Annotated in this window: 54 protein-coding genes, 1 tRNA gene, 1 other RNA gene and 1 pseudogene (1 of these 57 only partly in view); 23 read left to right on the top strand and 34 right to left on the bottom strand. The window is 45.6% G+C overall.

The genetic code is table 11. The features are described 5' to 3' along the window. Together AS006_RS04625 and AS006_RS04620 are read left to right on the top strand one after the other, a co-directional pair. Window positions 1-17, top strand: the 3' portion of a protein-coding gene (locus AS006_RS04625) for an ABC transporter permease (RefSeq protein ID WP_101513173.1). 730 nt of this gene lie to the left of the window's left edge; the window shows 17 of its 747 coding nt (coding positions 731-747); its start codon lies beyond the left edge, outside the window; its stop codon occupies window positions 15-17. A 13-nt stretch (window positions 18-30) separates the two neighbouring features. Beyond that, window positions 31-352: pseudogene (locus tag AS006_RS04620) on the top strand (YbjQ family protein). Window positions 353-371: 19 nt separating this feature from the next. Here the strand turns inward: AS006_RS04620 and rpsB are convergent. From rpsB to AS006_RS04600, 4 genes are all read right to left on the bottom strand, one after another. Continuing rightward, the gene (gene rpsB / locus AS006_RS04615; protein ID WP_101513172.1) at window positions 372-1154 is read right to left on the bottom strand and encodes a 30S ribosomal protein S2; all 783 of its coding nucleotides are present in this window, start codon (window positions 1152-1154) and stop codon (window positions 372-374) included. A 140-nt stretch (window positions 1155-1294) separates the two neighbouring features. Next, entirely contained in the window at window positions 1295-2542 is a 1248-nt protein-coding gene (locus AS006_RS04610; RefSeq protein WP_101513171.1) for an MFS transporter, read from the bottom strand. Window positions 2543-2601: 59 nt separating this feature from the next. Next, the gene (locus AS006_RS04605) at window positions 2602-3801 is read right to left on the bottom strand and encodes a glycosyltransferase family 4 protein (protein ID WP_101513170.1); all 1200 of its coding nucleotides are present in this window, start codon (window positions 3799-3801) and stop codon (window positions 2602-2604) included. A gap of 2 nt (window positions 3802-3803) precedes the next feature. Beyond that, window positions 3804-4562, bottom strand: coding sequence for an acyltransferase (locus AS006_RS04600; protein ID WP_101513169.1), 759 nt, complete (start codon window positions 4560-4562; stop codon window positions 3804-3806). A 162-nt stretch (window positions 4563-4724) separates the two neighbouring features. Between AS006_RS04600 and flgL the strand changes: the two genes are divergently transcribed. From flgL to aglA, 7 genes are all read left to right on the top strand, one after another. Continuing rightward, a complete protein-coding gene (flgL, locus tag AS006_RS04595; RefSeq protein ID WP_101513168.1) occupies window positions 4725-5888 on the top strand; it encodes a flagellar hook-associated protein FlgL in 1164 nt (387 codons plus the stop codon). A 97-nt stretch (window positions 5889-5985) separates the two neighbouring features. Then, entirely contained in the window at window positions 5986-8559 is a 2574-nt protein-coding gene (locus AS006_RS04590; RefSeq protein ID WP_101513167.1) for a glycosyltransferase, read from the top strand. Between the two features lie 4 nt (window positions 8560-8563). After that, on the top strand, window positions 8564-11662 hold the full coding sequence (locus tag AS006_RS04585; protein ID WP_101513166.1) for a glycosyltransferase: 3099 nt from the start codon (window positions 8564-8566) through the stop codon (window positions 11660-11662). 82 nt (window positions 11663-11744) lie between these two features. Next, window positions 11745-12941, top strand: a complete 1197-nt coding sequence (locus AS006_RS04580) for an FprA family A-type flavoprotein (protein WP_101513165.1) — start codon at window positions 11745-11747, stop codon at window positions 12939-12941. Next, entirely contained in the window at window positions 12941-14023 is a 1083-nt protein-coding gene (locus tag AS006_RS04575) for an NAD(P)/FAD-dependent oxidoreductase (protein WP_233185636.1), read from the top strand. The genes AS006_RS04580 and AS006_RS04575 overlap by 1 nt, the downstream gene beginning before the upstream one ends. Continuing rightward, window positions 14020-14688, top strand: a complete 669-nt coding sequence (gene ubiE, locus AS006_RS04570) for a bifunctional demethylmenaquinone methyltransferase/2-methoxy-6-polyprenyl-1,4-benzoquinol methylase UbiE (protein WP_101513164.1) — start codon at window positions 14020-14022, stop codon at window positions 14686-14688. The genes AS006_RS04575 and ubiE overlap by 4 nt, the downstream gene beginning before the upstream one ends. Window positions 14689-14732: 44 nt before the next feature. Next, window positions 14733-16142 carry an alpha-glucosidase AglA gene (aglA, locus tag AS006_RS04565; protein WP_101513163.1) on the top strand — a complete coding sequence of 470 codons (1410 nt, stop codon included), beginning with the start codon at window positions 14733-14735 and terminating at the stop codon, window positions 16140-16142. A gap of 38 nt (window positions 16143-16180) precedes the next feature. Here aglA and AS006_RS04560 read toward each other — a convergent pair. Beyond that, window positions 16181-16254, bottom strand: a tRNA-Gln gene (locus tag AS006_RS04560). Between the two features lie 60 nt (window positions 16255-16314). Between AS006_RS04560 and AS006_RS04555 the strand changes: the two genes are divergently transcribed. The 13 genes from AS006_RS04555 to AS006_RS04495 are packed head-to-tail and all read left to right on the top strand — an operon-like array spanning window position 16315 to window position 27846. Further along, window positions 16315-17982, top strand: coding sequence for a nucleoside kinase (locus AS006_RS04555; RefSeq protein ID WP_101513162.1), 1668 nt, complete (start codon window positions 16315-16317; stop codon window positions 17980-17982). 1 nt (window position 17983) lies between these two features. Continuing rightward, on the top strand, window positions 17984-18859 hold the full coding sequence (locus tag AS006_RS04550) for a DUF4941 domain-containing protein (RefSeq protein WP_101513161.1): 876 nt from the start codon (window positions 17984-17986) through the stop codon (window positions 18857-18859). After that, window positions 18856-19302, top strand: a complete 447-nt coding sequence (locus AS006_RS04545) for a GerMN domain-containing protein (RefSeq protein WP_101513160.1) — start codon at window positions 18856-18858, stop codon at window positions 19300-19302. The genes AS006_RS04550 and AS006_RS04545 overlap by 4 nt, the downstream gene beginning before the upstream one ends. Then, the gene (locus tag AS006_RS04540; protein ID WP_199167408.1) at window positions 19287-20072 is read left to right on the top strand and encodes a tRNA (adenine-N1)-methyltransferase; all 786 of its coding nucleotides are present in this window, start codon (window positions 19287-19289) and stop codon (window positions 20070-20072) included. Before AS006_RS04545 ends, AS006_RS04540 begins: the two co-directional genes overlap by 16 nt. Next, entirely contained in the window at window positions 20072-21280 is a 1209-nt protein-coding gene (locus AS006_RS04535; protein ID WP_101513158.1) for a S41 family peptidase, read from the top strand. Before AS006_RS04540 ends, AS006_RS04535 begins: the two co-directional genes overlap by 1 nt. Then, window positions 21277-21663 (top strand): hypothetical protein, encoded by a 387-nt coding sequence (locus tag AS006_RS04530; protein ID WP_101513157.1) that lies wholly within the window; start codon window positions 21277-21279, stop codon window positions 21661-21663. The genes AS006_RS04535 and AS006_RS04530 overlap by 4 nt, the downstream gene beginning before the upstream one ends. Further along, on the top strand, window positions 21663-22079 hold the full coding sequence (locus AS006_RS04525) for a hypothetical protein (protein WP_233185635.1): 417 nt from the start codon (window positions 21663-21665) through the stop codon (window positions 22077-22079). Before AS006_RS04530 ends, AS006_RS04525 begins: the two co-directional genes overlap by 1 nt. Before the next feature lie 7 nt (window positions 22080-22086). Next, window positions 22087-23307 carry a glycosyltransferase family 4 protein gene (locus AS006_RS04520; protein ID WP_101513155.1) on the top strand — a complete coding sequence of 407 codons (1221 nt, stop codon included), beginning with the start codon at window positions 22087-22089 and terminating at the stop codon, window positions 23305-23307. Window positions 23308-23312: 5 nt separating this feature from the next. Next, on the top strand, window positions 23313-23957 hold the full coding sequence (locus AS006_RS04515) for a hypothetical protein (RefSeq protein ID WP_101513154.1): 645 nt from the start codon (window positions 23313-23315) through the stop codon (window positions 23955-23957). After that, window positions 23957-24586, top strand: coding sequence for a metallophosphoesterase family protein (locus tag AS006_RS04510; RefSeq protein WP_101513153.1), 630 nt, complete (start codon window positions 23957-23959; stop codon window positions 24584-24586). Before AS006_RS04515 ends, AS006_RS04510 begins: the two co-directional genes overlap by 1 nt. Before the next feature lies 1 nt (window position 24587). Next, entirely contained in the window at window positions 24588-25070 is a 483-nt protein-coding gene (gene coaD / locus AS006_RS04505; RefSeq protein WP_101513152.1) for a pantetheine-phosphate adenylyltransferase, read from the top strand. Further along, window positions 25070-26995 (top strand): threonine--tRNA ligase, encoded by a 1926-nt coding sequence (thrS, locus tag AS006_RS04500; protein WP_101513151.1) that lies wholly within the window; start codon window positions 25070-25072, stop codon window positions 26993-26995. Before coaD ends, thrS begins: the two co-directional genes overlap by 1 nt. 2 nt (window positions 26996-26997) lie before the next feature. Next, window positions 26998-27846 carry an HD-GYP domain-containing protein gene (locus tag AS006_RS04495; protein ID WP_101513150.1) on the top strand — a complete coding sequence of 283 codons (849 nt, stop codon included), beginning with the start codon at window positions 26998-27000 and terminating at the stop codon, window positions 27844-27846. Here AS006_RS04495 and AS006_RS04490 read toward each other — a convergent pair. The 14 genes from AS006_RS04490 to AS006_RS04425 all read right to left on the bottom strand — a co-directional run bounded on the left by AS006_RS04490 (window position 27826) and on the right by AS006_RS04425 (window position 41217). Then, complete coding sequence (locus tag AS006_RS04490; protein WP_101513340.1) at window positions 27826-28299, bottom strand: hypothetical protein; 474 nt, start codon at window positions 28297-28299, stop codon at window positions 27826-27828. The genes AS006_RS04495 and AS006_RS04490 overlap by 21 nt on opposite strands. An 11-nt stretch (window positions 28300-28310) precedes the next feature. Further along, entirely contained in the window at window positions 28311-29489 is a 1179-nt protein-coding gene (locus AS006_RS04485; RefSeq protein ID WP_101513149.1) for a UDP-2,3-diacylglucosamine diphosphatase, read from the bottom strand. Continuing rightward, complete coding sequence (locus AS006_RS04480; RefSeq protein ID WP_101513148.1) at window positions 29486-30322, bottom strand: type I phosphomannose isomerase catalytic subunit; 837 nt, start codon at window positions 30320-30322, stop codon at window positions 29486-29488. The genes AS006_RS04485 and AS006_RS04480 overlap by 4 nt, the downstream gene beginning before the upstream one ends. Next, window positions 30319-31686: a DUF342 domain-containing protein gene (locus AS006_RS04475; RefSeq protein WP_101513147.1), complete on the bottom strand. Its 1368-nt coding sequence runs from the start codon at window positions 31684-31686 to the stop codon at window positions 30319-30321. Before AS006_RS04475 ends, AS006_RS04480 begins: the two co-directional genes overlap by 4 nt. A 15-nt stretch (window positions 31687-31701) precedes the next feature. Then, the gene (gene trmFO, locus AS006_RS04470; protein WP_101513146.1) at window positions 31702-33009 is read right to left on the bottom strand and encodes a methylenetetrahydrofolate--tRNA-(uracil(54)-C(5))-methyltransferase (FADH(2)-oxidizing) TrmFO; all 1308 of its coding nucleotides are present in this window, start codon (window positions 33007-33009) and stop codon (window positions 31702-31704) included. A 4-nt stretch (window positions 33010-33013) separates the two neighbouring features. Continuing rightward, window positions 33014-33424, bottom strand: a complete 411-nt coding sequence (locus AS006_RS04465) for an anti-sigma regulatory factor (RefSeq protein ID WP_101513145.1) — start codon at window positions 33422-33424, stop codon at window positions 33014-33016. Between the two features lie 2 nt (window positions 33425-33426). Beyond that, a complete protein-coding gene (locus tag AS006_RS04460) occupies window positions 33427-34197 on the bottom strand; it encodes a DUF4940 domain-containing protein (protein WP_199167378.1) in 771 nt (256 codons plus the stop codon). Beyond that, a complete protein-coding gene (locus tag AS006_RS04455; RefSeq protein WP_101513144.1) occupies window positions 34163-34735 on the bottom strand; it encodes an epoxyqueuosine reductase QueH in 573 nt (190 codons plus the stop codon). The genes AS006_RS04460 and AS006_RS04455 overlap by 35 nt, the downstream gene beginning before the upstream one ends. Before the next feature lie 9 nt (window positions 34736-34744). After that, the gene (gene dtd / locus AS006_RS04450) at window positions 34745-35194 is read right to left on the bottom strand and encodes a D-aminoacyl-tRNA deacylase (RefSeq protein ID WP_101513143.1); all 450 of its coding nucleotides are present in this window, start codon (window positions 35192-35194) and stop codon (window positions 34745-34747) included. Next, complete coding sequence (locus AS006_RS04445) at window positions 35191-37335, bottom strand: bifunctional (p)ppGpp synthetase/guanosine-3',5'-bis(diphosphate) 3'-pyrophosphohydrolase (RefSeq protein WP_101513142.1); 2145 nt, start codon at window positions 37333-37335, stop codon at window positions 35191-35193. Before AS006_RS04445 ends, dtd begins: the two co-directional genes overlap by 4 nt. A 39-nt stretch (window positions 37336-37374) precedes the next feature. After that, window positions 37375-37712: RNase P RNA component class A (gene rnpB / locus AS006_RS04440), an RNA gene on the bottom strand. Between the two features lie 4 nt (window positions 37713-37716). Then, on the bottom strand, window positions 37717-38544 hold the full coding sequence (locus AS006_RS04435; protein ID WP_101513141.1) for a DMT family transporter: 828 nt from the start codon (window positions 38542-38544) through the stop codon (window positions 37717-37719). Further along, window positions 38528-39832 carry a TldD/PmbA family protein gene (locus AS006_RS04430; RefSeq protein ID WP_101513140.1) on the bottom strand — a complete coding sequence of 435 codons (1305 nt, stop codon included), beginning with the start codon at window positions 39830-39832 and terminating at the stop codon, window positions 38528-38530. Before AS006_RS04430 ends, AS006_RS04435 begins: the two co-directional genes overlap by 17 nt. Continuing rightward, a complete protein-coding gene (locus tag AS006_RS04425; protein ID WP_101513338.1) occupies window positions 39829-41217 on the bottom strand; it encodes a TldD/PmbA family protein in 1389 nt (462 codons plus the stop codon). The genes AS006_RS04430 and AS006_RS04425 overlap by 4 nt, the downstream gene beginning before the upstream one ends. 105 nt (window positions 41218-41322) lie before the next feature. Here AS006_RS04425 and AS006_RS04420 point away from each other — a divergent pair, with 105 nt between their 5' ends. Beyond that, window positions 41323-42177 (top strand): FlgD immunoglobulin-like domain containing protein, encoded by an 855-nt coding sequence (locus tag AS006_RS04420; protein ID WP_101513139.1) that lies wholly within the window; start codon window positions 41323-41325, stop codon window positions 42175-42177. Here AS006_RS04420 and AS006_RS04415 read toward each other — a convergent pair. The 15 genes from AS006_RS04415 to AS006_RS04345 are packed head-to-tail and all read right to left on the bottom strand — an operon-like array spanning window position 42174 to window position 57644. After that, on the bottom strand, window positions 42174-43106 hold the full coding sequence (locus AS006_RS04415) for a calcium/sodium antiporter (RefSeq protein ID WP_101513138.1): 933 nt from the start codon (window positions 43104-43106) through the stop codon (window positions 42174-42176). The two genes, AS006_RS04420 and AS006_RS04415, sit on opposite strands and share 4 nt — an antisense overlap. Window positions 43107-43113: 7 nt before the next feature. Further along, complete coding sequence (locus tag AS006_RS04410) at window positions 43114-43533, bottom strand: secondary thiamine-phosphate synthase enzyme YjbQ (protein ID WP_015920273.1); 420 nt, start codon at window positions 43531-43533, stop codon at window positions 43114-43116. After that, entirely contained in the window at window positions 43530-45662 is a 2133-nt protein-coding gene (gene rnr, locus AS006_RS04405) for a ribonuclease R (protein WP_101513137.1), read from the bottom strand. Before rnr ends, AS006_RS04410 begins: the two co-directional genes overlap by 4 nt. 16 nt (window positions 45663-45678) lie before the next feature. Then, window positions 45679-46308: a uracil phosphoribosyltransferase gene (gene upp / locus AS006_RS04400; protein WP_101513136.1), complete on the bottom strand. Its 630-nt coding sequence runs from the start codon at window positions 46306-46308 to the stop codon at window positions 45679-45681. Then, entirely contained in the window at window positions 46305-47588 is a 1284-nt protein-coding gene (gene glyA / locus AS006_RS04395) for a serine hydroxymethyltransferase (protein ID WP_101513135.1), read from the bottom strand. Before glyA ends, upp begins: the two co-directional genes overlap by 4 nt. A gap of 11 nt (window positions 47589-47599) precedes the next feature. Beyond that, entirely contained in the window at window positions 47600-48982 is a 1383-nt protein-coding gene (gene cysS, locus AS006_RS04390) for a cysteine--tRNA ligase (RefSeq protein WP_101513134.1), read from the bottom strand. A 17-nt stretch (window positions 48983-48999) separates the two neighbouring features. Further along, window positions 49000-49452 (bottom strand): chemotaxis protein CheW, encoded by a 453-nt coding sequence (locus AS006_RS04385; protein ID WP_101513133.1) that lies wholly within the window; start codon window positions 49450-49452, stop codon window positions 49000-49002. 13 nt (window positions 49453-49465) lie between these two features. Next, a complete protein-coding gene (locus AS006_RS04380; protein WP_101513132.1) occupies window positions 49466-49879 on the bottom strand; it encodes a biotin/lipoyl-containing protein in 414 nt (137 codons plus the stop codon). Beyond that, window positions 49852-50151, bottom strand: coding sequence for an OadG family protein (locus AS006_RS04375; RefSeq protein ID WP_101513131.1), 300 nt, complete (start codon window positions 50149-50151; stop codon window positions 49852-49854). Before AS006_RS04375 ends, AS006_RS04380 begins: the two co-directional genes overlap by 28 nt. A gap of 9 nt (window positions 50152-50160) precedes the next feature. Next, on the bottom strand, window positions 50161-51708 hold the full coding sequence (locus tag AS006_RS04370) for an acyl-CoA carboxylase subunit beta (RefSeq protein ID WP_101513130.1): 1548 nt from the start codon (window positions 51706-51708) through the stop codon (window positions 50161-50163). A gap of 1 nt (window position 51709) precedes the next feature. Further along, window positions 51710-54301 (bottom strand): CBS domain-containing protein, encoded by a 2592-nt coding sequence (locus tag AS006_RS04365; RefSeq protein WP_101513129.1) that lies wholly within the window; start codon window positions 54299-54301, stop codon window positions 51710-51712. Next, entirely contained in the window at window positions 54301-54918 is a 618-nt protein-coding gene (locus AS006_RS04360; protein WP_101513128.1) for a hypothetical protein, read from the bottom strand. The genes AS006_RS04365 and AS006_RS04360 overlap by 1 nt, the downstream gene beginning before the upstream one ends. Further along, window positions 54915-55673, bottom strand: coding sequence for a patatin-like phospholipase family protein (locus AS006_RS04355; protein WP_101513127.1), 759 nt, complete (start codon window positions 55671-55673; stop codon window positions 54915-54917). The genes AS006_RS04360 and AS006_RS04355 overlap by 4 nt, the downstream gene beginning before the upstream one ends. Continuing rightward, the gene (locus AS006_RS04350; protein WP_101513126.1) at window positions 55661-56419 is read right to left on the bottom strand and encodes a patatin-like phospholipase family protein; all 759 of its coding nucleotides are present in this window, start codon (window positions 56417-56419) and stop codon (window positions 55661-55663) included. The genes AS006_RS04355 and AS006_RS04350 overlap by 13 nt, the downstream gene beginning before the upstream one ends. A 4-nt stretch (window positions 56420-56423) precedes the next feature. After that, on the bottom strand, window positions 56424-57644 hold the full coding sequence (locus AS006_RS04345) for an S-layer homology domain-containing protein (protein ID WP_233185634.1): 1221 nt from the start codon (window positions 57642-57644) through the stop codon (window positions 56424-56426). Between the last annotated feature and the right edge of the window lie 27 nt (window positions 57645-57671).

Raw genomic sequence — 57671 nt, 5'->3', positions numbered from 1 at the left:
AAACAAAAGACTTCTGAGGGGGTGTAGAGTATGATCGTCACCACTGTTGAACAGATACCAGGATACAGAGTGAAAGAGGTCCTTGGTGTGGTTTCGGGAAACGTGGTGATGTCAAAACATCTGGGAAGGGACATAGCTGCTGCATTGAAAACTCTTGCAGGAGGAGAAATCAAAGGCTACACGGAGATGCTGACTGAGGCAAGGAACATCGCTTTCGAAAGAATGGTTAAGGAGGCAGAAAAACTCGGTGCGGACGCGGTGATAGGATTCAGATATTCTTCTTCCACCATCATGAGGTGGTGCAGCAGAAATCCTCGCGTACGGAACGGCAGTGAGACTGGAAAAAATTTGAAGGGGCGAATCGCCCCTTCTCAAACTTCCTCTTCTTCCTCGAATTCCTCCAAGTCGATTTCTTCGATCATCTCTTCAACAGTTTCTTCCGCCTTCGATTCTTCTTCTGTCGTGAGAGGAGCTCCTTCTCTTCCCTCAAGATATGCATCAGCTATGACGGAAGTGATGAGCTTTATAGACCTGATCGCATCGTCGTTTCCAGGTATCACATAATCGATTGGATCGGGATCACAGTTCGTGTCAACTATGGCCACGATGGGAATACCCAGCTTGTTCGCCTCGGCAACGGCTATCTTTTCCTTCCTTGGGTCCACTATATAGACGATGTCAGGGAGTTTCCTCATCTCTTTTAGTCCGCCCAGGTTCTTTCTGAGTTTCTCCAGGATTCTTCTTATTCTGCTCTGCTCTTTCTTTGGCAGTTCATCGAGTTTTCCACTCTGTTCCATTTCTTCAAGTTCGATGAGTTTGTCAATTCTTGATCTGATCGTCTTGAAGTTTGTGAGAAGTCCACCAAGCCACCTGTTGTTCACGTAGAAGGCTCCACATCTTTCTGCTTCTGCTTTTATCACGCCCTGAGCTTGCTTTTTCGTTCCTACAAAGAGGATCGTCGCACCTTCACTGGCCTTTTCCCTGACAAAGTAGTACGCCTCTTCCAGAAGCTGCTGGGTCTTTTGAAGGTCGATGATGTAGATACCCTTTCTTTCTGTGTAGATGTAGGGAGCCATTTTCGGGTTCCATCTTCTCGTTCTGTGTCCAAAGTGCACTCCTGCTTCCAGAAGCTGTTTCATGGTGACAACCGCCACAGACAACACCTCCATCCCTTTTGGTTTTAGTCCTCCGCTCCCTTCACGCCCACGCCGGCCTTTTTACAGGCACCGAGGGTGGGATCCAGGAGCGTGCGTGATAGGTACCTTGAGAATTCTACCATCGAAGAAAGGAGATTTCAATCGTTCTTGATCTGAACTCTTGGATCCACGATGAATTTCACAACGTAAAAACTCGCGAACATTCCGATCAACCCTGTGGCAACTATGAGAAAACCGCAACCAAAGGCATCTGCTATCTTGCCACCGATGAGTGGAGCTATGAAAGAAAACGGTGCGATGGAAAAGTACAGTGAACCCATGTACAGTTCTTTTCTCTTTCCCGAAACAAAATCGAGCGTGATCGCCATGTTTCCCACGTTGTTGGCCGTGTTGACAAGCCCCATCAAGGCAAAGACAAAATAGGCATGGAATGGATCCGTAGAAAAGAAGGCAATCAAAACAGTAAGGGAGTAAAAGATCTTGCTGAAAAGAAGATTCAGCTTGTGTCCTCTTTTATCCCCTAATGGCCCGAACACGAACGATGAAACACCCTGGGATGTGAGAACTATCGCCGTGAACACCGCTGCGGCATCGTCTGGAAGAGAGAATTTTTCTAAAAGATACACAGTGATGAAACCACTCGAAGCGAACATGAAACTGGTGATGATTCTCTCTATCAGGAAGTTTCTGAAGTTTCTGTCCAGAAACACGTGTTTCATGTTTTTTATGTAGTTCCATATGGGTTCATCATTTGGAGTGACCTGATCGGGTACCTCCCTGGTGAGCGCAAGAAAGACAAAAGACACCATGAAGAAGACAAACGCAGTGAGAAAAACATAACCGAAGTTTTCGGGAAACGGGTATTCCGAAAGAAGTCTCTTTGCGATGATCGATCCCCCCACACCGAGGATCGCTCCAAGACCATTCCCCATGGCAAAGAAGGTCCCTCTTCTTTTTGGATCGATCACCTTCTCTATCATGCTCATCCACGGTGGACCCAGAAACCCCATGGAGAACGTGGCGATTCCAATCATCAGAATGGAAAGGTACAATGCCAGTTTGGGGGAAGGCACGGCAAGATAGAGACTTATCAAAGCCATGAAAAGGTAGGGAAGTCTCTCCCCGAGTGTCACTTCCAAGACCAGTTTCAATTTCTTGGGAGACCTTTCAGCGTATTTGGCACCCCATATTGCCGGAATGCCCCAGCCAAGGTTCGCAATGGCTGGTATGAGACCAAGTTCCACATTCGACGCCCCAAGATTTTTCGCAAAAACGGGAAAGAGCGTGAAGATGGAACCAAGGGTCATCCCAAGGCTGAAAAAGGCATAATCCAGGGAGTTGACGAGAAAGTTCCATCGGTAGTCTTTTTCAGTCAGCTGTTTCATAGTCCACTCTCCTGATCTAAAAATATGCAGCATAAGATATTCTATCCTAACCTTTTGTTTCAGGAGAAGATGAACTCCTTTAACTTTTCGTAAAGGTGGTCCCAGTCTCTTTCACGCTCAACGTACTCTCGGTTTTTCATCCCAAGATGTGAATGATCTTTTGTGAGAATATCTTCCAAGACTTTTTCCAAATTTTTTTCGTTGAAGAAGATCGCACCGGTTGTTTCTTTGAACAAAATTCCTTCTATGTCAATACATAGAACGGGTTTTCCAGAAGCCATGTAGTCGAGCACCTTGTAGGAACTCACCGCAGGATGGTTCATCGTGGTATGAGAAAGGGTAAAGAGAAGAAAATCCACTTTCTGAAAGAGAGATGGAACACACTTTTTGGGAACAGGATCGAAGAAAAAGACGTTCTTGAGATCTCTGAAAGCCTTCTTCAACTCTTCAAGATAGTCCGGCTGGGAAGGTCCCACGAAGATGAAGACAAATTTCTCTCTTATATCTTCTTTCACATCTGAGAGCATCCCAAGGAACTCCTTCACTCCATTGTGCGGAACGATCGATCCTGCATAGAGAACCTTCACCTTGTCCTTCGGCACTTTGGAGAGGATCTCTTCCACTTCAGAGCAGTATTCATAGTTTTCGAATCGGCTCAGATCCACTCCGTTTGGCACAAAGATGAACCTTTCGGGATGAACCCTCAGCCTCTCAAAGTGCTTTGAAAGATCCGGAACAAGAGAGATGATCCCATCGGCCTTCGGATAGTACTTTTTGCACATGAAATCGAAGAGTTTTGAAACAGGATGAGAGTACGAGATTGATCCAAGTTCCACAAGATCGTCTGGCCAGACGTCTCTGATTTCGATGAAAAATCTTCCTCTCTTCTTTTTCTTCACGTAGTGCCACCCAAGACTCCAGGAGAAAGGATGAGGAGAGGAAGCGATGATCACATCGTAATCTCGTTGAACGATCAGCCTCTTTCCGTTCCTGTAATAATCGAAAGAAGAAAGAAATCTGGAAATTGAATTCCCCGAGTATTTTCTTGTTTTTATGACGATGAAGTTCACGCCCTCTTTTGAAAAGCGCCACCCGAACGTTTCACTCCACCTTTTTCCTGAAAGGTGCGAAAAGTCCCCGACGTAGATGTCCACACTGTGACCGTCTTTCACAAATCGTTTTGCAAGTTCAAAATGCCTTGTCTCGGCACTTCCCATCTCTGGGATACTCGCGTAGTGATTGAGTATGGCGATGTTCAAGGTTATTCCTCCCTGTAGTAAGATTGGTTTTCAAGAAGTTGATCTTCTGGAACATCTCTAACCACCTGCGCTGGAACTCCCATCACGATCTTTCTGGGAGGGACATCTTTCGTTACAACCGATCCTGCCGCCACCAGGGCATCTTCCCCTATTACGACTCCAGGAAGTATGGTCGCGTTTGCGCCCACCCTGGCACCTTTCTTGAGTGTGGGCCCTTTGAAAAACTTTTTTCTTTTTTCTGTTCTTCCGAGAAAATTGTCGTTTGTGAACGTCACTTCGGGAGCGATGAAACAGTAATCTTCGACCGTCGAAAATGCGGTGATGTAGGCGTTCGTTTCTATCTTCACGTACTTTCCGATGGTGGTTTTGTTTTCGATGGTAACACCCTTTCCCACCACCGTATGGGTTCCTATTCTAACATCCTCTCTTATCACCACAAGATCTCCAACGAAAACAAAATCCTCCAGAAAACTACCACGGTAAATCACACAATTTGCACCCACAATGACGTTGTTTCCTATGGTAAGGGACGGAAGGTCTTTGTCTTCTGTCACCGCTGAAATAGAAGACCTGAAGGGAACCTTTCCAAGAATGGTTCCGTCAAACACAACACATCCACCACCGATCTTCGTTCCTTTTCTGATCACCACGTTGTGTCCTATCACCACGTTATCCTCTATTACCACATCGTCCTCTATCACCACATTCTGCCCTATCTTTACGTTTTTACCGACCTTTGCTCTGTCCGAGACGAAACTCATACTCTTTCCTCCTTTCAGAACTTGTCTCGAAGACATTCTACCACTCTGACCGTTACAAACATTTAACATTAAAATCCCCTGAAAGGCTTCCGATTAAAAATAATGGAAAACCCGGCGCCGGGTACAGGGAAGTAAAGACTTTCACACGGAGGTGAGTGGTTCATGAGGATCAATCACAACATCAGTGCGTTGAACGCCTGGAGGAACATCAGTCAGACACAGTACAGCATGGGAAAAACCCTTGAAAGACTCTCCTCTGGTCTGAGGATCAACAGAGCTGGTGACGACGCAGCAGGTCTTGCCATCAGCGAAAAGATGAGAGGCCAGATCAAGGGTCTGAACATGGCAATCAAAAACGCTCAAGACGCTATCTCCCTGATCCAGACAGCAGAAGGAGCACTCACAGAGGTACACTCAATCCTTCAGAGAATGAGAGAACTTGCAGTCCAGGCAGCATCCGACACCAACACCGACGTTGATAGAGAACAGATCCAGAAGGAAATTGATCAGCTCAGAGAAGAGATCGATAGAATAGCAAGAACAACAGAGTTCAACACAAAGAAACTCCTTGATGGAAAACTGGAAAGCTTCAGAAGTGAAGTCGATGCGAAAGTTGTGACGGGTGGAAACATAAACGTTCAGTTGGGTGCTGTGTCCTCGGCTGCTGTTGAAGGAACATACGTTATCGAAATCGGACAATTCCAGGGAGCGGTCACATCCGAACTTGATGTCAAGATCACTCTGTTCACCGTTGGAGGTTATACCTCTACCATTGCCACCATAACAGCGGGTGCGGCTGCGCTTGGAAATATCACCTTCACATGGGATACAAACGTTCTCAGCATAAGTGACTTCGGAGGAGCTCTGCCATCTAACGAAGTAGTCGACAGTGCCGTTGTGAGGGTGGAAGCTGTTTACACATCGGCCTCTCAGCTCATCTTCCAGATCGGAGCCAACGAGGGCCACAACATGGTTGCCGGTATCGATGATATGAGTGCAGCAGCACTTGGATTGACATCTGCATCCCTCAAAGTCACCGATCAGGACAGTGCAGAAAGGGCCATCATGGTCATAGACGCTGCGATTCACAGGGTGAGCACAGCAAGGGCAGCACTCGGTGCTATCCAGAACAGGCTCGAACACACCATCTCCAACCTCGGTGTTGCCGCAGAGAACCTCACAGCTGCAGAATCCAGAATCAGAGACGCAGACATGGCAAAAGAGATGATGGAGTTCACCAAGCAGCAGATCCTGCTCCAGTCCAGCATGGCGATGCTTGCTCAGTCCAACACACTCCCGCAGAACGTCCTCCAATTGATGAGATAAAGTTTGGCACTCTGACAACAAGGGGGCGCATGCCCCCTTTATTTTTGTTTAAGGACAAAACGTCGAATTTGTAGAAATATCCTGTTGAGGTGAGAGTGTGAGAAAATGCCTTCTTTCCGTTGCGATGATAGTGAAAGATGAAGAACACAACATAAGAAGGGTACTCGAGAGTATCAAAGATGTTGCAGACGAGATCGTAGTGATCGACACCGGCTCTACAGACAGAACACCCGAGATCGTAAAAGAGTACACCGATAGGCTCTATTTTTATGAGTGGAAAAACGACTTTTCTGAAGCAAGAAATTTCTCTTTGAAATTTCCTACCTGTGAGTGGATTCTCATACTGGATGCAGACGAAGAAGTTTCTGAAGAGTTCAGAAGAAACATAAGGGACTTTCTGAAAAATCTTCCAGACGATGTGAACACCATCTATCTTCCAACGGTGAATTATCTGGACTGGGATTTCAAAAAAACAGAAGTGGCCTCGACTCCAAGGATATTCAGAAACGGGACAGTGTACTACAAAAACATTGTTCACAACCAGGCTGTCTACAAGCCGAAAGTGGTTCATGCCCCGTTCAGAGTATACCACTACGGTTACATCTGGACCAGGAAACTGAAGAGGAAAAAATACGAACGAACCGCAACGCTCATAAGAAAACACCTCGAGACGGTGAAAGATCCTATAGAAAAGATATACTATTTGATACAGCTTTATAAGACAGAAAAGGTAGGTGGTAAGAAGCACGAAGAAAACAAAATCGCCTGGCAGATTTTGCAGGAAATAAAAAAGGTTGGAAAAGTACCGGCAATAGGTCTGGAATTTCTCTATATTTTCGGAATGGAACTGATAACAAGAGGCTTTCTTGAAAAAGGCGAAGAACTGATAGATATTGCACTGAAGGCTTTCTCGGAAAACCCCGATCCTTACTTTGCAAAACTTGCCATCTACGAAAGAAAAAAAGACTGGGAAAACCTTTACCGATGGGGAAACAGGTTCTTTGAAGTTTTGAACAAGGCGATGTCACAGGTAGAAAAGTATGAGTTCACCATCATGAGCATAAAAGAAATAGGAACAGCACATCTTCTCACCTGCCATGCGTGCCTGAAATTGAAGAAATGGAAAGAGGCTGAACATCATCTTTCAAAAGCGATAGAAAACGATGTGGATAGATCAAAACTTGCAGTCACACTCCGTTACATCTCAGAAATAGAAGACAGAGAAGACTTTCAAAAAGCGCTCAACCTTGTGGAAAAAATAGCAGAAAACTCTGAAGGTCTTTTCTTCGACGACTTGGTGGAAAAGATAGCAGAATTTGAGATAGATGTTTCCGAAGATCTTCTGAAGAAACTTCCCGTCTCAAAGAAGATCTCCAGATTCATCGTGAAAAGACTGATTGAGAAAAAAGATTTCCTCTTCGAATACCTCACAGACGAAGACACAAACTCTTTTGTGGAGAGAACAGGCATCCCTGGCCTTCTTTTCATTTTCGATCTTCTGAAAAGGAGAGAAACAGAAGGAAAACTCATCAGAATACTTTCAAAGATCGAAGGTGACGAAAAACTAAACGGCATCGTCCAGGCACTCATAGGAGATCTCTATTTGAAACTTGGAAACTTCTCCGAAGCCGTTTCAAGATACAGAAAAGCATTGGAATTGACACCAGAGATAGCAAGCTTCATAAAGCCTGTGATCGAAGACCTGAAAACACGCCTCGATCCAGAAACAGAAGGTGTCTATGAAGAACTCTACAGGTACTTCTCAGGCTACAGAGAGTTCCCGTTTGATCTTCTTGGCTTTGTAAAAGAAGACGCAGAAAAACTGTGCCTCATCTCCGACCACCCGGTGGCGCTCTATGCTTCCGCTGTGGCCACCAGAGACAAGGAAAAATCGAAGAAGTTGCTTATGAAGATAACAGACACCACAAAACTTCCATTCTACTACTACCGTCTTGCAAAGATCTATGAGGAGGAAGATCCCGAGAAAGCCTTCGAACTTCACATGAAGGCAGTGGAGGAAAACGAAAACCTGGGAAACATCGCACTGGGAAAGTATAAATACGACGCGCTCTATCCGAACCAGATCTTTCCTTTCATGAGAAAAGAAGACGAAACCATCTGGGCTGGAAACATCACAGAAAGATTCTCAGGTCTTGGTGTGATCCATCCTGTCAGATCCTGGAAGAAAAAAGAAAACTTCTTTTACTCGTTTCCATTTCCATCAGATGAAGCTTTGAAGATTTACAGAGAAAGGGAAAAGGAGATCTACAAAGATCCTCCATTCAAGATCAAAAAAGAGTACGTTGTTGAAACTCTATCAGAGACCAACCTGGCGGATTTGAAAGTCAGAGGAGATCTTCCCGGACTGGAATCTGCTCTGGAGGATCTCGGAATAGAGTTGAAAGAGAACTCGAAAAACCTCCTTGTTGTTTCTGGCGTAGAAGAGACTCTCGACCTTGAAAAACTCGTTGAAGATGCTGAAAGAGTCCTTCTTTTCTTCTTTGTTCCAGATCTGAGTGATAGAAACGATCCTGTATGGTACTATCCCCCGTTCAGGGTGCTCAGGACAACATCTCAGATGAAAAACACTCTGAAAAGGGCAGGATTTTCCACTTTGAAAGTGAAAGCACCTGAGAAGAATTTGAGGTTCATAGAATCTGTGAGGGGATGAAGGTATGGAAATTTTTGAAAAAATTCAAAAGGCGATAGAACAAAAAGATTTTTCAAAGGCAAAAGAAATAGCAGAAAAAATTGACGATGAAACAGAAAGATACAACGCACTGGGGATAGTGCATTACTACGAAGGCAAAAAAGAAGAGGCTCAAACCTTCTTTGAAAAAGCCTTGAAGATAAACCCTGTTCACGATGACGTACTGTTCAATTATTCGAAGGTTCTACTTGAAAAAGGAGAGTACTTCGAATCCTGGAGGTATCTGACGAGGATCAATGAGAAAACGTGGGAAGTGTACGACATGCTCGGTGATACTCAACTGCAGCAGAACAATCTCGCAATGGCCCTTCATCACTACAGAAAAGCATCAAAACTTTCTGGCATCCTGGAAATGAAAGAAAAGTACGAAGCACTCAAAAAACAGTTCAAAAAGGATACAAAAGTTGCCTTTCTTTGTCTTCCAGGCCTGGATCACTTCATCAAAGACATAGCAAACATCCTCTCTGAAATGTACGAAGTGAAACTCGTCGTGACGAAAGATGGAAAGCAGATCGTCGATGCCTACAACTGGGCGGACATCGTCTGGCTGGAGTGGGCAAACGAACTGGCAGTGGAGATAACAGGTAAACTGCCAAAGGGAAACAAAAGGATTCTCTGCAGACTTCATAGTTATGAAGCCCTTGTAAACTATCCAGAAAGAATAAACTGGAACAACGTGGATACACTGATACTGGTTGCCGATCACATGAAAGATGTACTGAAGGACTATCATCAGAGCGTCTACGAAAAAATAAAGAACAAGATCAAAGTGATTCCAAATGGTGTCGATCTGAACAGGTTCAGGTTCAAAGTTCGATCTCCTGGTTTCAACATAGCCGTGGTAGCACACATAAACCATAAGAAGGCTCCTGAGATGTGGCTTCAGGTGATTGGGCTTTTGAAGAGCATCGATGAAAGATACACCCTTCATGTGGCAGGAGATTTTCAAGAACTGAGATATGCAAATTACTTCAAGTATTTCATCAAAGAAACCGGTCTGGAGAAAAACGTCAAACTGTATGGATTTGTGCATAACATAGAAGAATTTCTTGAAGATATGAATTACGTACTTTCTACAAGCGTTCATGAAAGTTTTGGCTACAACATAGCCGAAGCAATGGCTTGTGGGATAAAACCGTTAATACACAATTATCATGGAGCAAAAAACCAATGGTCAGAGAGTCTTATCTTCAATTTCATCGGTGAGATTCCTAATCTTATAAAAGGAAAATACGAGAGTGAAAAATACAGACGGTACGTGGAAGACAACTACTCTCTGGAATCACAGATCAAAAACATCGCCGATATGATAGAATCGCTACCTAAAGCGAAGATAAAGGTAGAACAGGTAAAAGAAAAAGGGGTATGGGATAACCTGTGGAAAAGATACAGTGAGCACGACATACTTTCCCTTGTCAACAGTCCTGAAGGAAAAGTTCTAAGATCAGAGTTTGTGAATCTGTTGAATCGATTTTTTGTGTTGAAAGGATCAAAAATTCTTGAAGCTGGTTGTGGGTCTGGTATCATTTCCATTGATCTTTCAAAAAGAGGTGCCCATTATACGGGAATAGATATTAGCCAGGATAGTGTGAATCTATCAGAAAAGGTGGCTAGCTTTTTCGAATTAAGAAACGTGAACTTCAGAAAAATGGACGCTTTCAATACGGTATTTTCAGAAAGAGAATTTGATATAGTCTTCAACATCGGAGTGGTGGAACACTTTCAGGATGAAGACATCATCAAAATGCTCAAAGAGATGGCTCGCGTGGGAAGATTCATTGTAGTAGGTGTTCCGTACAGCGGCTCTCAGATCTACGAACTCTCAGAAGAAATATCACAGGAAAGCGGAACTTGGGAGTATGGTTCCGAAAGAGATTTTTACAGTTTAAAGGATCTATTTGAAAAAGCCGGAGTAAGGTTGCTTCACGAAGAAATCATAGGTTCATTTTCTGAACCCTTTTGCTTGAAAAGAATAAACCCTTCATTGATAAAAAAACAACTGGCACGCAACCTTGAAAAAATGCTTCAAGGTGAAGAAAATATTGGAAGCTGGCTTTTGGCAATAGGAACAAACGATAAAACTTGTGAGGAAATCTTCGAAAAAGCAAGGAAAGAAAACGGTAGAGTGGTATTTTCTCCTCAACTTGAAATTGTAAAAACTCGATACCCATCTGTATCTATAGTAATACCGTTTTTGAACGCCAGAAAATACATCAAAAGTACCGTTGAAGACCTTTACTTATTGTCCTATTCCAATTTTGAAGTGGTGTTCGTGAACGATGGTTCAACAGATGGAAGTGCCGAGGAAATTGAAAAGCTTCTGGCAAAAGAGAAAAAGTTCCCATACAAAATCTTGAACCTTGAAAAAAACGAAGGACCGTTTCTTGCAAGGTACAGAGGAACCCTTGCCGCTGATGGTGAGTACATCGTTTACCATAATATAGACGACAGATTGCAGTTGAATGGAATCAATAGACTCTTTCTCGACACTGCAAACTTTCGCAAAAACGCACTTCTTGCCGTTTCCGTGGCCTTGATGGAAAACAGAAAGTGTACAGGTGATGTATGGCTTATAGACATAGAAAGAAAACCACTGGATTATTTCTGGAAAACAATGGAATTTTTGAGTGGAGAGATCCACCCGATAAACACATTGGTACCCAAGAAATTTTTGTTAGAAAGCTACTCTTCACTCGTTTCTCTGTTGGAAGAGTATGGTAAAAACTTTTCGGTGGGGGAAGACGTACTGCTCGCCTATCAAATGGTATTGGATGGTGCGCTGGAAGATATTGTGCCTGTCTACTATACTTTCGAAGGTTATGAAATAGGAAATGTTTCCTCTGTATCAAAAAACATCGAAAAACGTGTACAATCCTTACCACTGGTTATCTCCTATATCGTAGTGTCTCTGGCAAAAAAACATCTTGTGGATTTCAACCAGTTAAAGGGTATCGAAAATCATATAAGAAGCAGAGCAAAAACACTCTATGGAGAGATTTTAGGAGAAAAATTTTGGGAAAACTTTCTGAAATATAAGAATTTCTTCGAAAAAATATTGAACTGATTCAATTGCCAATCTTGACGTTATTTTCGACAATTGCTATAATAATTTAGGAGTTACTAATTCTTTTTTGGAGGTGTCCCATATGCCGAAAATCTGGACCGAGAAGGTTTTTGATGACCCAGAAATCTATATCTTGAGAATAGACGACGATCAGATAAGGTACTTCGAGGCGGTGTGGGAAATACCCGAAGGCATCAGTTACAACGCGTACTTAGTGAAACTGGGCAGCGCAAACGTTCTGATAGACGGCTGGAAGAAAAACTACACAAAAGAATTTCTAGAAACCCTCTCCAGTCTCATCGATCCAAAAAAGATTACCCACATCATCGTCAACCACACCGAACCAGATCACAGCGGAACACTGCCCGAAACACTGAAAGTTATTGGACACGATGTGGAGATCCTCGCATCGAACTTCGGAAAGAGGCTCTTGGAAGGTTTCTACGGTATAAAGAACGTGTCGGTGGTATCAGATGGTGAAGAAAGAGAAATAGACGGAAAGACGTTTAAATTCGTCATGACCCCTTGGCTTCACTGGCCCGACACGATGGTGACCTATCTGGACGGAATTCTCTTTGGATGCGATGTGGGAGGGGGATACTCTCTTCCTTCCACTCTGGACGACTCGAGCGAAGAAGTGGTGGAAGAATACCTTCCTTACGTAACAAAGTACATCGTCACCGTGATAGGACACTACAAAAACTACATTCTGGAGGGAGCAAAGAAACTTTCCACTCTTGACATAGAAGCGATACTCCCAGGACATGGCTTGATCTGGAAGAAGAATCCGGAGAAACTTCTTGAACATTACGTAAACGTTGCAAAGGGTGTTTCAACGAAAGGAAAGATCACCGTGATCTACGATTCCATGTACGGCTTTGTGGAAAACGTCATGAAGAAGGTGATCGACTCTCTCAAAGAAAAAGGTCTAAGACCAGTCGTTTACAGGTTCTCCGACGAAGAAAACCCTGCGATGAGTGAGATCTTGAAGGACATCCCAGACAGCGAGGCACTGATCTTTGGTATTTCTACATACGAAGCGGATCTCCACCCACTCATGAGGTATGCTCTCTACGAGATCACAGATAAGGCAAATTATGAAAAATCCGTTCTTGTCTTCGGTGTGCACGGCTGGGCTCCATCTGTTGAGAGAAAATCAGGAGAATTTCTGAAGGAGTCGAAGTACAGAGTGCTTTCCTTCACAGAGGTGCGGGGAGCCGGTGTGGACGAGAAAAAGATTGAAGAGGCGATAGATCTTCTCATAAAAGAACTGGAGTGATGAACGTGAAGGTGTTGATAGTTGGAAACGGTCCCGGTGGGGTGGAACTGGCAAAACAACTCTCAGAAGACCACGAAATCACCATCGTCGAAAAAGAAACGGTTCCCTACTACACAAAACCCATGCTAAGCCATTACGTGGCAGGGGATGTGAAAGAAGAAAATCTCTTTCCCTATTCCCTGGACTGGTACAGAAAGAAAGGGATAAATCTTCTTCTTGGAACAACAGCCAAAAGGATCGATACAGAAAGAAAAATCCTGGAGACAGACAAGGAAATCCTTGAGTATGACACCCTCGTTCTTGCAACGGGGGCAGGACCCAGGAAGATCCAGATACCCGGTTCTGAGAGGATGTTCACTCTGAGAACAATAGAAGACGCAAAAAAACTGAAAGAAGCCATAGAAAAAGAGGGAGAACTGGTCATCATCGGAGGAGGTTTCATCGGACTTGAACTCGCAGGAAATCTCTCCAAAAAAGGCTTCAAAGTGAAAGTCGTTGAGAAAACGAACTCTCTCATGGGGCTGGACGAGGATCTGACGGAGAGGATAAAAAGTGAACTGGAAAAGTACGGTGTGGAGTTCTATCTTGGAAGAGACGTTGAGAGGATAGAAAACGACATTTTGGTCACAGACAAAGAGGAGATCCCTGCAAAGGTTGTTCTTTGCTCTATAGGGATAGTCCCAGAGGTGTCTCTTGCAAAAGAAAGCGGAATAGATGTCAACAAAGGAATTTTGGTCGACAGGATGTTCAAAACCTCAAAACCTGACGTTTACGCTATAGGAGACTGTGCAGAACACGACGGTATCATCTGTGGAACGGCAAAAGCTGCCATGGCACATGCGAAGGTCCTGGCAAACAACCTGAGAGGCATCCCGGACGAGTACGACTTCCAGTTCAGGTCTTCCTACTTCAAGTTCGGCGACTTTCCCATCGCTGTCTTGGGATCTCTCACGAAAGATGGAAACTGGCTGGACAATGAAACCAAAGCCTTCTACAGGGATGGAAAGATCGTTGGAGTTGTGGTCTTTGAAGACATGAAGAAGGCAAGAGAGTGGGAGGAAAGGCTTAGAAGCTCTCGATGAAACTCTTCGATGAAATAGCAGAAAGGTACGACCTTCTGAACAGGATCATCTCTTTTGGAACGGACCTGAAATGGAGAAAGCAAATGGTGACCCTTGTCCTAGAAAAGCATCCGAACAAGGTCCTCGATCTTGCCACGGGAACAGGTGACGTCATCAAACTTCTGAAGAAAAAAGTACCACATCTTGAAATTACTGGACTTGATTCTTCGTCGAAGATGATGGAGATAGCAAAAAAGAAAGTGAAAGATGCAGGGTTCGTCACAGGAGACGCCCACGATCTTCCTTTCAGAGATGAAGAGTTCGATGCCATCACCGTGGCCTTTGGATTCAGGAACTTCTCCGACAGAAGAAGGGTTCTGAAAGAATGCCGCAGGGTACTCAAAAAAGGTGGAAGACTTGTGATTCTTGAACTTCTTCCTCCGAACACCAGAAAGTTCACCGGGAAACTCTACTCTCTCTATCTGAAACTCTTTGTTCCCCTTCTTGGAGGAGTCTTCAGTGGGGATTTTCGTGCCTACAGGTATCTTTCCAGCTCCGTTCTCAACTTTATGACACCAGATCAGATAATGAAGATGATGGAAGAAGAAGGTTTCGAGGTGAGTTTCAGGCCCCTTCTTTTCTCTGTGGCCGGGATCTTCGTTGGTGATAAAATTTCCTCAGGGTAATTAATTCGTCTCAGAAACGAATTTAACAAGAAGGTGGTAAAAACATGAAGATCTCCATCGTCGGAGCAGGAAGCGTGAGGTTTGCCCTCCAGCTTGTGGGAGACATCGCACAGACGGAAGAACTCTCAAGAAAAGACACACACATCTACCTGATGGACGTTCATGAAAAAAGGCTCAACGCCTCTTACATCCTGGCAAGAAAGTACGTGGAGGAGCTGAATTCACCCGTGAAAGTGGTGAAGACGGAAAATCTCGACGAGGCTATAGATGGGGCAGATTTCATCATAAACACCGCCTACCCTTACGATCCAAGGTATCACGACAGTGGATCTCAAAGATGGGACGAGGTCACAAAAGTTGGTGAAAAACACGGCTACTACAGAGGAATAGACAGTCAGGAACTGAACATGGTCTCCACCTACACCTACATCCTCTCCTCCTATCCCGATGTGAAACTTGCCCTTGAGATCGCCGAGAAAATGAAAAAGATAGCACCGAAGGCGTATCTTATGCAGACCGCCAATCCCGTTTTTGAGATCACACAGGCAGTGAGAAGATGGACGGGTGCAAACATCGTGGGGTTCTGCCACGGTGTTGCCGGGGTTTACGAGGTCTTTGAAAGACTCGGCCTCGATCCCGAGGAAGTGGACTGGCAGGTCGCCGGTGTGAATCACGGAATTTGGTTGAACAGATTCAAATACAAAGGAGAAGATGCATATCCACTTCTCGATGAATGGATCGAGGAAAAACTTCCGAAGTGGGAGCCGAAAAATCCATGGGACACACAGATGTCCCCTGCTGCAATGGACATGTACAGGTTCTACGGGATGCTCCCAATAGGAGACACGGTGAGGAACGGCACCTGGAAGTATCACTACAACCTTGAGACGAAGAAAAAGTGGTTCGGAAAGTTCGGTGGAATAGACAACGAAGTGGAAAGACCGAAGTTCCACGAGCAGCTCAGAAGGGCAAGAGAGCGCCTCATAAAGCTCGCAGAGGAGGTCCAGAAAAATCCACACTTGAAGATCACAGAGGAATATCCCGAGATCTTCCCAAAGGGGAAACTCAGCGGAGAACAGCACATACCTTTCATAAACGCGATAGCAAACAACAAACGTGTGAGGCTCTTTTTGAACGTGGAAAACCAAGGAGCGCTCAAAGATTTCCCCGATGATCTGGTGATGGAACTTCCGGTCTGGGTAGACAGCAGCGGAATACACAGAGAGAAGGTAGAACCCGATCTCACACACAGGATCAAGATCTTCTATCTCTGGCCAAGGATCCTGAGGATGGAATGGAATCTGGAGGCGTACATCTCAAGAGACAAGAAGGTACTCGAGGAGATCCTCATCAGAGACCCAAGGACGAAATCGTACGATCAGGTCGTGAAAGTGCTGGACGAGATACTCAGCCTTCCTTTCAACGAAGAGATAAGAGAATACTATGAAAGTTGATTATTCAAAACAAGCCCCCTCTTCGGGGGCTTTTTCCCTGGCTGGGGCGGGTGGATTCGAACCACCGATCGCGGATCCAAAGTCCGCCGCCTTACCGCTTGGCCACGCCCCAACCCTTTCCGTGCTATAATTTTACCACCGCGGGTGTGTCTTTTCAAGGAGGGAAACGAGTGTGCGAAAAGTTGTTCTTCGCTCCAGACAGGACAACAGAGAGATCGTCCTTGAAGAGGGGGAAAATCTCTTTCAACTGGCCGAAGAATATCAAAAGTACTTCAAGTACAGAATACTCGCAGCGAAAGTGAACAACCGGATAGTGGAACTTTTCAGAACACCTGACAGAAGTGGAGAACTGGATTTCATAGATCTCACCGATCCGGATGGACTCAGGATATATCAGAGAGGGCTCGTTTTCCTGGCAAGTTTGGCAGTGAGAAAACTGAACCCGAACTGGAAGTTGAAGGTTCTTCACTCTCTTGGGAAAGGCATCTACTGCGAGATTTACGAAAAAGACAGACTGATAGTCCCTGATTCTCAACAGGTGCTCTCCATAAAAGAGAAGATGGAAGAACTCGTACAAAAAGACCTTCCCATAGAGAAGAAAACGTTCTACAAAGATGAGGCAAGAGAAATCCTCTCAAAGGAAGGTCTCGAAAAAACTGTGAGGCTTTTCAAATACAGAAAGAAACGAACCGTAAAACTCTATCATTGCGACGGATTCTGGGCTTATTTCTACGGATACCTTCCGCCCAGTACCGGCAGGATAGACATCTTCGACGTTCAGCCATACAATCAGGGAATCGTCCTTGTCCATCCAGACCCAAAGACAGGAGACCTCCCGACGATACATATGCCGAAACTTTCCCGGGTGTTTCTAGAATACGCTCGCTGGCTCAGTGTTTTAGAGATCGAGTACGTATCGGATCTCAACGACATCATCGCTCACGGTGAAAGAGAAGTATCTGAACTCATGCTCCTTTCCGAGGCACTGCACGAGAAAAAGGTATCAGACATAGCAGACGAGATAGCAAAAGACAGAAGAAGGCGTCTTGTTCTGATAGCGGGGCCATCGTCCTCTGGAAAGACCACCTTCGCAAAGAGACTCTCACTGCAACTCAGGGTGAACGGACTAAAACCCGTTGCCATATCCCTCGACGACTATTTCGTGGACAGAGAAAAGACACCCCGTGATGAAAATGGAAATTACGATTTCGATTCCATAGAAGCCCTGGATATAGATCTTTTCAACAGGCATCTTCAAGATCTTCTTGCTGGAAAAGAGGTGACTCTTCCGAAGTTCAACTTCAAGATTGGAAAGAGAATGAAAGGGCCAACCCTCAAATTAGAAAAGGACAACATCATAATCGTCGAAGGAATACATGGCCTGAACGAGCAACTGACGGCTTCGATACCGAGGGAACAGAAGTTCAAGATATACGTGAGTGCTCTGACACATCTGAACATCGACGATCACAACAGAGTCACAACAACAGACACTCGCCTTCTCAGAAGAATCGTGAGAGACTACAAGTTCCGAGGACACACTGCGTACGACACACTGAAGATGTGGCCAAACGTCAGAAGAGGGGAAGAAAGAAACATCTTTCCCTATCAGGAAGAAGCAGATACGATGTTCAACTCAGCTTTGGTGTATGAAATTCCCGTGCTCAGAATATTTGCTGAACCTCTTCTTGTTCAGGTTCCAGAGGACACACCGGAGTACTCGGAAGCACTGAGGCTTTTGAAACTTCTGGACTTCTTCTTGCCGATCACGAACATAGAAGATATTCCTGATAAATCGATCTTGAGAGAATTCATAGGAAGGAGTATCTTCAAATACTGAGATGAAGACGCTCTGGTTGATACTGATTCTTTCTTTCACTGTTTCTCTGGCAGAAACCTTTACGCTGGATGCTACCCTGCTGAACTTCGACGAAATTTTGCAGGTTTTGATGGAGCATTCAAGGATCTTCGAAACCACCCCACCGTCCACAGGAACGGTGGGAAGTCTCAGGTATCTGGAGTACAACAACCACGTTCTTGCAAACGTAGAAAACCTATACATCCTCGACAACAATAAGCTGCCAGATCCAGGTGTTCCGTTAGAAACTCTAAAATTGTTTGGCGTAGACTATGTACAATCAGATGGGACCATCAGAATGATCACATGTCGAGTGAACTCCATAGAGGAGATTGGAAGAACGATCGTTGTGAACTACGAAGGTGAAAGAAACTTCGATATCGAACAGACGGAAGACTCTATGAAGATCGTCGCAAAAGACTGGCTCGTTTTCAGGGGAAAACCGGCCGCACCCGGGGATGTGCTCTTTGAAAAAGGAGAAGCTGTAGTAGAAAAAACTGCAGAGAGCGATGGTCAGTTCAGAGTCTTGCTGAAATTCAAACAAGCAACTGGATACGTTGTAAAACCCTTGGGAGAGAGGATCGATCCCTTCGAGAAAGACACGGTTTTCCTTGTGGGATACGGTGATGGAAGGGTGATCGTGAGGAGTTTTTCAAAAGACTTGAATGGGCTCGATCTTCCCGCTTATTCGAACTCTTTGAAGATTGCAAAGAAGATAGCAGACGAGATGGGTTACAGAATCGAGATATGTCCCATATACGATATTCCCGTTGGAGTCACAGGGGTTGTAGTCCTTCTGAGAGATGAAAAAGACATGTCAAAACTTCTGGACGTCATTGAGAGGTTGATGAAAGAATGAAAAAGTACGCTTTTTTTACGATAATTCTGATGACGATCGTGGTTTTTTCAACAGAGCTGAAGATATGCTATTTGAACGAGGACCTTCTGCCCGTTGTCAAGGTGATAGAAGCAAAGGAAAATCCTGTTCTTGAAATCTTCGAGGCTCTCTCGTCTCCTCCCCCGGAACTGAGGAGTTTCGTTCCTCAGAATGTGCTGAGAGCTTATTTCTTCGTTGGAGACTACCTGATCTTAGACCTGTACGGCGAAAAGCTGAAAGGAATGGACTTTGAAGCAGAAAGGTACTTTCTCCATCAGACACTCTACACGATCTTTTTGAACGTGAAGGGTGTGAACAACGTGTACATACTCGTGGATGGGAAAAGACGCGGCGTGCTCGTCAAACATGTGGACATCAGATTCAGTTTTCCAAGAGAGGTGTGGGAGAAGTGGCCGATACACTGAAACCAGGAGACAGAGTGCTTCTTTCGTTCGAGGACGAGAGTGAATTTCTGATCGATCTGGAAAAGGACAAAAAACTGCACACACACCTTGGTGTGATCGACCTTAACGAGGTCCTTGAAAAAGAAACCGGAGACATCATAAGAACGTCATCCGGAAAAAAGGGCTACATCCTGAAACCCCGGCTGATCGACGAGATCATGAACATGAAGCGAAGAACACAAATCGTCTATCCAAAGGATTCGTCATTCATTGTTATGATGCTAGATGTGAAAGAGGGAGACAGGGTCATCGATACGGGTGTTGGAAGTGGGGCGATGTGTGCAGTTTTTGCACGAGCCGTTGGAAGCTCCGGAATGGTCTTTGCTTACGAAAGAAGAGAAGAGTTCGCAAAACTTGCAGAAGAAAACCTGACGAAATGGGGTCTGATCGAGAGAGTTACAATAAAGGTGAGGGACATATCCGAGGGGTTCGACGAGAAAGGTGTGGATGCTCTGTTTCTGGACGTGCCCGATCCCTGGAACTACGTGGATCGATGCTGGGAAGCCCTGAAAGGTGGTGGAAGATTCGCAACCGTCTGTCCAACTACCAATCAAGTCCAGGAAACTCTGAAGAGGTTGTACGAACTTCCTTTCGTGAAGGTGGAAGTATGGGAGAGTCTCTTCAGACCTTACAAGCCCGTTCCAGAAAGGCTGAGGCCGGTGGATAGAATGGTTGCACACACGGCTTACATGATATTCGCCACAAAAGTTTGTAGAAAGGAGGAAATATGATGAAGCTCAATCAACTCTCAAGGTTTGTCATCATCAGTGCTTTAGTGCTGGTTCTCACACTCATCCTCGGTGGATCCACCAAAACAGACCTCACCATAGAAGAGGTAAACAAGGCATTGGAGCCGTTCTTCGACTCTCTTTCTTACATACTGAACTACTACTACGAAGCAGACAAACTCGATATCAACAAGCTCATAGATCACGCCATAGACGGCCTTGTGAAGGGAACAGGAGATGATTTTTCCTACTATCAGGATCCAGAAACCTATCGTGAAAGCCAGATAGAGATGAAGGGAGAGTACGGCGGCCTTGGAATAGAAGTGACTTACGACACAGAGCACAGTGCCATAAAGGTGGTTGCACCGATGTATGGAACGCCGGCATGGCGGGCTGGGCTGAAAGCGGGAGATCTCATCATAACGATAGACGGGACACCAGTCTCCAAGATGACGTACATGGAGGCGGTGAACAATCTGAGGGGTGAGCCTGGAACACCCGTGACGATAGAGGTTTTGAGAGATGGAGAAAAACTCACTTTCACCATCGTCAGGGAAAAGATAGAGATAAAAATGGTGCTCTACTCGTTCATAGAAACGGAGAAAGGAAGAATCGGATACGTGAGAATAACCCGATTCGGTGAAAAAGCCGATTCGGACATGAAGAACGCACTGGACAAGATCTTCGAAAAAGGTGTCAAGGGATTGATCATCGACGTGAGGGACAATCCAGGAGGATATCTCGATGTTGCACTAAAAATTGTCAGCATGTTCGTTGACAGAGGTGTGATCTTGAAGGTAAGAAACGGCTTTGGTGAAGAGGACGTTTACGAGTCCTACGGAAACAACTATCCGAACGTTCCGATAGTCGTTCTAACGAACGAAGGATCGGCCTCGGCATCTGAGATTCTAACGGGTGCTCTGAAAGATCTTGGCATCGCCACCGTGGTCGGCAGAAAAACTTTCGGTAAAGGTTCCGTTCAGACGGGATTTCCTCTGAGTAACGGTGGTGTGCTCTTTTTGACCACAGCGCACTATCTCACACCTTCAGGAAAGGACATACACAGAATTGGTATAGAACCAGACGTTGTGGTTGAAGAAGAGGTAGAAGAAGAGCTCCACGCGGAGACAAGAGAACAGATAGAGATAGATACAGAAAAGGATCCGTTTATAAAGAAGGGCCTGGAAGTTCTGCTAGAGAAGATAAAATGACGAGAAATGGCTTTCTTCTGGTTCTGATGGTGGCAGCGCTGGTTCTGTTTTTTGTGGATCTGTCCTTTAAAACGGAAAGGAAGGAGTTCACAAGATTTCCTTCCTTTGATGTTGGTGTGCATACTCCTTGGAAATCTACCGTTGATCGCATCAGAAACGAGCTCAACAGATCCATTCTTGTAAACGAAGTTCTAAAGGAAGTGAAGAATATTGACTATTACCCGGAATGGAAGTCGTTTGTTTTCAAAGATCGGGAAGATTTTGAGAGAGCGCTGAATGTGGTGAAAAGAGAAACAGGAAAAAACGTATCCATTGAGAAGACAGAAGAAAACGTAGAGTACTTCTTTGCAGAGGGTATGTACTTCATCCTGAAGGTGAAATGATGCTTGTGAAACTGGATGAGTCCATGAAGAAATTCTCATTTGTGGTACCGATCACTGTGTTCTTCGTGAACGTTCTTGGTTTCTGGAACGAAATCGTAGTGGTGTACAACTCCTTGAGACTCCCTCTGAAGGTGGCAGAACTTTTTCTTTGTTTCATGATCTATTCTCTGATCGTGTCCGGTATCTACAAAATGGCAACCGGCGAATCTCCCGACAAGATGATGGTGTCGTTTTCTCCTTACATATTCTTGCCTCTTCTTTCTGTGTTTATTGACCCAAGATGGTCCATTTTGATCTTGTTTCTTGTTTCTGTTCTTTTCTTCAATAGATTGGATAAGAAAACGATCCTTGTTATTTTGATCAGGACTCCCGCTCTTTTTCTTTTCATATGGAAGATTTCCTCGTGGATGAGGTGAATGTGGTATGAACATCGGTATGTTCAGTGATACTTACGCACCTCAGATAAACGGAGTGGCAACGTCCATAAGACTTTACAAGAAAAAACTCACAGAACGAGGCCACCGGGTATTTGTAGTGGCCCCTTCCGCTCCAGAGAATGAAAAAGATGTCCTTGTGGTGAGAAGCATTCCTTTTCCTTCAGAAAGACAGCACAGGATCTCCATAGCCTCAACCAGAAAGATTTTAGATTTTGCGAAGAAAGAGGGAATCCAGGTAGTGCATAGCCATTCTCCTTTTTTCATGGGATTCAAGGCGCTCAAGGTCCAGGAAGAACTGAAACTTCCACACGTTCACACATACCACACGCTCCTTCCTGAGTACAGACACTACATTCCCAAACCTTTTACCCCTTCGAAAAAGATGGTTGAACATTTCAGCGCATGGTTTTGCAATCTGGTGAACATAGTGATCGCACCAACAGAAGATATAAAAGCAGAACTGGAAAGTTACGGAGTGAAAAGACCCATCAGGGTTCTTCCGACAGGAATAGAGGTCGAAAAGTTCGAATCGGCTGAGGCTGGAGATCTCAAGAAAAAGTTGGGACTTGAAGGAAAAAAGGTGATACTTTACGCTGGAAGGATAGCAAGGGAAAAGAACGTGGATTTCCTTTTGAAGATCTTCGAGAGATTGAATTCTCCAGATCTGTGCTTTGTGATGGTGGGAGATGGACCCGAACGAAAAGAGATCGAAGAGATCGCAAGAGAAAAAAAACTGAACCTTATCATAACAGGTTACGTTGATCACGAGAAAATACCTGAGTATTACAAGCTAGGAGATGTTTTCGTGTTCGCCTCTAAAACGGAAACACAGGGACTGGTGCTTCTGGAAGCACTGGCCTCTGGTCTTCCAGTTGTGGTTTTGAAGTGGAAGGGAGTGAAAGACGTTCTCAAAGGTTGCGAGGGAGCGATACTTCTGGAAGAAGAAAATGAAATGGCTTTTGCCAGAACCCTAAGGGAAATCCTCACGAACCCCAATCTCAGAGACGAACTCTCAAGGAAGGGAAAAGAATTTGTGAAAAAGGAGTGGGCCGTGGATCGATTTGTTGAAAAGCTGGAAGAGATATACATGGAGGCAATAGAAGAAGGACCACTTGAGATAAGCGCCTCCCTTATGATAAAGGAATTCGTGAAGTTCGAAAAGCTGAAAACTTTCTTCTCTAAACTGGAAGAGAGGATCTGGAGGTGATCTGATTGTTTCCGTTTCATCTGTTTCTCGGTCACGTTGTGGCAGATCACGGATTCACGAACAACGCGAAGATAAGAGAGTACAGTGGCTGGAAGCTGATAGGTCACATAATCTGGTCTGTTTTTGCGATCCTGGCTTTCACCTTCGATGTTGTGCTCAAGTCAGAAAGTGGCATGGTCGTTTTCTTTGTGGCAGTGGTGGTTCATCTGGTAGGAGATAGTCTCAGAACGTATCTGCATAGAAAAGGAAAGAAACGAGCGATAGATTTGCTGGAACTTTTCCTCCTTGTCGTGTTTTTGATTTTGAATTTTTACATCAAAGATCTCTTCAAAAGTTCTTATCTCACATCGGAGTTTGTTTTCTATCTTCTTGGGATGAACGCTGCTTCTGTAGCCATAACGTATTTTTTCCGTAACCTTTTACCAGGTGATCCGAAGATCTCTGATATAGAAGGAATTTCTGAAAGACTTGCTTTCTTTGTTTTTCTCCTTGCCGGAAAGGAGATCTTCGCTTTCCTTTCCCTTGCCCTCGGTTTTCTCTATAGACTCTGGAAATTCAAAAAACCTGACGTGAGGTGGTGGTTGAGTCCCGTTCTTGGTGTGGTCGTGTCTGTTCTCTGGAACTGGATGATGTACGGGAGGATCATCTGATGACGTACGCTGTAGGGGACATACACGGTTGTTTCCTTGCCTTAAAGATCCTCATTGAGAGATTACCTCTGAAAAAAGACGACGAGCTCGTTTTCCTTGGAGACTACGTGGACAGAGGGCCGAATTCGAAAGAAGTGGTGGAATTCTTGGTAGAACTTTCTAGACACCACAAATGTATCTTTTTGAGAGGAAATCATGAAGAAATGCTTCTGAACTGTGTGAAGAATCACTCCGAGTGTGATCTTTGGTATTTCAATGGAGCAAGAAGTACAATAGAAAGTTTTGGAAGTATCGATGAGATCAGAAAGTACCTGGATTTTTTTGAAAGTACAGTTTACTACTATGAAAAGGGAAATTTTGTCTTCGTCCATGGTGGCGTGAGACCTGGAGTACCTCTTGAAAAGCAAAATCCCTTCGATCTTGTATGGATAAGGGACGAGTTCATCTACAGTGAAAACCCCCTTCCTGGGAAAACGGTGGTGTTTGGTCACACTCCCCTTGCGGAACCTTACATCTCATCGGATAAAATAGGTATAGACACGGGATGCGTTTACGGAGGGAAGCTCACGGCCCTAAGGGTGGAAGATAGAACGCTCTTCCAGGTGAAATGTACAGATAGGAGATGGTAGCATGATAGCCGTTTATCCTGGATCTTTTGACCCCATAACACTGGGCCATGTGGACATAATAAAGAGGGCGCTGAACATTTTCGATGGGCTTGTTGTTCTCGTAACTGAAAACCCGCGAAAGAAATATCTGTTCAGTCTGGATGAGAGAAAAAAACTTGTGGAATCTGCATTGAAAAACGTGGACAGGGTGAGGATAGATGTTCACCGAGGTTTGCTCGTGAATTATTTGAAGAAACATGGTATAAAAGTTCTGGTGAGAGGTCTCAGAGCTGTGACGGATTACGAGTACGAACTCCAGATGGCTCTTGCCAATAAAAAACTTTACAGTGAACTGGAAACAGTTTTTCTGACGGCAAGTGAAAAGTTTTCTTTCGTTTCATCGAGTCTTGTTAAAGAGGTGGCCATGTATGGAGGAGATGTAACGGAGTGGGTACCTTCTGAAGTTGCCAGGGCACTGTACGAAAAATTGAAGGAGGGAAAGTAATGAAGATAAAAGTGATTCTCCCGGATGGAAGTGAAAAGGAGTACGAAAAGGGAACAACACCGATGGAAATCACTCGGGAACTCGACCTCAAAAAGGTGATAGGTGCTGTTGTGGATGATGAAGAGCTCTGGGATCTCAAAAGACCTCTGGAGAGGAATTGTAGAATACGTTTTGTAACACTCGAAGATCCCGAGGCACCCGAGTTTTACAGACACACGATGGCACACATTCTCGCCCAGGCTGTAATGAGATTGTACGGAAAAGAAAACGTGAAACTGGGAATAGGCCCCACCATAGAAAACGGATTTTACTACGATTTTGACATAAGAAACGGAAAACTCACAGAAGAAGATCTCCCAAGGATAGAACAGGAGATGAGAAAGATAATAAGGGAGAACCTTCCCATAGAGAGGAAAGAGATCAGCAAAGACGAGGCAAGGGAAATCTTCAAAGATCAGTCGTACAAACTGGAACTGATAGAGGAAATAGAAGGAAACACGGTGACGATTTACCGTCAGGGGGAATTCATTGACCTGTGCAAAGGACCACATCTTCCTTCGACCGGTATGGTGAAACATTTCAAGTTGCTTTCGGTGTCCGGAGCCTACTGGAGAGGTAATGAGAAAAATCCCATGCTCACAAGAGTCTACGGCACAGCCTTTGCAAAGAAAGAGGACCTTGAAAACTATCTGAAATTTCTTGAAGAGGCACAGAAGAGAGATCACAGAAAACTCGGACCTCAACTGGAACTCTTCATGTTGAACACAGAATACGCCCCTGGTATGCCCTTCTTTCTCCCCAAAGGTGTCGTTGTACTCAACGAACTGATGAACTTTTCTCGAGAACTACACCGAAAGAGAGGCTATCAGGAGATCTTCACTCCACTCATAATGAATGAACAACTCTGGAAAATCTCAGGGCACTGGGATCATTATGCTGAGAACATGTATTTCATCGAAAAAGACGAAGAGAGATACGCAGTAAAACCCATGAACTGTCCAGGTCACATCCTTGTATACAAAAGCAGAGCCGTGTCCTACAGGGATCTTCCTTTGAGATTCTTCGAGTTCGGTCGGGTACACAGGTACGAAAGAAGCGGTGTTCTCCATGGCCTCATGAGAGTGAGGTCCTTCACTCAGGACGACGCACACATATTCTGTACACCAGATCAGATCGAAGATGAGATACTCGGAGTTCTAGAACTGATAAACACCATATACAGCCAGTTTGGCTTCACCTACAGGGTCGAACTCAGTACGATGCCTGAAGACCATATGGGTGATGAGGCGATCTGGGAAAGGGCTACAAACGCTTTGAAAAGAGCCCTGGACAGAGCGGGACTTCCTTACAGGGTGAACGAAGGAGAGGGTGCCTTCTACGGTCCCAAGATAGACTTTCATATAAAGGACTCTCTCGGAAGGGAATGGCAGTGTGCCACGATACAGCTTGACTTCATGATGCCAGAAAAATTCAACGTCACGTACATCGGGCCTGACAACAGGGAGCACACAGCGGTAATGATACACAGAGCGATATATGGTTCTTTAGAGAGGTTCTTTGGTATTCTCATAGAACACTTTGCAGGAGCGTTTCCAACCTGGATCGCACCGATCCAGGTAGCGGTGATCCCGATATCGGATAAGCACAACGAAGGAGCAAAGAAAGTGGCAGCAGCACTTTCCAATGAAGGATTCAGAGTTTTTCTGGACGATCGAAGAGAAACGCTGGGATACCGTATAAGACAGGCGCAGATTCAGAAAATACCTTACATGATCGTATTGGGAGACAGGGAGCTCGAAAGTGGGAAACTCTCCGTGAGAACACGTTCAGGAAAAGAGATAAAAGACGTGAAAATGGATGTTTTCATAGACACATTGAAAAAGGAAGTAAAAGACCGCAAGTTGAAGCTCATATTGGAGGGATAAAGATGAAGTGCTTTTTCGAGGAAGAAGACTTTGAAGAAATCGTGGAAAAGATGGATAGGCTTTACACGAAAGTGGATAATCTGGAAGAATCAGATATCGCTTTCTTAAAAAGGAAGGTTCCCTTCTCCGGAATTTCAGTTGTGAGAGAAAAAAACAACTACACGATTTACAAAGGAGAAGAAAAACTTCTGGAGATACCAGAAAATAGTAGAGAACTTCCGGTTGTCGCAGCTTACGTTCTTGCAGGCGAGAAAATGCTCACTGCAAGCTGGACGCGAAGAATGGTGAGTGGACTTCTTCAAGCGATGATAGTTCTGATGGAGATAGAAGATGAAAACGGCTGGAGCCACTCTCAGAGGGTAACAAGACTTGCTGAACGTGTCGGAAAAAAGCTGGGACTCTCCGAAAAGAGACTTTCCTTTTTGAAAGAATGCGCCATGCTTCACGACGTTGGAAAGATAGGAATCGAGCAACTCATGCTTTATACCCCAACAAGGATCCAGATATTCGAGCAATACCCTCAGGATCACACAATCATGGGTTCTGTTTTTCTGGCTTCCCTTGAAGTGCTCTGGGATGCGGTTCCTATCGTGAGGCATCATCATGAGAACTGGGACGGAACAGGTTATCCAGATGGTCTCAAAGGTGAGGAGATACCTCTCGAAGCACGCATCATAGCCGTCTGTGACTATTACGATGTTCTCACCAACTTCGTTTCATCTGAGTGGGAAGGGCGTGTGAAAACTCACGATGAGGCCATAGAAATGATTAAAAAAGAAGCAGGAAGAAAATTCGATCCAACGGTCGTGGATGCTTTCCTGAAAATATTCTCAGACGAGACTGTCGAGTAACACTCCCACAAGAAGTTCCGGTGTTCTGAGGCTCGCTTTCAGCACACTGAGTGCCAGTTTTAATCTTTCTATATCTTCTTTCAATCTTTCTCTCTCAGCTGGATCGGTTTCTTGACTGAGACGTCTTTGAAGCTCTAGGATCTTTCTTTCTATTTCGTCCTGTCTGTCCTGAAACTCATTTACTCTTTCTCCTTTCTGAGATACTGGAGTGTATATGTACACCTGTGTTCGTCCTGCGATCGCTGCAAGGAAAGATCCACGTTTTCTCATATCCAGGGCTATGTTGCTGTATATGACGTACCCGCCCTCTCTGAGGGCTTCTTTCTTGAACGCCATCAGATTCGATATCTCCTGGGAAAGCACTCTGATCACACTGCGGCTTGCGGGAGCCGAATATGGAATTCCTGGCTCTCCAGGATCCAATCTGTAACCCAGAACGGGGTTAGAGATCATGATCTCACCCCTCAAATCTTTCCAATCATGTTCGTGATCGATGCCTTCACCTCGACCTTACCGTTCGAAAAGTCCATCGTTATCTTTGGAAGTTCTGCTTTCTTGTGGAAGCCGTGCTTTTTTTTCATCCCGATCTTTTCCAGAACAGGCCTCCAGCTACCACAGTTCACGTACAGTTTCTTTCCAGCAGGTGTGGGAACTATCTTGTAAGTAAAATGATGAACGTGTCCCATTACAAGTATATCGACTCTATCAACTTTGTCCAAATCTTCGTAACCCACCATGAACTTCTTCCATTTCTGACTTCCTTTCAACACAATTTTGGCCCACTTTTGAAGATAATCCAACCTACGAAGTTTTCTGAATGTGTAGACTGTCCTCACAAGAATTCTGCCCATTTCCAGACCACCGAGTCTGTTCACGAACAACTTGGAGAGCCAGTGGGTCCTTGGAAAGTTGTTTCTCATCCATCTTTTTGCCTCATTCGTTCTCAACATGTCGAGAAAGCTTTTCAACCAGAGCTCCACCAGATCCACTCCGATATCGTAGATCTCCGTTACATGTTCGAACCAATGAAAAACGTCGAGAAGAGGTCTTACATTGTCGTAGTCTCTAATCACATCTTCTGGAGCAAAGTTTATGACATTTTCGTCGAAGTTCACCATCATGTACCTTGCTATGAAATCTCCAAGAGGTGGTATGATCTTTTTGCTTTTTCTGTCCAGCGAGAAACGATTTATAACGTCAAACTGGTTGCCGTGAAGAACTAGCAACTTTGTTTTTTCGTCGTAGTAATAGGGCAAGATCTCAAATCGATCGAATCTTTCCTTCAGAGCTTTTTGAAGATTTTCATTTTTGAGAATATGATAGTCATGGTTTCCCACCACGTAGTAGATTGTGTGTTTTTTTGCAAATTTCTTGAGCGTTTCGAAGATCTTCTCGTGTTTTTTCTCTATCTCGTTTATTACGGTTTCGTCGAGGCTTCTCAATACTTCATCGAAAGAAACAAGTCCCAATTCTTTCACAACGCGGCTTTCGAGGATCTCAAATCCGTCCCCTACAATGAAGAGTTCCACTTCTTTTTCATCCAGTAGATCTTCCAGGAAATCTGAAAGTTCGCTATCGAAAAAGAAATCATCCTTGGCGGATCCGTCTCCTATGTGAAGATCACTTATGAAGACCCTCTTTATGTTCTCTCACCCCATCTTTCGAAGAAACTGCCAAGTTTTATTTCAAGAGCGAGTGTGTTCAGATAGGCGCTTTCTCCCTCTGGAACGATGAATGTTTCAAAGGGTTCTACTTTCCTTCCGTCGAGCTCCCCTCTTTCAAGAACAACGACTGCACAGAAACCTCTCAAAGTTTCCTTGCTTATCTTTCTGATCCTGAAGTATTCACATTCAAACCTTTCAAAATTTTTTATCAGAAGATCTTCGACCTTTCTTTTTTTCATCACCCTGAAAGCCTTTTCCACGTGGAGTTCTCTGTCCCGACCCCAATCGTAGACTCTGTAGGTGAGATCTGATGATTGCTGAACTTCCACGAGAAAACCGCTGGGTCCCAGTGCGTGCACCGTTCCTGCGGGAAGAAAGACAAAGGTTCCAGGCTGGACATTCACCTTTTTCAATGCTCCATCCCAGTTTCCGCTCGAAAATGCCTCTTTGATTTTCTCCGGGTCCTCTCCAATGGCTATCTGTCCGGACTCCACGAAGTACCACGCTTCCGTTTTTCCCCAGGGTTCTTTTTCTAGTCTCTGTGCTTCATCGTCGTTCGGATGCACCTGCACCGAGAGCCAGTCTTCGGCGGAGATGAGCTTCACAAGGAGTGGAAAGCGGGGAAAGACCTTTCCAAGGATCTTCTCCATGTCTTTGTTGAGATCCAGGCCTTCTGATGTTTCGGTGATGAACAGAGGATGTCCTGAGAGAAGCCACACCTCACCTATCTTTTCTTCCGATCCAAACATTCTTCCAAGGCGATGACTTCCCCAGATCTGCTTTCTTAGTTTAGGAAAAACTTTGAGCATCATTCTGAATAACCTCCCACCCTTATTTCGCCGTCTCTGTAGTAGAAAACTGCCTTTGTGAGTTCTTTTTCCACACGAAACACCTTGTTGAACATGACGATCTCAACTCCAGGATAAGCAACCTCCTTCACAACAACAGAAGCGTTCTTTGCCATCTCTTCGGCTATCTCGTTCAACCTTTTGAGTTCTTGCTCGTTCTTCTGTATGGAGTCTCTGAGATTTATCAACGTGTTGCTTACCTTGTTCAGAAGTGCTTCTTTGTCGGGAGGAAATTTGTCTTTAAGAGCACTCTGCATCTTTCTGAGCTCAACCAGAACTTTGGTGAGTTTTTGAACGTTTGTCTTATCGAGTGAAACCTGAGCGGAGATGATCTTTATCTTCTCGTTCACCTCCGGATCGACACCCACTTCTACTCTCGTTTTAATTCCTATGGGAGATCCAAGCTGAAAGGTTTCAACTTTGACTCGAGCGATTATCACACCACCTCTTATACTGCCTTTGCTTCCTGTCACCGTTACACTACTGGCCTTGACAGTGGAATTTTCTATACTCTTCTCCACCATTACTTCCTCAGCTTCCACCTCGGCGTTCTCTATGAAGACCGTTTTGATCGTTTTTTTTGCCTTCACGAAGGCCTTTCCCCTTCCTTTTATGCCACCCGTTGTAATGCTACCGCCAAAGGAAACGACCGTTGCTGCTTCTATGACCCCCTTCACTTCGATGTCTTCCTGGGCCCTCACAACGAAATCCGGCTTCACGTCACCCTTGACGATCACTCTTCCTGGAAAATCTATGTTACCGGTGGAGTAATCAACCGATTCCACTTCCAGGGTATCGTTCACATGTATCGTCCCGTTCGGTTCAATGATCAGTAAGCCGCTCTTTGTGGCAATGATCTCATTGTCCTTCAATGTCACATTGTATCCAAGGTGATACTCCGGCATCTTTCCTGGTTTTGGTTTTACGGGATTTCCGAAAACATCCCTTCCCTCTTCACCGGAAGTGGGTGGTACGATGCGAGCAATGGTCTCTCCTCTTTTAACGATGACCCTTTGCTTTGCAGGTATTTCTCTGAGATCGACTCTGCCGTCACTCTGAGAAACACCTTCCACTTTCTTCAGCAGCTCCACTCTTCCATCTTCACCATCGACAGGTGGAGTGCCTTCTGCGATCAGAACAGGTGTGTTGTAAACAGGAGATCTTGTGAGATCGTCAACTACATCCTCTTTTATTCCGTACTTTATCCCGGCATACTGTAGAGCACTTATAAGTTCTTCCTTCGACAGGGGAGGTTCGTCGGGTCTTTCTTTCCTTACGATGACGTAAGCCTGCATCCTGTCTTCTGATACAGTGAACTCCACCTTCACCCCTACCCCCTCGCTTCACCAGGGATTTTTCTCCAGAAACTCTTTCATCGCTTTCATGGCTCGTTCTGCGAGAAGTTTCCTGCGCTCGAACTTGTTTCGAACCCGGACAGAAAGAGGAGGAAGCAGCCCAAAGTTTGCGTACATCGGTTTCAGATCACCTTCGACCTTTTCTATTATATAACTGAAGAGAGCTCCCATCATGGTTTCTTCAGGAAGGCGAAGCGGAGAAAGACCTTTCAGGATTCTGTACACGTTGTACGCTACGTAGATCCCGGATGCCGCCGATTCCATGTACCCTTCCACACCGGTGATTTGCCCCGCAAAGAAAACATTAGGATGTTTTTTCAAACGAAAGAAGGGATCAAGTACTCTGGGAGAATTGATGTAAACATTCCTGTGCATCACACCGTAACGGACGATCTCTGCGTTTCTCAAGCAGGGGATCTTCTGGATGACCTTCTTCTGTTCTCCCCATTTCAACCTCGTTTGAAATCCAACGAGGCTGTAAAATTTTCCTTCTCTGTCTTCACGACGAAGTTGAACCACGGCGTACGGTTCTTTACCGGTTCGAGGATCCACCAGTCCTGTCGGTCTCAGAGGGCCGTATCTCAGAGCGTCCTTTCCACTTTTTGCGATCTCTTCAACAGGCTGGCATCGTTCAAAGAGAAACCTTCTGTCGAAATCCTCCATTTCAATGACCTCTGCCTCAACGAGCGCTTTCCAGAGTTCCTCGTATTCTTCCCTGGTGAGAGGACAGTTTATGTAATCGTTCCCCTTTCCGAATCTGTCTCCCCAAAAACACCCGCTCATGTCTATGGACTCAAAGGTCACAATCGGAGAAACAGCATCGAAGAAGAACAGAAAGTCTTCTCCTAGAAGCTCTCTCAAAAAAGAAATGAGCCCCTCTGAGGTAGCTGGTCCCGTCGCCACTATCCAGATACCCTCATCGGAATTGAAACCGGTAACTTCTTCTCTTACGATCTCAACATTTTCCATTCCCTCTATTATTTTTGTGACCTCTCTTGCAAAGGCGTTCCTATCCACAGCCAGCGCCTTCCCAGAAGGAACACGCGTTCTTTCTGCCACTTCGAGGATTAGAGAACCCATCATCTTCATTTCAGCTTTCAAAAGGCCCTCGGCATTCGTTATCTCTTCCGATTTGAAAGAGTTGCTACAGACGGGTTCTGCAAAGTATCCAGTTTTGTGTACTTCCGTCATCTTCTTTGGACGCATTTCATAAAGATGCACTTTTACTCCACGTTTTCCAAGGTTATACGCAATTTCTGAGCCTGCAAAACCTGCTCCGATGACGTTCACAATCATTGTGTCACCTCAAATCTTTCCTGACTATAGTGAGATTGCCCACTTTCAGAGGTCGTATCTTGATATCGTCCACCACCTGATGGATTATGTAAAGACCGTACCCTCCCTCTCTAGGATTCTTCAGATCTGGAGGAATGGGTTTCAGTCTGGTGGGATCCACAGGATCACCGAAATCCCTTACAAGAATGTAGAAAGCTCCATCTTTCACCACATAACTCACAATAATCTTTTTCGTCTCATCTCCTTTGTAAGTGTGCTTTATCACATTGGCGAGAAGCTCTCCAAGGACTATCTCCATGTCCACAACTAAACTATTCGGAAAGCCGTTAAGCAACAAAAAATCACGCATAGTAGAGCGTGCAATCTTTATGTATGAACGTTTGGAAGGAACGATGAGGAACATCAAGTTTTGCAACTTCAGCCCTCCCTCAACAACACAAAAGCTTCCAGCGGAATCCTTGGAGAAATGAGAAAATCTTGCTCGAACTTTAAAATCTCCTTGAACACTTCTTCTTCGCTCTTTTTCGTTGAGTCGGCTGTCTTCGAGACGTCTCCTGTTCTCAGGAAAATTCTCACGGTATCTGAAACAGGGACCTTCGTGAAACTGTATTCGTAGAGCCTCTCATAGAAGGATACGTTTTGTTCAACATATTTGGTCATCATCAGAGCTTTTCTTACTGCTTCTCTAATCTCTTTCTCCGGATCTGAAAATGCGATCCTTCCTTCCGAGATCGTTTTGCGAAAAGAAACGTTCGAAGGAGAAACCCCAACATCGAAACTTCCAGCGTTGTAAACGGCATCCACAAACAAAGAAAGCTCTTCTCTGAGAAGAAGACGACTTTCAAAACCTTCTGACTGCACCACAAACACTCTTTTTCCAGGACGCCAGTTTTCAGAAAGAATCTCCACTACCTTCTCCACTTCTTCATTGTACCACCTTGTTTTGAGAAATTCGTGGTTCAAGAGTTCCACGATCAGATCCCATGGTTCGATTTTAGTCTCAACGAAAACAGCCATCTTCCCAAGAATCGTCTTTGCAGGAAAACAGTAGATACTTCCTTTCACAGGGACGTTCGATTCCAGAACGGTCTTCGTGGTTTCAAAGATGAAAGAATCAGAGAGTCCAAGCCCGTTCCAAAGGATCTTCTCACCGTCACACACCGTTATTCTCTCGGGAAGCCTTAGCATGTAGCTTCCTCCTTCTTTCCAGGAGACTGAACACGCATCCACAGTAATTCTGCCTGTAAATTCCAAGTTCTCTGGAAAATCTCACACCCACCTGATAGGCTCCTCCCTTTCTGAAATTCTTGAAATAGAATACCACACCGTACTTTTTCTCCAACGTCTTTCCTATCTCCTCGATCATGGAAAGGTCCTTTTTTGGACTCGCAAGGAGGGTGGTGGAAAAAGAATCGTGTCCCCTTTTTAAAGCTTCCTGAGCGGTTCGTTTGAGAAGAAAGCCAATACACCTTTTACATCTTTCACTGCCTTCACCGAGATCTCTGTAATCTCGAACGACGTGATACCAACTTTTCACTTCATTCACCGAATATTCTCCGAAAATCACCTTCAAGGAAAAGTGAGACGCCACGCTCTTTACAGCGTCTTCTCTCTTTCTGTACTCCAAAGGAGGCTGGATGTTAGGATTGTAAAAGAAAAACTCTGCATCTTTCACATGAAAAAGTGTTGTGAGAAGATCTGGGGCACAGCAAACGTGTATCAGCACCCTCTCACCTCAAAAGAGTTTGGAAGAATCCAGAAGGAGTGTGACAGGTCCATCGTTCACCAGATGAACGTGCATGTGTGCTCTGAAGATCCCTTTTTCCACCTTCAACCCCTTCTTCTCCAGCAGGTCTATGAACTTCTCATAAAGTTCTTTCCCTTTCTCGGGAGGAGCGGCCTCTGTGAAAGAAGGTCTTTTTCCTCTGCGGCAGTCTCCATAGAGTGTGAATTGAGAGACCACAAGCACTTCTCCCCCAACATCCATAACCGATAAGTTCATTTTTCCCTCTTCATCTTCGAATATTCGAAGCCCCGATACCTTCTCGGCAAGCCATTCACAATCCTTCTCAGTATCATCCTTTCCAACACCAACAAAAACAAGGAGCCCCTTTCCGATGGCTCCCACCACCTTCTCATTTACGACCACCATCGCCTCGCTTACTCTCTGAACGACGGCTCTCACTGTATCACCCTTTCTGCGTCCAGAACGTATCTGTAAGTTTTCAGCCTGCTCAAAAATTCGCTCAATTCGCTGGTGTTGGAGATCCTTATATGGAGCTGGACAAGAATGGGATTTCTGTCCTTCAAAGTCTTCACACCAACAAACTCAGCTCCCAGGCTCGTCACACGATCTATCAAACTGGGAAGGCTTTTTTCTGAATCGAGAACGACCCTTACATAGGCATCGAACATATCGGATACTTCAAGATTCCATTCTGCAGGGAATACCTTTTCCTGAGAAATGCCTTTCAGATTCTTGCAGTCACTTCGGTGAATGCTCATTCCCCTTTTGCTCACAACGGCCACTATTGGATCTCCCTTTATTGGATGGCAGCACCTGGCTATGTGAAACTCTATGCTTTCTATTCCGTCGACTGTTACGATGTTTTGAGATTTCGGCTTTTTCTTCTTTGTTTTCCTCCTTACGACTATCTTCTTCCCCAGGATGGCCTCTAACAGATCCTGCGTGGTGATACTACCTTCTCCAATTTTCATGAAGAAATCTCTTTCAGAATAAGAGTTCAGGTACTTTTTTATTCCATCCGACTGCATCACTTCCTCAAAGGATTTTCCCAGTTTTCTGCATATCCTTCTGAGGGTTTCCTTTCCCTTTTCAACGAGTTCCGGAGCGAGTTTTTCTTTCAAAAATCTTCTGATCTTCGCCCGTGCGTTGTGGGTCCTGGCGTATTTCAACCAGTCGACGCTGGGACCGGAGGAGTTCTTGTTCACGATGATCTCCACGACATCGCCGTTCTTCAACTGATAATCTATGGGAACGATCTTTCCGTTTACCTTTGCACCGCTGTAATGGTGCCCCACTTCTGTGTGTATTGCATAAGCAAAGTCGATGGGAGTAGCACCTTTTGGAAGGTGAATGATATCCCCCTTGGGTGTGAAAACGAAAACCTCGTCCATTTGGAGTTCCTTCTTTATGTCTTCAAATTCTGTGAATCCCTGAGCGAGTTCCTTTCTCCAGTCAAGTAATCTTTCAATCCATTCTTTCGCTGTTTTCACGTCAGGTTTTTCCTTGTATATCCAGTGAGCGATGAGACCGTACTCGGCTTCCCTGTGCATCTCTTCGTCTCTGATCTGTATCTCCAGAGGTTCACCATATTTCGTGATAACCGTTGTATGAAGAGATCTGTAGCCGTTTGATTTTGGAGCCGCGATGTAATCTTTGAATCTACCAGGAAGGGGTTTCCAGATGTTGTGTACGATTCCAAGGACGGTGTAACAGGTTGTAACATCCTTCACCACAACTCTGAGGGCTATGAGATCGTATATCTCCTCGAACTTCTTCCCCTTTTCCTTCATCTTTCTCCAGATGCTGTAGTAGTGCTTGTATCTTCCCTCAACGGTGGCCTTTATTCTGTGTTCCTCGAGAGCACTTTTCAGGATCGAGATGTACTCGTTCGTTCTCTTCTCTCTTTCCTTTCTCTTTTCTGCAACGAGTTCCTTTATCTTGTAATACTCCTCCGGATACAGAACCTTGAAAGCAAGATCCTCGAGTTCTGATTTCATAGAATATATTCCCAATTTGTGAGCAAGTGGAGCATACACCTCGAGGGTTTCATAGGCCTTGTACCTCTTCTTTTCCGGGTCCTGGACATACTGCATGGTACGCATGTTATGGAGTCTGTCGGCAAGTTTCACAAAGATCACACGCATATCCTCAGCCATTGCGAGGAACATCTTCTGTATGGTCTCCATTCTTTTCCTAGAATCCTGATCCGGTCCGATGGGAGTGTTTATGCTGCTCACCTTGGTGACACCGTCTACTATCCTTGCGATCTCATTTCCAAAGAGTTCTTTTATCTGATCGAGACTAACACCTTCACCGTCTTCGACCGTATCATGGAGAAGAGCCGCCGTCAACGTGGTGGAGTCGACCCCCAACTCAGCCAGAATCTTTGCAACCTCCACGGGATGTGAGATGAACGGATCGCCAGAAAATCTCTTTTGTCCTTCATGAACAATCCACGCGAACTCGTAGGCTTTCATTAGAAGCCTCTTTTCTTCTCTGGAAAAGCTCTTTTTCCTCAGTGACTCTAATTCTCTGACCACTGCTCTGGCTTCCGATTCGAGTTCAGTTCTGTTCAGCATCGTTTCACCACCGATTGAACCTTTGTGAAAAAATTATAACACGGGAGAGGGGCATAAGCCGGATTCTGTCGTGGGTGGTCATCAATCTAGGGTGTGCGTTACCGCACACCTCAAGCGGCCAACCCGGGGGAATAGGGGGAGCAACCCAACCCCCTGCTTGGCCTTGCTCCAGGTGGGGGTTGCCAAGCCGCCGGGTTACCCCGACGCTGGTGGGCTCTTACCCCACCGTTCCACCCTTGCCCTCATCGGGCGGTCTTCTTCTCTATGGCCCTGTCCGAGGGTCACCCCTCCCGGGCGTTACCCGGCACCCCGCTCCAGAGTCCGGACTTTCCTCGGGGAACGCGAGTGTGCGTCCCCGCGACCACCTACCCCTCTCCCTATCTATGTAGACTTCTTCTTCCTTACACATGTTCCAGTAAGCAAAGCAAAGGCTGTGATCAATCCCCCCACAAATTGTGGAACGTTCATTTTTTCTCCCAGGAGCAAAATCGAAAGTACCAGAGAGATAAAAGGTTGAGTCATGTAAACCAGAGCGGTCGTGTTGCTTCCAACTTCTTTCTGATAACGCATCTGCCATAATATCCCAAAAACTGTGGCGAAAACCCCACTGTACAGCCCAACGATCAAAGCACCGACTGGAAGATGGAAGTTGTTTGCTCCGAACGCAAGGTTGATCACCGCAACGACCAGAAACTGCCAGAACATCATATCCTTTTCTCTTTCCACTCTTGAGAACCTGGTAATCAACACCACATGAAGTGCAAAAAGCACAGCACAGAAAAGCTGGAGAAGATCTCCTGAAGAAAAACCACCTATTCCCCCTGTGAGCAAATATATGCCAAGAAACCCGACAATGAAGGAAAAAAGATGCTCCTTTCTTGGCTTTTCGCCTTCCAGAAGGAAAGAAAAGATCGGAACGAAGAAGACAAAGCTCGAGACGATGAAACCACTTTTGGCTGCGCTGGTGAACTTCAATCCCCATATCTGGAAAATGTACGCACCGCAGAGAACAAGCCCCAGTAGAAACCCCCTTTTGAACTTTCCTGGACCGAATATCCACAAAGAAAGCAACGCAGCGCTTCCAAATCTAACTACGTTGTAGACAAAGGGTGAAACTCCACCCACAACGAGCTTTTGCAGAGGAAACGTCGAGCCTTGCAAAGTAGATGTCAGAAGAAGAAAGATGAGAGCCTTACTTTCCCGCCACATCCAGTACCTCCACCAGAACACTGGGTGCTATCGTACGATGCGAGACTCTCACATCGTTTCCAACCCGAACGATCCTCTTCAAGAAATCGAGGAAATTTCCTGAAATGGTGAACTCTTCCAGGCCGTGAGCAATTTCTCCGCTTTCCACCCAGTATCCCTTCGCAAACAGGGAAAATTCACCGGATACAGAGTTTGCCCCTGCATGCATCCCTTCAACTTCCGTTATGACCACACCTCTTCCCATTTCCCTCAAAAGATCGTTGAAGGACGAATCTCCCGGAACTATCATCAGGTTGACAGGCTGTATCCCGTTTTCAAAACCGTTTCCGGTTGGGCTCACACCCTCTTTCCTTGCCGTCTTCAGGTTGTGAAGGAAGGTCTTCAGAACACCGTTTTTCAAAACGTACTTTTCGGTCGTTGGAACTCCTTCATCATCGAAGGGAGTACTTGCAAGTCCCCTAGAATGGTAAGGAAGATCCTTTATGGAAACAACAGTACCTCCCACCTGGCTTCCAAGTTTTCCTTTCAAGGGTGACAGATTTTTCTGCACGTTCTCTGCCGAAATCATCGGAATGAACATCTCCATGAGATCAAGAAGAGCCGTGTTTCTCACAACAGCAGGGTATTTTCCAGATTCTATCGGTTTCGATCCTATGAGAGAAATGGCCTCCCTTGATGCTTGCCTTCCCACCTCTTCGGGATTGAGATCTTTCGGGATTCTTGCAATCTCAAACCAAAAACCTGACCTTGGATTGCTGTCCTTTGCAATCGCCATCACAAAGATGTATCCTCCGTCTGCCATCCCGTCTGCACTGAGACCCAGGGTGTTCGAGAGATACTTCCTTGTGACAAAATCCCGGTACATCACCGTTGGAACCATGACGATCCTTTCATCACTCGAAGCACCCTTGTGCGCCAGTCTTGCCATTTCCAACTTCTCTTTCACAGAGAGCTTTTCGAATTCACCCGCATAGGTTTCCATAGGCTCGTACTTTCCACCTTCAAAGAAGAACTCTTCTTCCTCACTGTCTTTGATCTGAAGATTTCCCAGAGCTTCTTCGAGACAGCGTTCAGGGTCTTCAAGAACCTGTGTTCGAAACACACCGGTTTTTCCTTCTTTCAGGACCTTTACCTCGATGCTGTACTTTCCAGCGTCTGTGTACTGATCTAGCTCGCCGTTTGCAAGCCGAAGTGAAAATTCCCGTGTTTCCACAAAACTCACCTGTGCCTCCACACCTTTTCTCATTGCAACTGTAAACAGTTTATCTTTGAACTCTTCGAGTGTCATCTGTTTCGCCCCCCTACTACTATCTCTTTGACTCTTATGGTGGGTTGCCCCACATCGGCAGGTATCGATCCGGAGAACGAACCACACATTCCCTGATCGCGCGCCAGGTCGTTTCCCACCATATCTATCTTCTGTATGATCTCATGCCCCTTTCCTATCAACGTGGCCCCGCGAACGGGCTTGGTGATCCTTCCTTTCTCTATGAGATAAGCTTCAGAGACGGCAAAGTTGAACTCTCCCGTCGCAGGATTCACAGAACCTCCTCCCATTGTTTTCGCGTAGAGCCCGTACTCTGTGGCAGAGATGATTTCCTCTGGGTGGTAATCACCGGGGAGGATGAATGTGTTACTCATTCTCGAAGTGGGTGGGAAGGTGTAATCCTGTCTTCTACCACTTCCCGTACTCTTCATTCCCATTCTCCTTGCACCGAGCCTGTCCACGAGGTATCCGACGAGAACTCCTTTGTCTATCAGTAAGGTTCTCTGCGTGGGAGTCCCCTCATCATCCACGTTGGCAGAACCCCATCCGTTTGGAATCGTGGCATCGTCCACTGCAGAAACGCACTCTGCGGCTACTTTCTGACCGAGCTTTCCGGCAAAAACAGAAGCTCCCTTGGCTACGGACGTTGCTTCTAAACCATGTCCCACTGCCTCGTGAAAGATCACCCCACCGAATCCGTTCGCTATCACGACCGTCATCTTCCCAGCGGGAGCAGGTTCTGCCTCAACCATTCTGGCAGCAATCCTTGCCGCCTTTCTTGCAGCTTCTTCCACATCTATTCGTTCGAAGAACTCAAAACCCATTCCAGCCCCAGGTCCATAAAAACCTCTTTCGAGGACGCCGTCTTTCTCGGCAACGGCATTTATCATGAGGCGTGTTCTTACACGCCTGTCTTCAGCCCACACTCCTTCCGAGTTTGCAACCAATATCTCCTGATCGTAGTCCCAGTACCAGACGACCACCTGCTTTATGAGACTCGAATAATCCTTCGCTGCACGGTAGGCACTTTTCATAACGAAGACCTTCTCTGTTTTTTCCACCTGATCTGGAGGTATGATCACGATATGCCTTTCTTTTCTCTTTGTCCTGTTGAAGTTGAAAGTGAGATCCTCGATCTTCGTTTCTTCTAAAGCTTCCCCCACTTTCTTTGCCACTTTCAGCAGGTTGTCCCTTGAAAGATCGTTTGTATAAGCGTAGACAGCCTTCGTTCCTAGAAATCCCCTGATTCCAACACCAGCGATCTCTCCACTCGTTGCCTGCTCCACCTTTCCATTCTTCAGTTCAAATCGGTTTTCGTACTTCTTCTCGAAAAACACCTCGGCAAAGTCTCCTCCGTTTTTCAAAACGGCCAAAAGAACATCCCTGACGACACTTTCGTTGAGCACATTGATCCCTCCTTCCCTGGTTTCCATTATACTACGCTCCAAGTTCGTTTTTCGAACCACATTTGACCTCCAATCTCGTGTAAAATAGAGTCAGGAGGTGAAATTATGAGAAAGTTTTTGCCGATCTTTCTCATTCTGGCGGCCACTGTGATGGCGGGTAATTACGTTCTCGTAGTGTACTCAGAACCCCTCTCTCAGGTTTTCATAAACGGAAATTACGTGGGAACGGTGGACGTAACCGGTCAGCTGGTTCTAACGCTGAACTCTTCAGGAAAGTTCGTCGTGACAGTGAAGAAGACCTGGTACGTTCCCTTTGAGGGTGAAATCATCATCACAAGCCCAGGAGAGTTCGTGATCTTTGCCAATCTGAGGGAAGCTGGTGCCCTGAGGGTGTTTTCGAATGTTTACCCTGTTGAAGTATACGCCGAAGGCATGTATCTGGGAAAGATATACAGTGTGAAAGACGTTCTTTATGTTCCAGCTGGAACGGTGACTCTCACCTTCAAAGCGGAAGGTTATAAGGAAAAAGCCTTGACGGTTCAAGTGAAACCTAGAAGCGAAAACACGTTGAACATCTTTCTCGAGGAAAAGGTGCTTGAACTGAACTTGAAAATAGAACCGAAAAAGTTCTCCCCGAACGGCGACTGGTACGAGGATCAAACAACTTTCTATGTGTACCTATCCAAACCGGCAGATCTGAGGATAGAAGTGCTGGACGATCAGGGAGAAGTTGTCTGGTCACGAAGGCTCACAGGATCTGAAGGAACAAACAAGATTACCTGGAACGGGAAAGGAGTCCCAGATGGAAGGTACAAGGTCAGAGTCATAGCAACAACGGAGAATGAAATTCAATCTGTGGAGCAGGAAGTGATAGTCGATAGAAGCAAGTACACTTACTTTAAAGAGCTCTTCATAGGTTCCACTCTGCTGATAGTACTTCTTTTGCTCTTCATCCATTAACCTCTGCTTGCAACAAGATAGATGTAAAAAGAGTAAACGAGAAGGAGTGATAATCCTTCAAAACGAGATATCTTTTTTCTTGAAGCTGAAAACACAAGCACCAGAAGTGATGTGGCAAGCAAGAACACCAGATCTATGGTGTAGTTAGAAACGTCCACGGTCAGTTTGTTGAAGAAAGAACTCACACCAAGTATGAACAGTATGTTGAAGACGTTGCTTCCTACGATGTTTCCAACGAGTATGTCGCTTTCTTTCTTCACCGTCGAAACAACGCTGACCACGAGTTCTGGAAGAGAAGTTCCTACGGCTACGATGGTGAGTCCAACAAATGTCTGGGAAAGACCGAAATTTCGGGCTATTTTTACGACGTTCTCTATGGCAAGGTTCCCACCGAACCAGAGTGCCAAAATTCCACCTGATATCATGACAACGCTCAAAGGAACACTCTTTTGTTCCTTTATCTCCTCCATCTCCTCTTCTATCACATCCTTTGCAGAGGTGATCAAGTAGTACATGAAGATCACCATGAAGGAAAGGAAAACTACTCCATCATGCCACGAGAGGTAGCTGTTTTTCAGAAAGAGACTGATGAAAGAAATCGTCGACAGGATCATAAAAGGTAGTTCGGATCTGATTGTACTTTTTTTGACGGGAACTGCTCTGAAGAGAGCAGCAAGACCGAGACAAAGCCCCACATTCGCTATGTTGCTCCCAACCACGTTAGAAATGGCAATACTTGTGTAACCTTTCGAAGCAGAAACGAGTGAAGAGACAAGTTCCGGAAGAGATGTCCCAAAAGCCACAACCGAAAGACCTACTATCAGCTTGGAGATTCCAAGTCTCAAAGCAAGAGAGGAAGCTCCCTCTACAAGCCAATTTGCGCCGAGAACCAATATGGCTATCCCAAGGCCGGTCAGAAAAAATTCCACGGCTTCATTACTCCCCGATGATCTTAACTAGAACTCTCTTCGGTCTCATTCCGTCGAATTCGCCGTAGAAGACTTGCTCCCATGGGCCCAGATCCAGTTTTCCATCTGTGATCGCTATGACCACTTCTCTTCCCATGATTGTTCGTTTCAGATGAGCATCCGCGTTGTCTTCACCTGTGTCGTTGTGCCTGTACTGGGAATAAGGTTTCTCTGGTGCGAGTTTTTCAAGCCACACTTCGAAATCGTGGTGAAGACCCGGTTCATCGTCGTTTATGAAAACACTTGCCGTGATGTGCATAGCGTTGCACAGGAGGAGTCCTTCCTTTATACCACTCTCTTTTACACACTCTTCTAGGAGGGGTGTGATGTTGATGAATTCTCTTCTCTTCTTTGTGTGAAACCAGAGCTCTTTCCTGTAGGATTTCATTCTTCTTTCTCCTCCTTTTCCACGAGTTCGAAATCTATTTCTCCTCTTATCTTGTCAGCCCTCACAACCTTTGCTTTCAGAACATCTCCGAGTCTGAAGATCCGTCCCTTTCTTCTTCCAATAAGCATGTTTCTCGATTCATCGTAGTAATAGTAATCGTCGAGCGTTGATATGTGAATGAGTCCAGAGATGCTCTTTTCTGGGATTTCTACAAAGAGACCGAATTTTGTGACGTTTGTAACCACCACATCGAACACTTCTCCTATATGACGCGAGATGTACTCTACCTTCTTCATGGCGATGAGGTCCCATTCTGCCTCGTCCGCTACTCTTTCCCTTCGACTGCAGTGTTTTGCGATCTTCGGAAGTACTTTAGAGAATTTGTCGATCTGCTCGGGAGTGAAGTATCCTTTTTGTTCAAGATACAACTTCAAAAGCCTGTGAACGACGAGGTCTGGATACCTTCTTATGGGAGAGGTGAAATGTGTGTAAGCATAAGAGGCGAGCCCAAAGTGTCCGATGTTCACAGCAGAATACATAGCTCTTTTCATCGATCGAACAAGAAGTCGTTCCACACTACTTCTCAGAGGATGGTCTTTCACCTTTTCGAGGAGTTTCTGAAGCATCCCAGGATGTATATTATGTGAGAACTTTGCTTTTATTCCCATCGCCTCGAGGTAGTTCTTCAACTGAAAGATCGTCTCAGGATCGGGCTCTTCGTGGACTCGGTACATGAAAGGAAGTCCGGCATGATCGAAGATCTCCGCAATCGTTTCGTTTGCCCTTATCATAAACTCCTCTATCAGTCTCTCTGCAACACCCCTTCTTCTGGGAACGATGTCCACTACCTGTCCATTTTCGTCGTATATAATCTTCACCTCATCGCTTTCTATGTCGAGTATGGCACCTCTTTTCCTTCTTGCTTCTCTCAAGATCTCAGCAAGCTCTACAGCGTTGTATATGAGTTCACTGAAAGGTTCGTATTCCTTCATAGAAGAAGGATCCTTCAAAAACTCGTTCACTCTCTCATAGATCATTCTCTTTTTGCTTCTTATCACGCTGGGAAAAACATCGTATTTTACAACACGACCTTCCCGGTCTATCTCCATCTCCACACTCATCGTGAGCCTGTCTTTTCCCTCTACAAGACTGCATATTCCATTGGAGAGTCTGAACGGAAGCATCGGTATGACAGTGTCTATGAGGTAGACGCTCGTTCCCCGTTTGAGTGCTTCCTGATCCAGAGCGGATCCTTCTTTCACGTAGTGGGAAACGTCCGCTATATGAACGCCCAGAAGGTAATTTCCGTTCGGAAGCTTTTCCACCGAGATGGCATCGTCGAAGTCTTTGGCATCCTCTCCATCTATGGTGACGATCACTCTGTTTCTCAAATCCCTTCTTCCTTCAAGATCTTTCTTTCTCACCCTTGAAGGTATTGCATTTGCCTCTCTCAAAACTTCTTCAGGAAACTCTCCTGGCTCTGGGAGGTCGTGCTTCACTATCACACTGGGAAGATCTATGGATGGATCGTCCAGGTCTCCCAAAACCTTCACTATTTTTGCCTCTGGATTTCTTCCAGGAGAAGGGTACTTCAGAATCTCTGCTATCACTTTTTGATTCGGTTTTGCCCCGTCGATGTTCTCGGGAGCAACGTAGAAATCGTAGGCGATCTTTGGATCGTCGGGCACAACAAATCCAAAGGTTCCCTTGTGATCGAAGACACCAACGACTCTCTTCAAGCCCCTTTCGAGGACTCTCACAACACGTCCCCTTGGAAGCCCTCGCCAGATACCTGTTATTTCGACCACCACTCTGTCTTTGTGCATGGCGTACTTTGTATCCTCAACTGGCACTGCTATCTCTTCGAATTCGTCCGTGATAACAAAAGCAACGTATCCACTGCGCGTGAACTCTATGGTTCCAACCTTCAGATCTTCACCGAACTTCCTGTACCTTCCCTTGCTGTCTCTGAATATCTTTCCTTCCCTTTCGAGCTTTTTCACAACCTCTCTGATCTTCCTTCTTTTCTCTCTTGTTTTCGCTTTGAATCTTTTGTAGATCTCTTTCAAAACCATCGGTTTGTAATCTTCTGATAGGATGAACCTTTCCACTTCTTTTTTCAAACTCATGTGTTCACCTTCTCCTTCACTTTGTTCTGAAAAGCCTGTCCCCTGCATCCCCAAGTCCGGGTACGATGTAACCATGGTCGTTCAGTCTTTCATCCAGAGCGGCAACGTATATCTTAACATCTTCGTGTTTCTCCTCCACCGCCCCCACTCCCTCTGGTGCAGCGATCAGGGCAACCAGAGTGATCTTCCTGGCACCGCTTTCCTTCAAGATATCGAGTGCTTTTATAGAGGAAACCCCCGTTGCAAGCATGGGATCCAGAAGGAAAACCTCTTTATCACCGTTTAGAGGGGGAAGCTTGGCGTAGTACTCCACGGCACGAAGGGTCTCGGGATCTCTGTATATTCCTATGTGTCCCACCGAAGCGTTCGGGAGCAGTTCCAGTATACCATCCGCCATCACAAGCCCTGCTCTGAGTATGGGAACCACTACGACGTCCTTGTCGTTTATGCGGTATCCTACCGTCTTCGTGATCGGAGTTTCCACCTCTACTTCTTCACACTTCAGATGTCTTGTTGCTTCGTACGAAAGAAGAAGTGTGATCTCTTTCAAAAGTTCTCTGAACTCTTTTGGACCAGTGTTTTTGTCTCTCATGATCGTCAACTTGTGTTTTATGAGCGGATGGTCCACCACAACCAGATTCTTCATATTTCCACCCCTTCGATTTTGTCCCGATAGAGCGGAAACCTCTCACAGAGTTTTCTTACTCTTTTTGATACTTCTTCCTGAACATCTGGTTTCACCGTTCCTTTTTCATCCGTGATGTTGGAGAGAACAAGATCTATCAGCTCCACTATTTCCTCCATCTCTTTTTCCTTCATTCCACGTGTGGTGACGGCAGGAGTTCCGATCCTTATACCACTTGCAACGAAGGGAGATCTCTTCTCGTTCGGAATGGTGTTCTTGTTCACCGTGATCCCACAGTTTTCGAGGGCTTTTTCTGCGGCTTTTCCTGTTATGTCTTTCGGGGTGAGATCCACGAGGAACAGGTGTGTGTCGGTTCCACCGGAGACGATTCTGTATCCTCTTTTCTTCATCTCCTCCGCCATCTTCTTTGCGTTCTTCACAACCTGCTTCTGGTATTCTCTGAACTCTTCACTCATCGCTTCTTTGAAACACACAGCCTTGGCTGCTATGACGTGCATGAGAGGCCCACCCTGAATTCCGGGAAAGATCGTTTTATCCACGGCTTTGGCAATCTCTGGATCGTTGGTGAGGATCAGTCCTCCTCTTGGTCCCCTGAGGGTTTTGTGGGTAGTGGAAGTCACCACGTGAGCGTACTCAACGGGATTCGGATGGATTCCTGCGGCAACCAACCCAGCAAAATGTGCCATGTCCACCATCAGGTAGGCTCCCACCTCGTCAGCGATCTCCCTGAACCTTTTGAAATCGATCGTTCGAGCGTAGGCACTACCACCTGCGACGATGATCTTTGGTCTATGTTCCAGAGCCAGTCTTCTCACCTCATCGTAATCTATCGTTTCGGTTTCCAGATTGACTCCGTAGTGGACCACTTTGAAGATCCTGCCGGAGAAGTTCACGGGTGCCCCGTGTGTTAAGTGACCTCCGTGCGAGAGCGACATTCCCATGATCGTGTCTCCAGGTTGTGCAAGAGCCAGATAGACCGCCATGTTCGCCTGTGAGCCAGAATGAGGTTGAACGTTTGCAAACTCTGCACCGAACAGCTTCTTTGCCCTCTCTATGGCAAGTTCCTCTGCTCTGTCCACCCATTCACATCCGCCGTAGTACCTCTTTCCAGGATATCCTTCTGCGTACTTGTTGGTGAGCACGCTCCCCATGGCCTCTATAACGGCAAGAGATGCAAAGTTTTCTGAGGCGATCAATTCAAGTCCGTATTCCTGTCTTCTGAGCTCGTTTACCAGCACCTCGTAGATTTCTGGATCCACTTTCCTTACGTGTTCCCACACAGAAAATCACCTCACTCGACACTGTATTCTGTCCCCGAAGGAGTATCCCTCAGGATGATTCCATTCTCTTTAAGACGATCTCTGATCCAGTCGGAAAGATCGTACCTTTTCTCTTTTCTCAAAGTCTCCCTCACCTCTATCAATATCCTGAGGAGAGACTCACCCGCAATTTCTCTCTTCTCTTCGTTCAGATCGAACAAACCAAGAACTGGCCCGAACTCTCTCCTGATGAGATGATAGAAGAGGAGAGCACCTTCCTGATCACCCTCGTCCATAGATTTGCTCAACCTTTTTGCAAGCTCAAAAAGGATGGATACGGCCACTGGTGTGTTGAAGTCATCGTCGAGTGCCTCCACGAACCTGTTTACGTACTCTTCGTAAAGGGCGTTTCTTTTTGGAATGCCGGTGACACCATTGCTTTCATATCTTCTGAGGATTTCCCAAACGCGTCGTGTCGCTTTTGAATAATCACTCAAAAGATCCTCTGAGAAATCCATGGGAGAGCGATAATGTTTTGAAAGGATCATGTATCTTAAGCCGTCTCTTCCGTACTTTTTCACAGCTTCGCGAACGGTGAATATGTTTCCTGTCGATTTGCTCATCTTGTCACCGAGGAACCTCACCATTCCGTTGTGCATCCAGTACTTCGCAAAATCTTTGTTCGTCAGAGCTTCAGCCTGGGCCTTTTCATTTTCATGGTGGGGGAATATTAGGTCTTCTCCTCCCGCGTGGATGTCAAAACTTTCACCCAGGATTTTCACTGACATGACGGTACACTCTATGTGCCAGCCTGGCCTTCCGTCACCCCAAGGGGAGCTCCAGCACGGTTCCCCCGGCTTAGCCGTTTTCCAAAGTGAAAAGTCGAGTGGGAAGTTCTTCGTCTCGTCCACCTCAACTCTGGCACCGGCGATGAGGTCTTCGATCTTCTTCTTCGAGAGCTCACCGTATTTTTTGAACTTTCTCACGTTAAAGTAAACACCTGTTTCTGTTCGATAAGCGTACCCTTTTTCAACTAGTTTTTCTATGATATCAACTATGTCATCGATAAAATCGGTGGTTCTGGGATGAAAGTTCGCAGGCCTTATTCCAAGCGCGTGAGCATCTCTCCAGTACTCAGCTATGAAGGTATCTGCCACCATTTTAGGATCAACACCGAGTTGATTGGCCTTGTTTATGATCTTGTCGTCTATGTCTGTGAAGTTTTGAACCATGATCACCCTGTAACCCCTGTATTCGAGGTACCTTCTGAACACGTCGAAAACAACCGCGGGCCGGGCGTTTCCCACGTGTATCAGATCGTAAACGGTAGGCCCACACACGTACATTCTTACAACTCCGGGTTGTAAGGGAACGAACTCTTCTTTTTTCCCAGTCAGGGTATTCGTTATCCTCATTCACACACCTCCGAATTTCACACGTTGATGTTGCTGATTTCCACCAGTTCCTCCGATGTGAGAATCTCTTCTATATTCAGAATGATTACAATATCGTCTCTCACCTTTGCAAGACCAAGGATGTAATCCTTTCCCCTACCAGCGAGATTCTGAGGGGGCTGCTCCACATCTTTCTCTGTGAGGGTTAGAACTTCACTCACGTCATCAACAAGAAAGCCGACTTGTGTATCTTTGACCATGGCAACAATGATCTTCGCCCTGCTCTTGTCCTCCATATCTGGCATTTTGAACTTCTTTCTGAGGTTCACCACCGGTACGATCTTTCCCCTCAGGTTCATCACACCCTCGATGAATTCTGCTGTCTCAGGCACAGGCACGATTTTTTCCACCTCAACGATACTTTCGACTTTCATGATGTCCACGCCGAACACCTGATTTCCCAGTTTGAAGGTCACCACTTTCAGTTCCATTCCTTTCCCCCCTTCACACAATCTTCATGAGCACCTGGCCGGTTTCTATGTTCTCTCCTTCTTTCACAAGTATCTCCTTCACCGTACCGGAAAACTCCGACTGGAGTTCGTTTTCCATCTTCATGGCTTCGAAAACAAGCAGTTTGTCACCAACCTTCACTCCCTGTCCTTCTCTCACCAGGATCTTCAGAACGATTCCCGCCATTGGTGCTTTAACGAGTTTTTCTTCACCACCTGATGTTTCCTCTCTTTCAACGACTTCTGGCTCTGGCTTCCGTATCTCTTTTTTCTCTACCGCCACAGTGGAAGATCTGGTATTTGTAGGATTTGTTTTCGGCCTTTCCTGAGTCTTCTTGGGATTTCCAATCTCTTCCACTTCAACAATGTATTCTTTTCCATTCACCACCACTCGGAACCTTCTGACCATCTTCTCCTCCTCCATCCGCTCTTTTTCCATGCCTCAAACCTACGTCTGTCTGTCTTTCGCTTTATAGAGACGATCCTGTATTCTCCCTCAATCACCTGTGCAACGGCCGCCGATATCACCGCAATGACCTCTTCTTCTATTCCACGTGGCTTTTCTTCCACGGTGGTGGGTCGCTCGCGTTTTGAGAAAAATTTCAAAAATACAGAGAAGAAAAACAGTACCAGAAAAACCAGAAAAACAGCCACGATACCGAAAACGAATATTTGAACCATCGACTCACCTCACAGTGGGATGTTTCCATGCTTCTTCTTCGGTCTGTACTCAACTTTCGTTTCACATACTTCAAGAGCCTTCGCTATGTACTTTCTTGTGTCCCGCGGATCTATCACTATATCCACGTATCCCCTGCTCGCTGCTATGTAGGGATTTGCAAACTGCTCTTTGTATTCTTCAATGAGTTTCTTCCTGGTTTCTTCAGGATTTGAAGAAGATGCAATCTCTTTTTTGAAAATGATGTTCGCTGCACCTTCTGGTCCCATGACGGCGATCTCGGCGGTGGGCCAAGCAAGGACCATATCGGCTCCCAGGTGTTTGCTACCCATGGCAATGTACGCTCCACCATAGGCTTTCCTCAGAATCACCGTGATCTTTGGAGATGTTGCCTCGCTGTAAGCGTAAAGCAGTTTTGCTCCGTGCCTAATGATACCACCGTGTTCTTGTGCAACACCCGGGAGGTACCCGGGCGTGTCCACAAAGGTCAATATTGGAATGTTGAAAGCATCGAGAAACCTTATGAAACGAGCCGCCTTATCTGAGGAATCGATGTCCAGAACACCAGCAAGGATTGAAGGCTGATTCGCCACTATTCCTACCACTCTTCCTTGCACTCTCCCAAAACCGATCACAATGTTTTTTGCAAAGTACGGTTGAACCTCGAAAAATTCACCGTGATCGACTACCCTTCTGATAATTTCTCTCACGTCGTAGCCCTTGTTCGGATTGTCGGGTAGAACATCTAGGATATCTTCGGACATTTCAAGTTCTAGATCTGGGTTTTCGATGGGGGGTTCCTCTGCGTTGTTGGAAGGAAGATAAGAGAGAAGTTTCCTTACGAGTTCCATCGCCTTTTCATCGTCGTTTGCCAGAAAGTGGGCGTTCCCGCTCCTCTGGTTGTGAACCATAGCACCTCCGAGGTCTTCCTGGGAGATCTCTTCACCGGTCACCGCCTTTATCACGTTTGGGCCCGTTATGAACATCCTCGCTGTTTGATCGACCATCACGATGAAATCGGTGAGTGCGGGAGAGTAAACGGCTCCCCCAGCACAGGGCCCCGCTATCACGGTGATCTGTGGAATCACCCCCGATGCTAGGGTGTTCCTGAAGAATATCTCACCGTATCCAGCGAGCGCATCCACTCCCTCCTGTATACGAGCACCACCTGAATCGTTTATTCCCACAACAGGAATTCCCATCTTCAGAGCAAGATCGAGCAGTTTCACTATCTTCTTTGCGTGCATCTCTCCTAGAGATCCACCCATCACGGTGAAGTCCTGGGAGAAAACGGCCACTTTTCTTCCGTTTATCTCCCCTATTCCTGTTATGACACCATCTCTTGGAAGTCTCATCTTATCCAGTCCAAAGTAGGTGTTTCTGTGTTCAACGAGTTTGTCTATCTCCACAAAGGATCCAGGATCAAGGAGTAATTCCAATCTCTCCCATGCGGTAAGTTTCCCCGCGCGATGCTGTTTCTCAACCTTTTCTGGTCCTCCACCCTGTTCTATCTCTTTTTCTCTTTTCTTCAAATCTTCCAGCCTCTCTTTCAGACTCATTCTATCCCTCCATTTCCAGTGATGCAAGAATTTCTCTCAGTATCTCTTCCTCATCTCTTGTATCACCATCGAGCTTCTTCATGAGGACTCTCTCCAACACCTCTCCAATTATTTTACCGGATTTGATACCCTTTTCGATGAGATAGTTCCCATCTACCTTCTCAAGCTTTGTGTCTCTGATCCTGAGTAGATGAGCCTTGAATCTCTCCTCCTCTTCTCCCTCAAGGTAAGCCAGGAAATGGCATATCGTTTCACGGCTGACACCCTTTACGAGAGGATATATAAAAGACGTCGGCACACCCTCTTTGAGCATTTCTAAAAGAGCAAGAGCACTCTTTTCCACATGTTTTACCTCATTTATCAGATTTTTCTTGAGAGAGTATCTCTTTTTTACCTTCTCCCAGTTTTCCTCGTCGTAAAACTCAAGGAATACATGAAGGACCGCGTAGAATTTATTGACTTCACCGAAGTTTTCCTCTACCCAGGGTATGTTCCTGAAGAGGTTTTCCATCTTTTTGTCCATGGCGGGTGTGTAGTAGGTTTTCGGAAAAAGGTGCTTTATTATGTCGAATTCGGCCATTCTCCTGATGGATTTCAGCGGATTCTTTTCTTCGAGTATCTTCTCTATCTCCTGTCTTATGCGGGCACCCGTTGTTTTCTCGAGGTACCCTTCTTCGACCGCCTGTCTCAGCAACCTTTCTGTTGTTTCTTCTATGCGAAAATCAAACCTTTGTTCGAACCTGATGGCACGGAGAATCCTGGTGGGATCGTCCACAAAACTGAGGGTATGTAGAACGCGAATGATGCCCTCTTTCAGATCTCTGTACCCACCGAAGAAATCCACGAGCAATCCGAAATCACCAGGATTTAGCTTTATGGCCATAGCGTTTATCGTAAAGTCACGCCTGTAGAGATCTTTTTTTATCGTGCTCATCTCAACGTCCGGCAATTTGGCAGGAGATTCATAGTATTCCATCCTGGCGGTGGCGATGTCTATTCTCAAACCACCTTTTAAAAAAAGAGAAGCGGTCATGAATTTTTCGTGTTTTACCAACTTTGCAGGCAAAAACCTTCGTGCGTACTCCGCAAATTCCATAGCGTTTCCTTCCACCACAATGTCTATGTCGAGGTTCTCTATCCCAAGGAGCAAATCTCTCACGAATCCGCCCACAGCGTAAACTGGCATGTTCACCTCGTCTCCAAATTTTCCAAGGAGTCTGAAGAGGTTGAGTAGCTGTGGCTTTACACGTTTTATCAGAAGATCCGTTACGTTCCTGAAGATCTGACCATTTTCCCTGAAGACAGGTCTTACGTACTTCTTGAACGGCTTTCCGAATATTGCCCTCAGTACATCACTTCTGGTCACGATTCCAACGAGAATACCGTTTTCCAATATGGGTATTCTGCCTATGGCGTTTTCCACCATGAGTTCTCTCAGTTTCGTCACAGGGGTGTCGGGTGTTGCTACCACGAGATTTGATGTCATGATAGATTTCACAGGTCTGTCTCCCAGGTTGTGGTTCATCGCCTTGTCAACTGCTTTTTTCGTCACAATACCCACCAGTTTGTTTCCTTCCACCACAGGAAAACCGTTGTGACCTGTCTGTTCCATCAATCTGTTCACTTCCTTGATCGTCATGTCTGCAAGAACAACCTTCACAGGAGACGACATGATATCCTTTGCTCTAAGAACGGGCACCACGTGATCGTGCAATCTGCTCAAGATCTCACTGAAGGCCTCTTTTGGCTCTTTTCCGACGATCGTTGCTGACGCTGCCCTTGTATGGCCTCCTCCTCCAAGACTTTTCATCAGCGAACCAAGATCCACATCAGGAGAAGACGTTCTTCCCACAACGTACACCTTTTTCCCCATCTTCACGACTGCAATGAACGTCTCGCTACCACTCATTTCCCATGCCTTGCTCACAACCAGCCCCAAACCACCCAAGAAACCTTCATACTCAGCTGTTGATATGGTCACGGGAATACCGTTCACTTCGTATTCACGAGCGTTTTCGAGTAGCGTGTTCAGTAGTTCCATCTGCTGCGATGTGAGTTCTTCTTTCGTGTAGAGTGCTACCTCGTCGAGCTTTGCTCCGTTTTCCAGCAAAAATTTCGCAACTTCAAGATCACGCGGAGTTGTCGAAGAAAAAAGAAGATTTCCTGTATCATCGTAGAGCGCTATCATGAAAAGGGTGGCCTCAGTAGCATCTATGGAGATTCCCTCTTTCATGAGAAGCTCAACAAGAAGGGTGATGGTGGCTCCCACTCTATCCACTACACCGTTGAGAGTACTTTCCTCAACGTGATGATCGAAGACCGTTATTTTCGTGTTCTGTATCTTTTCTCTGATCCTTTCTGGTATTCGATCGAGGGATGAAGTATCGACGATGACGAGTTCCGAAACGTCGCCATCAAACTCATGCTCCCAGAGAAATTCAAATCGATCGGAGTATATCTTCAGAAACTCGGAAAGGTTCCTTGCTGGATTCCCTGGCAACACGATGGTGTGATCGGGAAAAAGTTTTTTTGCCGCTACGCATGAAGCAAAAGCATCGAAATCCGGTGATCTGTGCGTGGTGATGACCTTCATCATTCCACCTCTAGAGTGACAGAAACGGACATTGCTTCCATCGTGTCAGCTTCAAGATCCATAACCACTTTGTCGGCCTTCATCTTGAGGTTCTTCTCAGTGTCGTTCAAATCAACCTCTTCAACAAGTTCTATGATCCCATCACTTCTTCTGTAGACGAAACTCCCGCAGAAAGCCTCCACTGCTCCCCTTTTGATCTGTACGTTTCCAGATCCGATGAAAACATTCTCTTCTAGGTTGAACACGAGTTCATGACAATTGACGAGGATGGTTTCCGTACTGGATCTATCCTGAAAGTTACCAACTACGTTTCCTGTGATGGTTCCTTCCCTTGTTTCCACATCGTACACAAGACTCTCTCCAGAGATCTCACCGTCTTCCAGTGTTACAGTCACAGAAGAACTCGCCTCTGTGATTCTCCACTTTCCAGAAAGTTTTCTTACAACAAGACTTTCCGCCTGTAATGTGAAACTTTCTTCTTCTATTTCAAGAAAGACGTTTCCGGAGTATTCTATCTCTTCCTCGGAAGGTTTCACAAAATCCGCCTTTATGTGTATCGTTTTCGGAAACACCAAAAAACTCACAAAAACAAGAAGCATCACTACGAACTTCTTCATTTCTCCACCCTCCCAAAAAGCTTCAAGGTTCTTTCGTAAGCTCGTCGTGTGGTGAGCACAGGAGAAAAGGAAGAACATTCCACTTTCAAAACCTGTTTTGCTCTTTCCATTCTTGTCTTTTCTATCTTCTTTGTTCGTGCGATCGTTGAGAGAAAGAGGTAATCGAGGGCGTTTCGGTAGGAATGCTCTTCTTCTTTCAGTTCAAAGGACACGATCACATCCCCTTCTGGTACACCGGTAACCCATGGGAGTGAAACGTACCTATCTCTGTATGGCCGATAGAGAATAGGAAAAGAAAGAGATGCTTTCACCGCCTCTCTCAGGTCACTTCCTTCTCCAAACACCACCTCTTTACCATCCAGAAGATCGAAAACCCAGATTTCAAGACCTCTCGGTATCTTCTGTGCAGGAAAGAGTTTATCCACGTATCTGTAAAGGCGTTCGTGGTTTCGTACTCCGTTCAGGCTATCTCCCACTCTCATCAAAATTCTGAGAACATCGAACATGGAAAACCTGTCGATTCCTCTTGAAAAAAAAGGACTCAGAAGCTTTTCCAGATTCTTCCATTCTTTCACCAAGATGGAATATGTCCTGTTGGAAGAGCGCGTGAGGAAAAACAGTCCACACGGAACAGAGGATATACCACAGCATCTCACCGCTACAGCATCTTCTCCTATCTCCTTCAATGCCTTCAACACACCAATGCTTCCTAGGTACGCTCCGTTTTCTCCACCGAAAGAAATTACCAGGGCCATTTCACCCCTTTCAAATCTTCGAGGGCTTTTTTGTAAATTTCATAGTACTTTTCGAACTCGTTCCATGACTCGTTCACGTTGTGAACCACCACAAAGTCTGCTTGAGAGAGCTCTTCCTGTTCCAGTATGATCTCCTTCCACCTGTCCATTGCAAAGAACATCTCAAAGTGGTTCTTGAACTTTTCGCCCTTTTTTCTGCTGAAGGTGGACGCAACGACAAAATCCGCTTCCAGGTCTCTGGCCTGTGACACAGGAGTTGGAGAAAGCACACCCCCGTCCAGGACGGGATTTCCTCCTAGCCAGATTGGCTCGAAGTAGCCTGGAACGGAACTACTTGCAACAACCGCATCTATGAGGAAACCTTCTGTTACCAGGAGAGACTCCATGTTCTCCGTGTCGAAGACCACAACTCCCAGTTTCTTCCTGCAATCGGAAAACTTCTTTCTTCCAAACACCTCTTTGAGAACAGAAAACAGAATATCCGCTTTGAAAAGTGACCTCTGGAATATCCCTCTCCACGTACCTTCACTCTCAGTCTTCTTCAAATCCTGAAGGTGCTTTTTCATGATGGAGAAGGTGATCTCCCTGACTATGCTGGGATCTCCGTGCAGGGCATACAGAGCCCCAACGATCGAGCCAATGGATGACCCTGTCACTACATCGAAGACGTCGCCCGTTCTCTCAAGGAGCGCAAGATGAGCCGCTCCTTTGACACCTCCAGCGGCAAAAGCAATTCCTCTCACCATCCTATCACCTTGATAACAGTAAGATTCCCAGTACGATCGCAAGTGCTCCCACACCGATCATCATCAACAGATTCGTGTTGACAGGAATTTCCTGAGTTTTCTTCTCTTCTTCTGCAAGTTTCTGAGTCAACGTTCTCACGTCCGATGAAACACTCTGCAATCTGTCCGAAAGAGCGGCAACCTGCTGTTTGAGATCCTTCACTTCCCTTTCCAGACTGGATTCAGCCATCTGGTATTCCACCTGTGCCTTTTCCAGGTTCGAGGTGCGAGAAGACAACGTTTCTAGCCCCTTCTCAACTGTCGCTAATTTGCTTTCAAGATCGAGTATTCTCTCAGAAGCCTGAGAGATTTCGTTTTCAAGATCTGCCAGCTTTGCCTCCAGGCTGGATGTTCTACCAGAGACATCCGAGATGTTTTGAAGGAGCACCTCCCTCAATTTCACAAGATCCGAAGAGAGCGATTTTACATTCTCTGTAGTCTCGTTAAGGTGCTTTGTCAGACTCTCCACCTTTCCTTTCAGGAGGAGAATATCACCACCTGCATCCTTCTTCCAGGCAAGAAGATTCTGTGTTTCGGTCCCAAGTTTTGTGACCGTCTCTTCTAAATTTGAGAGCATGGTTTCTGCTCTTTTCAGGCTATCCTCTATTACTCCTAACCTGGAAAAATGTTCACCGGAAATCTTCTCAAGCTCTTGCAACCTCTTTTCAACTGTGTCTATTCTTCTCAATATCTCCGTGTCAAATCCTCCTGTTTCCTGCTTGAAACTGGCAAAAGCAAGAGAAAGATTCCTGTAAGCATCTTCGAGGGAGTTAACCTTTACCTCCAGCTCAGAAAGGTCACTCGCGCTGGAGGTTATTCTCGACATCACATCTTCTATCCTAGTATCCATTAATTTGTAGTCCTCTTCTAGTTTCTTTGTCCTCTCATCCAGTGCTATGGTGGCTGCCTTGATGATATCGAGTTCATCCAAGAGGGAGATCTTTTCCCTGAGCTTTTCCAATTCGAATCTCATAACGAGCCTGTATATGTACTGTGCTATATCGTATCTTGTGACCAGAAGAGCCCCCCGGAAATTTCCGTTTTCATCGAGTTCCATGAGTTTTGAATCCACAACGTACTTCACAGCTTCAAAAAATGGCGAGTCAGGTTCCACATCTTTTATGTCCTGGCCAGCCAGGGAAAGGGCGATGATCAACAGCCCAGCAAGGAAGATTCTCTTCAACACCTTCACCTCCCTCTTCAACCTTAAAGC

Origin of the sequence: Thermotoga sp. SG1 (assembly GCF_002865985.1) — a bacterium.
Lineage (GTDB): Bacteria > Thermotogota > Thermotogae > Thermotogales > Thermotogaceae > Thermotoga.
Note: the sequence above shows the minus strand (reverse complement) of the source record. Positions and strands in the feature narration are given on the sequence as shown.

Excerpts from the sequence above, each read along its gene's own strand:
- AS006_RS04510 (WP_101513153.1), top strand. The coding sequence starts at position 23,957 with ATGACGTACGCTGTAGGGGACATACACGGTTGTTTCCTTGCCTTAAAG.
- AS006_RS04495 (WP_101513150.1), top strand. The coding sequence starts at position 26,998 with ATGAAGTGCTTTTTCGAGGAAGAAGACTTTGAAGAAATCGTGGAAAAG.
- AS006_RS04420 (WP_101513139.1), top strand. The coding sequence starts at position 41,323 with ATGAGAAAGTTTTTGCCGATCTTTCTCATTCTGGCGGCCACTGTGATG.
- AS006_RS04445 (WP_101513142.1), bottom strand. The coding sequence starts at position 37,335 with ATGCTGAACAGAACTGAACTCGAATCGGAAGCCAGAGCAGTGGTCAGA.
- coaD (WP_101513152.1), top strand. The coding sequence starts at position 24,588 with ATGATAGCCGTTTATCCTGGATCTTTTGACCCCATAACACTGGGCCAT.
- AS006_RS04375 (WP_101513131.1), bottom strand. The coding sequence starts at position 50,151 with ATGGTTCAAATATTCGTTTTCGGTATCGTGGCTGTTTTTCTGGTTTTT.
- ubiE (WP_101513164.1), top strand. The coding sequence starts at position 14,020 with ATGAAACTCTTCGATGAAATAGCAGAAAGGTACGACCTTCTGAACAGG.
- AS006_RS04580 (WP_101513165.1), top strand. The coding sequence starts at position 11,745 with ATGCCGAAAATCTGGACCGAGAAGGTTTTTGATGACCCAGAAATCTAT.
- AS006_RS04490 (WP_101513340.1), bottom strand. The coding sequence starts at position 28,299 with ATGATCTCTAACCCCGTTCTGGGTTACAGATTGGATCCTGGAGAGCCA.
- AS006_RS04520 (WP_101513155.1), top strand. The coding sequence starts at position 22,087 with ATGAACATCGGTATGTTCAGTGATACTTACGCACCTCAGATAAACGGA.
- AS006_RS04360 (WP_101513128.1), bottom strand. The coding sequence starts at position 54,918 with ATGAAGAAGTTCGTAGTGATGCTTCTTGTTTTTGTGAGTTTTTTGGTG.
- AS006_RS04525 (WP_233185635.1), top strand. The coding sequence starts at position 21,663 with ATGCTTGTGAAACTGGATGAGTCCATGAAGAAATTCTCATTTGTGGTA.
- AS006_RS04545 (WP_101513160.1), top strand. The coding sequence starts at position 18,856 with ATGAAAAAGTACGCTTTTTTTACGATAATTCTGATGACGATCGTGGTT.
- rnr (WP_101513137.1), bottom strand. The coding sequence starts at position 45,662 with ATGAGTTTGAAAAAAGAAGTGGAAAGGTTCATCCTATCAGAAGATTAC.
- cysS (WP_101513134.1), bottom strand. The coding sequence starts at position 48,982 with ATGAGGATAACGAATACCCTGACTGGGAAAAAAGAAGAGTTCGTTCCC.
- AS006_RS04410 (WP_015920273.1), bottom strand. The coding sequence starts at position 43,533 with ATGAAATCCTACAGGAAAGAGCTCTGGTTTCACACAAAGAAGAGAAGA.
- trmFO (WP_101513146.1), bottom strand. The coding sequence starts at position 33,009 with ATGATTGTGAACGTCATCGGAGCAGGTTTTGCAGGCTCAGAAATTGCG.
- AS006_RS04550 (WP_101513161.1), top strand. The coding sequence starts at position 17,984 with ATGAAGACGCTCTGGTTGATACTGATTCTTTCTTTCACTGTTTCTCTG.
- AS006_RS04430 (WP_101513140.1), bottom strand. The coding sequence starts at position 39,832 with ATGACACTCGAAGAGTTCAAAGATAAACTGTTTACAGTTGCAATGAGA.
- upp (WP_101513136.1), bottom strand. The coding sequence starts at position 46,308 with ATGAAGAATCTGGTTGTGGTGGACCATCCGCTCATAAAACACAAGTTG.
- AS006_RS04365 (WP_101513129.1), bottom strand. The coding sequence starts at position 54,301 with ATGAAGGTCATCACCACGCACAGATCACCGGATTTCGATGCTTTTGCT.
- AS006_RS04610 (WP_101513171.1), bottom strand. The coding sequence starts at position 2,542 with ATGAAACAGCTGACTGAAAAAGACTACCGATGGAACTTTCTCGTCAAC.
- AS006_RS04575 (WP_233185636.1), top strand. The coding sequence starts at position 12,941 with ATGAACGTGAAGGTGTTGATAGTTGGAAACGGTCCCGGTGGGGTGGAA.
- AS006_RS04380 (WP_101513132.1), bottom strand. The coding sequence starts at position 49,879 with ATGGTCAGAAGGTTCCGAGTGGTGGTGAATGGAAAAGAATACATTGTT.
- aglA (WP_101513163.1), top strand. The coding sequence starts at position 14,733 with ATGAAGATCTCCATCGTCGGAGCAGGAAGCGTGAGGTTTGCCCTCCAG.
- AS006_RS04585 (WP_101513166.1), top strand. The coding sequence starts at position 8,564 with ATGGAAATTTTTGAAAAAATTCAAAAGGCGATAGAACAAAAAGATTTT.
- AS006_RS04370 (WP_101513130.1), bottom strand. The coding sequence starts at position 51,708 with ATGAGTCTGAAAGAGAGGCTGGAAGATTTGAAGAAAAGAGAAAAAGAG.
- AS006_RS04535 (WP_101513158.1), top strand. The coding sequence starts at position 20,072 with ATGAAGCTCAATCAACTCTCAAGGTTTGTCATCATCAGTGCTTTAGTG.
- AS006_RS04350 (WP_101513126.1), bottom strand. The coding sequence starts at position 56,419 with ATGGTGAGAGGAATTGCTTTTGCCGCTGGAGGTGTCAAAGGAGCGGCT.
- AS006_RS04460 (WP_199167378.1), bottom strand. The coding sequence starts at position 34,197 with ATGCTAAGGCTTCCCGAGAGAATAACGGTGTGTGACGGTGAGAAGATC.
- AS006_RS04480 (WP_101513148.1), bottom strand. The coding sequence starts at position 30,322 with ATGATGCTCAAAGTTTTTCCTAAACTAAGAAAGCAGATCTGGGGAAGT.
- AS006_RS04385 (WP_101513133.1), bottom strand. The coding sequence starts at position 49,452 with ATGGAACTGAAAGTGGTGACCTTCAAACTGGGAAATCAGGTGTTCGGC.
- AS006_RS04530 (WP_101513157.1), top strand. The coding sequence starts at position 21,277 with ATGACGAGAAATGGCTTTCTTCTGGTTCTGATGGTGGCAGCGCTGGTT.
- thrS (WP_101513151.1), top strand. The coding sequence starts at position 25,070 with ATGAAGATAAAAGTGATTCTCCCGGATGGAAGTGAAAAGGAGTACGAA.
- AS006_RS04355 (WP_101513127.1), bottom strand. The coding sequence starts at position 55,673 with ATGGCCCTGGTAATTTCTTTCGGTGGAGAAAACGGAGCGTACCTAGGA.
- flgL (WP_101513168.1), top strand. The coding sequence starts at position 4,725 with ATGAGGATCAATCACAACATCAGTGCGTTGAACGCCTGGAGGAACATC.
- AS006_RS04600 (WP_101513169.1), bottom strand. The coding sequence starts at position 4,562 with ATGAGTTTCGTCTCGGACAGAGCAAAGGTCGGTAAAAACGTAAAGATA.
- AS006_RS04435 (WP_101513141.1), bottom strand. The coding sequence starts at position 38,544 with ATGTGGCGGGAAAGTAAGGCTCTCATCTTTCTTCTTCTGACATCTACT.